Below are 52,274 nucleotides of genomic sequence, written 5' to 3' on the forward strand. Positions count from 1 at the left end.
ACGACAAGCTAAAAAGCCTGATGAGTTGGAAGTTTCAATCCTTCAAAAAAGTCCAGCTCTTAGCCGATTAGAGTATAAAAGAAGCGAAATTTTACAAGAACTAGAGCCTCGCAGACCTCAAAGTTATCGTGTTTTAGCGGGAATACAGGATTCTGTTCGCGATTTTTTGGCTAGTCAAGCTGAGAAGGACTACGAACAGCTTGAGAAAATTGTGACTAATCTAGTTCTCTTTGCGAGTAGCAGACAACCCTCGCAAGCTATTCTTTCAGAGGTAATTAGCAAATTAGCTGCCGAGATAGCACAAAGCTCCAATCAAATCAGTCCTTACCGTCTTCGTCTTGCTTACAAAATTGATGAGTTAATGAAGGTCATATCAGCACGACTAATCTTCTCTGCTGATTCTGAAATTAATAGCGACTATCAATCACTCGTCAATGAGCTACAGTCTCGAATCAAGCTTTTATCTGAGCAGTTCAATCGTCTACTTAGAGCCAGACAAGAGGGTGCAACCGAGATAAACAGGCGTGTACAGGAGATCTCTAGCCTTACCCGTGATATCTCTGATCTGCATCGAGCTATATCTAATCGTGATGCTGATATAGCTACCTTACGGAAGGATGCTCAAGAGTTAATAGAACTAGCTCAAGGAAAACAGAGTCAGATAGAAATATTACAAAATTCTATATCTGATCTGCAAGCAGATATTCAGAGTTCAAAAGAGATTGATCAAAGAAAAGAATCTAGAATTACAGATCTACTGAATGAGAAATCTCAATTAAACTTTCAAAAAGAAGATCTGCAACGACAGTACCAAAAACTGGAGCAGCAGTATCAACAGAAGCAAATTGAGATAGATAACTTAAAAAAACAACTAGAAGATTTATCCGAGGTTGATAGGGTCAAGTCCCAAAATTCTACCCGTACGACACCACACCCGCCTGTTAAACCAGTTGCGACTAAAGAGAATATTTCAGTAGAAGAATATCAAGGAATCTCCAACCAAGGTGAGTATGAATACGTCAGTGGTTATCCCAATGGTAGGAGCGGGAAATGGGTGAATGCATACTACAGAAGACCAAAACGAAAAAGGATAAGGCGAAAAAATCGGTGACATTTCAGCAACTCAACCAGTTGGGGCAGACTGGCCTACTTAGTCGATGCTATAGCAAAGTTTATAGCATCGCTCAACTGGAACGTTCTGAGGCACTTGCCGATACAATTGCAACCTCCTAATCATTAAATTGCTCTGCGGAGCGAATATTTGTATTGCCCATGAATAGTTATCGACATCGTTAGTCAAAATATGAATCAGACAATCCCGAAACACTCCACCTCGTAAAACCGAAAGAGCTAATTGTCCACGTAAAAGGTGTTAGAGAACACAAGTATCATTTCACCTGAACGGAAAACGAATATTTGTATCCCTTGTAGTTGGAATCGAGTTCTAGCGTGTAGTCACCTGTCATCGCGAGTTCTCCTGTCCAGGATTTTTGGCGATCGTCCAACCCTCTCAATTCTTTGCCATTAGGAGCCAAAATCATCGGCAGTGGGCCGCGATCGCTTCTCACACTCAACGTCTGACCTTTGCCCAAGTTAAAGCGATATCGGTGTGAGCCAGTGCCCACAAATCGCTCTGCGATCGTCACCGAATCGCCTCCCGCCCCAAAACTCACGCGCTCGGTTTTCTCGTTACAATCACTTTCGGTCTGATTTTGAGCAATCCATCCTTTAACTGGAGTTGCGATCGCAAACCAGCCATCTAACTCATTAGTAACCGTGACAAACGTGCCATTTTTGAGTTTTCCAACCACGTTGTCAGGGGCGATCGTAGGGTTCGATCGCACATTCAAAGGTGGATTAGCATCCGCCACTTTTGCCATCGTGATTTTACAGGTTTCTACCTTTCTAGAAGCCGCTTCTGGCGCTTGAGGCTTTGAAGGCAGCGGCTCAGTTGGCTCGATCGGAGCGGTAACAGGAGCTTGAGGTGCGGCTCCCTCCGCAGACTGCTTTGCCGCCGGAACCGCACCGGGTTTATCAGTCGGTTTGAGGGTCGGAGAAACGATCGTAGTTGGTGCCACTGTCGGAAGCGGTTGGGGATTTTGAGATTGCATCACGGCAGATGTCACGCCTGCCACAGCCGCAACACCCGTCAAACCTGCCGCGATCAAAATAGCTTTAGTGTCCATGAATTGAGAATATTAGCGATCGTAGTTAACTTCATCGAGAACTCAGTAAAAATCGGAATTCTAAACGACTATTTGGGGTGACTTTGAGGCGCAGCATTACCATAATGCTGATAATAAATCGCTTGCTTCACCAGTGGGGTAAATTTCTCTCTCCAATATCGGATATCTGGAATTTCCTCCACAAGCTTCAGCACATCTGCCGCTCTGTTTTCCTTTAAAGCAGTTTGAGCGGTGCCATACAAACTCTTAGCTCGTCTCCATTGATTGGGCATTGTTTTGAGAGAAACTTGAGCTTGAGCATAAACAGAACTGTCTTCTGGAATCGTTTTAATCAGCTTAATTGCCGAATTCAAATCGCCTGACTGATACTCTTCGATCGCTTCCGCTAACACCCGATTTCCCACATCTGTCTTCATGGCAGAAGATTTTGCAAGTTCGGCTTGCTCGGCTTGATCACAAATTGTTTTGGTTAACGCTTTATCTACCCAACCCGGCACAGGCGCACTAATTTGCAGCCATCCTCGCTGTTTGCCAATCACCGTTATTGAGTCTCCATCTTGAATACCACCCACAATGTTGTTAAAGCGATCGGTCGGAGCCGCCCGAACATTTAAGGGAGGCTGTGGATCGCTGACGATCGTCAAACATCCCTTAAACGCCTCCAGCGAATCGGAAGATAATTGCACCGTTTCAGACAGAGGTTGAGAAGCCATTGACGAGTTCGGCTGAGGCTTCAAAGAAACATACCCAGTTCCCACCACGATCATTATTGCCGTAACAAATGCCCCCAACCCTAGCGGAGACTTCAAAATCTGATTCACCCTGAAAGCCATTTCAATGCCTCAAGCTTTATGACTAAACAACTGCGCTCCCAGGTTTCCTAGATGCTGACCAGGGTAACTCTGGAACATTCTGCCTGTAGGTTGCCCAAAGCCGTTGATAAAAGCTCTCATGCCATCTGATAAACGCATCGAGTTTTTCATACTGATTTGATCTAAGCGACAGATCCGCAGTAGGGGTATGCCATGCCCTCTCGCGATCGTTCGATCAATCGCAATTGTTTTTGAAATGGGTATTACAAGCCAAATTCGTAAATGCAGCTTCTATGTCTTCTATAGTGAGGAGAGGCGATTAACAGGAGATTATATGTTTAATCTGGGCTGGCCAGAGGTGGTCATTGTTTGCGTCGTTGCAATTCTGATTTTTGGGCCTAAAAAGATCCCTGAACTCGGCAGCACTTTTGGTAAGACGTTGCGAAGCTTTAAAGAAGGCATCAGCAAAGAAGAAGAAACAGACAAGCCAGATCACGACTACGACGGCTAACTGATCAGCAATTAATACACCAAAGCAGGGGCATAGTCATGCCCCTGCTTCACAAATCAACCATCTGTTACAAGATTGACGACAGATTAGCCGCTCAACCCGCTAGAGACGATCGCTTTTTCTTCTGTTAATGACACATACCCGTTTGAATCAGGGGTTGGCTGGGCTGCTGTAGGCGTGACCACCTGCACGGGATTCCGCGCCTCAATTAGCTGAATTGCTCGGTTAACACTCTCAGGCAAAATCACCACCAGACTGCCGGGAGTTGCCGAATCGAGCGCTGCTTGAATTGCGGTTGTCTCGTCAAAAATCATCTCACAGTGAACGTCAGGTCGGGTTTGCTCAATGCTCTGATGAATCCACTTTGCCACCTCGCCGCGATCGCGCCCTCGCGTGTCATCGTCTTCTTTGACAATGATGCGATCGAAGATCTGAGCTGACAGGGTGCCGAGAGAAACAAAGTCTTCATCGCGACGATCGCCCGGCCCGCCAATTACGCCAATCCGCTCTCCGGTTGTCCAATTTTTCACAAAGCCGCCTAGTGCTTCGTAGCTGTGGGGGTTGTGAGCATAATCAATCAGAGCGTGGAACGTGCCCAAATTAAACAGGTTCATTCGTCCGGGAGTCTGCTCGGTTGATGCCTGAAAAGTCACCAATGCGGCACGAATATCTTCAATCCGAACGCCTTGAGCAAAGGCCGCCAAACTCGCCGCTAACGCATTGGCAATCATAAAGGGTGCCCGTCCGCCCAAGGTCAATGGCACGTTGACCGCTTGCTCAATTCTCAGCGTCCAGTCGCCTTTGAGAATCGACAGATAGCCATTCTCATAAACAGCAGCGAGTCCGCCGCGCTGAGTGTGCGATCGAATCAAGGGGTTATCGGGATTCATGGAAAAATAGGCAATTTGTGCCGATGCCCGATTTGCCATCGCCGAAACCAGAGAATCATCGGCATTAAGCACAGCATAGCCGTTGGGCATCGCTGCCTCTGCCACCACGCTTTTGACCCGCGCCATGTCATCGATCGTGTTAATGTCTCCTAGCCCTAAGTGATCGGCGGCGACGTTTAGCACTACGCCCACATCACAGGCACTAAAGGCTAACCCCGATCGCAAAATTCCACCGCGCGCACTCTCTAAAATCGCGACCTCCACGGTCGGATCTTGCAAAATCAGTTGGGCACTCTGCGGCCCTGTGTTGTCACCTGGCTCGACCAGATAATCACCAATATAGGTGCCGTCGGTGGTCGTGTAGCCAACGACTTGCTGAGTTTGTCTGAAGATGTGAGCAATCAGACGGGTCGTCGTGGTTTTGCCGTTAGTGCCAGTGACTGCCACGATCGGCACTCGACTAGGCGACCCTGGCGGAAACAGCATATTGACCACAGGCTCCGCGACGTTGCGAGGAATGCCCTCACTAGGGCAAATGTGCATCCTAAACCCAGGAGCAGCATTTACTTCAACGATCACTCCATCCATCTCTCGTAAAGTCTTTGAGATATCAGAGGTGACAATATCAATTCCGGCAATGTCTAGACCGATGATTTTGACGACTCGTTGCGCGAGCCAAACAGTTTCAGGGTGAATATCATCGGTGCGATCGACCGCGATTCCCCCGGTACTCAAATTTGCAGTGGCTCGCAGATAGCAAACTTCATGTTCAGCCAGAACGGTGTCGAGGTTATAGCCTTTTTGATCTAAGAGTTGCCAAGTCGTGCGATCGACCTCAATTTTGGTCAGAACGTTGTCGTGTCCGTCACCTCGCCGCGAGTCGCGATTGGTTTCTTCGATCAGGTCACTAATCGTCGATTTGCCATCCCCAATCACATGGGCCGGAATTCGCTCCGCGACCGCAACGACTTTGCCATTGATCACGAGAACGCGGTGATCGCTGCCCTCATAAAACCGCTCGACGATGACTGCTTTAGACACTTCCTTTGCCACGTCGTAAGCAGCTTCTGCCTGTTCCCATTCAGTGATGTTGATCGTGATCCCGCGTCCGTGATTGCCGTTCAAAGGTTTGATCACGATCGGGTAGCCGCCCAAATCGTCGATCGCGTCCTGCAACTCATTCAAATAGTTGATTACCGTCCCACGAGGCACCGGAATGCCTGCCGATCGCAGAATTTGCTTCGTGCCTTCTTTATCGCTAGCCAGTTCCACACCGAGAACGCTGGTACGATCGCTCAACGTTGCCTGAAGTTTCTTTTGATGCACCCCATACCCAAGCTGAATCATGGCACGAACACCCAACTCCATCCAAGGAATTCCACGAGCTTCAGCTTCTTTCACCAAAGTCTCAGTACTTGGGCCTAGAGCTGCATCTGCTGCAAATTCGCGCAAATCTTTCAAGTCTTGCTGCAACTCATCTGCCGGATACGTTCCGGTTGCGATTACACTCTCGCAGAGTCGAACGGCCGCACGAGCCGCATAGCGCCCTGCTTGCTCATTTTCATATTCAATCACGACTTGATAGGTGCCAGGGGTTGCGGTCTCGCGGGTGCGTCCAAACCCTACGGGCATCCCTGCCAATTCTTGAAGTTCCAGCGCTACGTGCTCAATGATGTGCCCCATCATGGTGCCTTCTAAAACTCGGCTCAGAAAGCCACCTCGGCAGCCAGGAGAGCAAAAATGCTCAACTAAGCTCGGAAGCGTCGAAATCAAACCCTCATAAAAGCCAGGAATTTCACTGGAGGGCGATTCTGCTAAGTCTTCCAAATCAAGGCGCATGATCACGAGTTTGTGTCGTCGAATGCTCCAATAATTAGGGCCGCGTAACGTCTGGATCTTGAGTATTTTCATAAGGCTAGGTTAAGAGATGAAAGGCTAACTGCGATCGTGCAGACAATGACAAAGCAGCTATCTAAACTGAACCGGGTGGAGAGTCGCCTCAGAGAAGCCACAACTCAGTTTCAAACGCCTGAAACGCCCGAACTGTTCACCGCAAACAGTTGACATTAAGAAGCATCTCTGAGTAGGTTAACTGGTAAGAGATGGTGCAAACACTTATTCAAATATTAGGGAAGGAAAAGCGAATAAGCTGTGATGAAACTTAATTAAAAATTGTAAATCTACTCTACAGGAAACTTACCACAACAGGTGCATGAATCTATAAGGTTAACTCGCAAATCTACCAGAATGTGCGTGAAACGCTAGGAATAAAAAACGAATAAATTGCACTACCTACAGTTCTTGGTCTTTAACCTCACAATCTCGTGGTTGTTATTGCGGACAACTTGCAGATAGCCTCTTATTTAAATCGTAACGGCATCCTTGACTCAAGATATGAACTCTTAAGTTGCAGATACACAACGGGTCAGCTAATCCTACTTCGGCGCGGTTGGTGTAGGTCATCTCACCGGGATCAATGATCGTGACCGTGCCTTTGCCTAAAACTTGTAGAGTGCCGTCTCCCTCAAATAGGGCGCAGGTGTCTTCGTCAATGCCAATTCCTAACAGATCGGGGTGGGCAGAGACAGCGCTCATCAGACGAGCCATCCGATTTCGATTGTGAAAGTGTTGGTCTACAATCACCTCTGGAATAATGCCCAGCCCTAACGTCATGTCTACCAGAGAAGAATTTGGAGATTCACCGCTGCCGCCTCCTGCGATCATATGATGACCCATGACAGCAGCCCCAGCACTGGTTCCAGCTAGAGTAACTGAGCCAGACTGAGCGCGGGTACGCACAATCTCCATAATGGGCGTGTCTGACAGCATCGCGCAGAGCCGTAGCTGGTCGCCGCCCGTCATAAAGATCCCCGTGCAATTGCGGACATATTCCTGCAAAATTGGATCATTGCACTGAGCGCGATCGCAGATATTGAGAACCTCGATCGCCTTCGCGCCCATCTCAGTAAAAATCGTGTGATAGCGCTCTCCGATCACCACTGGCTCACGAGACGCACAAGGAAAAATGGCGATGCGAGCATCTTCGCCGCCAGCCCTTACAAAAAAGCTTCGGAGGATGTCGCGTCCGTGTACTTTGTCTTCCGCTCCCCCAATGACCATAATGGCGGTATTTGTGGGCTGAGGCATCTTCAACATCAGGGATTGCAACGCTAACTCTATCATGGGTGTCTCTGCGACGTGAAACACATCAATGGAGGACAATTGAAAGGCTGGTTTTTAGAGGATCTTATAGACTAAATGAAGCGATCGCTGAAGACGAAATATTAAATTTTCCTTAATCCAGATCATGCCAGATTATTAACCATAAGTTAAGTAATTGAAAGATTTTTTTGTGTAAATTCCCTGTGACAGGTTGACCTGGCAATTTCCCTTATCCTATTGCCTTTATTTATGCGCTTTGACATCGTAACCTTATTCCCTGACTTCTTCGCCTCCCCACTCAGTTCTGGATTGCTCGGAAAAGCCCTCGCTAAAGAAATCGCGATCGTCAATCTGATCAATCCGCGTGAGTTTGCCCTTGACAAGCACCGTCGCGTCGATGATGAGCCATATGGCGGCGGGGTTGGGATGTTGATTAAGCCAGAACCCGTTTTTGCTGCCATAGAATCATTGCCGATGTTGCCCCGGCGACAGGTGATTTTTATGACTCCTCAAGGCAAACCCATGAATCAATCGCTACTCAAAGAACTAGCAGTCAATTACGATCAGATTGTCATCCTTTGCGGACATTACGAGGGCGTTGATGAGCGGGTGCTTAATCTCGTCGATCGGGAAGTGTCTCTCGGCGATTTTGTGCTCACCTGTGGAGAAATTCCAGCGTTAGCATTGTTAAATGGGACGATTCGGCTGCTTCCGGGCACAATTGGCAAAGAAGAGTCTCTCAAAGCAGAAAGCTTCGAGGCAGGATTGCTCGATTACCCTCAATACACCCGTCCTTTTGTGTTTAGGGAATGGGAGGTGCCGAAGGTGTTGCGATCAGGGAACCATGCAGAAATCGATCGCTGGCGCAAAGAGCAGCAGATCGAAAGAACCCGAATTCGTCGCCCCGATCTCTATCAGCGTTGGCTGGAAGAAGAAAACCAGGGAGCAGATGCAAGTTAACTTAATAAATGGACATTATGCCAACCAGAACCTTTAAGCTTTTTTGTGCCACCGTAATGAGTTGTGGTCTCCTCAGTTCAGTCAGCTTGCCGATCGCCACTCTTCAAGGCAAAAAATTGGATTTAGGTAACGCTGCTTACGCTAAAAGCAGTGGCGGACGCAGCAGTGGCGGATCATTTCGGAGTTCGCCCTCTCGATCGAGCGGGTCGAGTCGCAACAACTCCTCTGGAGGCTATAACAGTGGGGGCGGTGCCGTGTTTATCCCTTATGGGGGTTCCTCCTACGGCTATGGCTCTAGTGCGATCGGCGGGTTTGGGCTGCTTTTGGTGATGTTGCTGGTTCTAGGCGGGGGTGGGCTGGTGGTTTGGCTGCTGCTCTCAGCGAGAAAAGGAATCGGCTCCACTTCAGAACTCGATAACGATAAGGTAACGGTTACTAAGCTACAGGTAGCACTTTTGGCAGAAGGTCGCGCCATTCAATCGCAGCTATCCGAAATTGTCCAGAATGCCGACACTGAAACTTCTCAAGGACTTCAGCAAGAATTACAGGAAGTCGTTCTAGCGCTGCTGAGAATGCCAGAAAACTGGAGTCACGTGTTAGCCAGTTCTCAAACGGTGAAAACTCGCGAAGAGGCAGAGACTTTGTTTAGTCAGAACTCGATCGCCGAGCGCAGCAATTTTAGCGTCGAAACCCTAACCAATGTCGGCGGCAGGGTCAACACCAAGACGTTTACGCCTGATCCTGAAGAAGACCCCGCTTCTTATATTGTGGTGACACTGATTGTCGGGACGGCTGACGACAAGCCTCTATTGAGTGAAGTGCGGACGACGGAGGCACTCAAAGCGGCGCTAGAGAAACTTGCCTCAATCAACCCAGACTACCTCATGGTTTTTGAACTGCTCTGGAGTCCGCAAGACAAGGGCGACAGTCTCACCTACGACGAGTTGCTGACTGAATATTCGGGAATGATGCAGATTTAAATTTATTTTGCGGGGGCAGAGTCTTCAGGCTTTACTTGAGGCAAGCCAAGACTGTAATTTAGGACACGGCTGTTGAGATTATAGGAAATCTCGCCTTTGTTGAGGAGCGATCGTACCAAGTGTTCTAGATCTGACCCGATGCGACGCAAGTTATAGTCAGTCAAGTCAGCCCCACTGTAAGCCTCGACCAGATCGTCAAATTTGCGGTAGATCTTCTGCAACGCATCGTCATTCCAGTTGAGTTCATTATCGGGGTCAACATCCAGCGTCAAAACGTTGTCACTGGGAACCAACTCGTTATGTTCAACTTCAGCAGTAAAAATACGAATATGGCGGGTGGTGGATTTCACTAAGGTCATAAAATTATTCTGCTGAACTGGGTGTACAAAGCCTGCTATTGCAATTGTAATCGGACTTTAGCACCAAACACGATCGACCATTGGCAACCGCTCTATAGAAAGTTCTCAATGCTATAAATTGAACGGTGTCAATGTCTGACGACTCATTCACTCTTCTAACACCATGTCCAAAGTTCTCAAACTCTTGTTCATCCGTCACGCTCAATCGACTGGCAACCAGCAAAAACGGATGCAAGGACACGGAGACTTTGAACTTTCTAGCACGGGCAGAATGCAGGCAGAAAAACTAGCGCAATATCTTTTGGCAGAATCCTGGCATCCGTCCCACGTTTACAGCAGTCCGCTGAAACGAGCCGCTCAAACGACCGAGATCTTATTATCCTCCTTTCAATTAGCCCCGCTTCCGGCAACGGTGAGCGATTTGATCGATCCGTCGGCTGAGTCTTCGTCAGCAGAAATCGAGGAGAAACGCCCCGCGATCGCTATCCGATACGCCAACGAACTCAAAGAATTTCAGAACGGAATTCTCAAAGGGCTAACCTGGTCTGAAGCTCGAACTCGCTACCCAGAACTTTGCCGCCGCCTAGAAGCCTCACCCGACTGGATTCAAATTCCAGAAGCCGAGTCGCTGCACGATGCCCGCACTCGCGCTCGTCAATTTATCACGCACCTCATTGAACGTCACACTGACGGCGATCGGTTATGGGTCGTCAGCCATAGTTGGATCTTGCAGCACTTGATCGCTGAATTGTTGGGCAGCGATCGCTCGTGGCGAGTCAGAGCGGGCAACACCGCATTATTTGAATTTTGGATTGACCGATCGCGCTGGCACCAAACCAGTCAAAATCGTTTTAACACGGATCTTTGGCAAATACGCCGCTTCAACGATTCTCGTCACCTAAGCTAAGTAAATGCTCGGTAAGGAATTCATCTTTCATCTACCCATCTACAGATCTCCTGTTATCATGATTTCTTAATAAAGTCGATCAGGGTTCATTCCGCACCAAACTGATGAGCATGACAGCAGATTCGGTTAACGATATCTTTCGACAGGCCCACCAGGGAAGCGTCGCAGCCATTATTCAAGTGCTGAACGACAAACTCGCTGACTCTGGGGTCAGAACGCGCGCCATCTTTGCCAACGGCATTTTGCAACTGCTCTGCGAAGCTTCAACCAAGGAGCAACTAGAGCAAACGATGCTCATCGATCGCGTGCAAAAAATTTTAGAAGCGATCGAGCCTCGCAGCGTTCGTCGCGTCAATATCAACAGCCGCATCGTTCGTGAACAACAGTTGCTGTGGCTCGAAGAAATTAATCGTGACCCCGATGGGCAAGTGCTCTGGTCAAAAGAAATTGTCCTGAAGCGCAAAAATCCTCTCAAGCGACTTCTAACCGATTGGCGAGACGATCGCATTGAGAGCTTCGATCGCCCTCAAACGAGATCGCCTCACCTGATTCGTGAACAAAACCAATTTAAAAAAGGCATCGTTGGCGGGTTAGCGGTGAGCGCAGGTTTGCTATTAGCAGGTTGGGGAGTTTACATGTGGCAAGAGGGGCGATCGTCCACTGCTCCTCCAAAAAATTCAACTTCCATTCAATCGGCAAGTGGAATCAATCTCGATCAAGACAATTTTGCGACGGCGGTTCGTTTAGCAGAAAGAGCCTCTGAAATTGGCAAAACAGCGCAAACTCCTGAACAGTGGCAAAACTTAGCCGATACGTGGGGCAAAGCCTCCAAGCTGATGGGGTCAGTGCCTGCCAGTGACAAACGGTATGCGATCGCGCTCGATCGCACAGCCCTCTACCGCAGATATCAAGAATCAGCTTTGCAAAAAATCAAGTAACGGCTGCAACCCTCTAATCGATGCTTCTGCCTCGCACCGTTTGCGCTCTTTTGGGAATTGCAAGGGGGGCTTGCTCGATCGTTCGCTCTTGCACTCGATGCGTCTGAAAGTGCTTTAACCACTCTTCGGGAGCATTCAGCGTTTCTCCACCATGTTTAGTGAGGCGTTGACGCACTTTGCACAGCACTGGAGTATTCACACACGCCCCAGATATAATCACTTGTCCTTTAGTCAGCGCAGGTAACTCTTTGAGAAGATCTCGACCTGCCGCTTCGACTCCGTGCTTAAGGCTTTCCTGATCGACCGGATTAACAATTCGCATGATGAATTGACTCATACATTGAGACAGCACATCTGAGTCAATCTTGCCCGGACGCTGGGTAATCAACCCGATGCCGACCCCAAACTTTCGTCCTTCACTCAGGATCGTTCTCAGCACTGCTTTGCAGCGAGATGGCTCATGGGCAGGGGCAAAACGATGCGCCTCCTCGATCAGAATAAACACAGGGTAAGGCAGATAATTTTCGTCGCTGCTTTCGGTGATTCCTCGATGAGTATTCATCCGCGCCTGGTTTGATTGCCGCAGCACCGCCGCGCAGATCACCTGCTGCTCGTCTTGACTAATTTCATTCATTTGCAGCACCGTAACTTGCCCCGGCTCAAATAAGTCTTTAGGGCTGACCGTGTGTTCAAAGGTGTGAAAGTAGTCCGATCGCTCCAGTCGCTCTAATTTCCACTCTAGCGCTGGAGCGGACGATCCCTGTTTGAGATTGCCTTCGTCGTCTTCTTGAACATCGGCTTCTCGCACTGCCGCAATCAAATCTTGAATGCCCCACCGATATTCGCCTTTTTTGTGCTTTTGCAGCAATCGATAGGCTTTGTTGAGAATAGACTGTTGACGATCGCTCATCTCTGGCAGCAGCGTCAAAATGTCAGAATAATCCAGCGAAGACACCCGAATCCGAATATCTTCCGGCTTTAAAACCTTCACTTTGGGCGAATAGCCATCGGGATCTTGAAAGTCTGGATGACCCCGCATTTCTGTGAGCGTCCCATATTCCCCGTGCGGGTCGAGAATCAGCACTGCTGCCCGATTGTAGGGTAGTAGCAACTCTTCGACCAAAACGCCTGCTGTATAGGATTTTCCCGATCCCGTGCCTGCCAAAATTGCCATGTGGGTGCTGACCAGTTCTTTGACATCTAGCGCGATCGGCACAGCGCCCGGTTCTCTTAGCAGCAGTGAGCCAATGTGCGCCGATCCCATTTCTTGCGGCTGTTTGCGATTGAGAATCTGTCGCAACATCTGATCATCAGCCAGACAGACTTTTGCACCTGGATTGGGACTTTTACGGGGATTCATGAATCCTAAAGAGGGATCAAAATAACCAATCACATCGACGCTGACTTCGTAAATTTCAGGATTGGCGTAAGTGAAACCTACGAGAGCCGCGATCGCTTCGGGACTGATTTCCGTATCGGCAAAAATGCGATCGGGCAAATGATCAATCAGCCGCCGCGCCGAAATCTTTCCTAAAATCTTGAACGCATCATCATTCTCTCGAACTTCATAGTAGACATACTCTCCAATTTTGACCGAGCGATTATCAGAGGTAATGAATACATATTGATTGCCATTTTCGCCCGGCCCTTTGACCGTGCCAATCACTTTGAGAGAAAGAGGAGATGCTTGATTTAGGGTCATGCTTACGAGTCAACCGCTTTAGATAAGAGTGTGCGATCGTCTAACTGTCCGTTCAAGTGTACTATGTCAACCCTAAAAAGAGAGAACAGTTTCAGTCTTAAGGTTAGACGAGTCTCTCGCTGTGTCTGCTTCACATCCTCAGTGCAACTCTGGAGATTTTGAGAATAGTACAGAGAGATCGTGAGGGAATTACGGATACTGGATGATTTTCAGCACGTTAACCTGATAGCTGACGATGATTGTCGAGCCAATAGCTAGCAAGAACAAACCCCGCCTAAGTTAAGCAATTATGGGCACGATCGCAGGATGCAAGCAAGAGTTTCGCGGGTTCACACAAAGCCGCAAGAATTAGCTGGGCGAGCCATCAACTCTGCCGATCCTAGAGAAGAGTGCCTTCCCGTCACATCCAAGTGCAAATTTTCACTCTCTAACCGTTCAGGTGAAAGTGCTTTCGTGGATCAAAGTCCTACCCAACCCACTCAGCAGATCTCAGAAGCGCTCCTGTGGCACAAGATGACTCAGGTAGTGGTTGCAAATGCTCAACCAGAGGTTATTTTGTCTAAGCTTGCTGCAATTTTAGGAGAAGAATTTAGAGCAGACGGCTGTGTGATTTCGATCTGCACCCGGCACTCGACTCAACACCACGTCGCTAGTTGGTTTGGCGACGATTTGACTGCCAATCAGCAAGCTGGAATTTTGGCAACTTATTCAACCCTTGAAGCGGCAACGTTAGACGCAGGCAGCCTAATTATTTCAGAATTACAGACCCGTGATCTGATTCCTGAGTGGCGATCGTGTTCGATCGGATCTGTTTTGTCGAATGTCACTCGATTTCAAGGTCAAGTCAACGGAGCGATTAGTCTCATGCGATCCCATTCCCATTCTTGGACGAAGTTAGAAGCGACAACTCTAGCCACGATTTCTGATCAAGTCGCTGTTACCGTTTCTCAAATTCTGCTCCAGCAACAAGTTCTCAAGCAGGCTCAATATCAATCATTGATTCAAGAGTTGACGATGGCTATCCAAAACTCAGTGGATTTGCCTCAAATTCTCAAGCTGGCAATTGATGGTACGGCTCAAGCCCTTCAAATTGCTCAGGGATCGGTGCTGCGCTTGAGATATTGGGATCCTCGACACAATTCGCGCTCTTTAGATGGCATTCCCAAAGCCAGAGTGACTGTGGAATGCCAGTGGCAACCAGAGATCGCGCAACCTCAAAGCTCTAGTCTAACCAGCGAGACTCTTTTAAGTCAGTCTTTCTGGGTGTCAGAGTGTGTCGTGTGCCAATCTGCTGTCAGTTATGCCGAGCCGACTGCGCTAAGCGATCGAGACGATTTTCCAGCCACGACAGAAGCCGCTGGAATCGCACCTTTATTTGCACCTGAACGGATGCCGTCGCTTTTGATGGTGCCTCTAGAGAGCAAAAATAAACTTTTAGGATTCATCACTCTTCAGCACGATCAACCTCGCGTCTGGCAACCTAACGAGATTGAGTTTGCAGAATTGGTAGGCGCTCAAATCAGTTCTGCCATCATTCAAACTGAGACGCTGCGCCAAGTCGAATCGCTGGTCGAAGAGCGCACGGCTCAACTGCAACAAAGCTTAGAACTTCAGGCAAAGCTGTATGAGATCACCCGCAGACAGATTGAAAAACTGCGGGAAATGAATCAGCGCATGGATGAGTTTCTCAGCACCCTAAGCCACGAACTGCGAACACCGCTGACTAGCATGATGCTGGCGATTCGGATGTTGCGCGAGGCAGATTTGCCGCCCGATCGTCGCGAGCAATATCTCAATATCTTGGAGCAGCAGTGCGCTCAAGAAACCAGCCTGATCAACGATTTGCTGGCGCTGCAAGAGCTAGAGAGCAAGCAAGTCGCGATTCAGCTTCAGAAAGTTGATCTGAAACAAGTGATCACAGACCTAAGTCAATCTTTTGATCAGCGTTGGGCACTAAAAGGGCTAACTTTAGAAATTGAACTACCGCCGCGATCGCCCGCGCTCAATACTGATCTGGCAAGTCTAAACCGCATTCTGTTAGAGCTGTTGACCAACGCCGGAAAATATTCAGATCCCAACAGCACTGTTTCAGTTAAGGTCTCGCAGCAAAGCGGGCAGCAAATTGCGATCGCGATCTGCAACGGTGGGGATGGCATCTCAGAAGAAGAACTGCCCTACATTTTTGAGAAGTTTCGCCGATGCCAGGGCGTAACCCAAAATGCGGTGCCCGGAACCGGATTAGGACTCGCGCTCGTGAAGAATTTAGTGCAGCACTTGAATGGCACGATCGCAGCATCTAGTTTGCCTACCGATGCCACTCAGTCTCTCGAAACTCGCTTTACGGTGACGCTGCCGCAGAATCTTGAAATTGCTTAATAAAGATTGTGAATTGAATCATGTCGGTTACTTGCAAAGACACTGGGCACGGCAGTGCCATGCCCGTACGCAACTTCTGAAATTCATAATTCTAATCAGAATTTCTGTTCGGATTCAATCATTTGGAATTTGTAGTCAGCGAGGATATTGAAGCTTTCTAGATTCAGGCGGGAAGACTGAGTATAATAACTTGAAGCTATGTTACAAACCATCTCACCCAAACCTCTGCGCTGGCAACAGCAAACCGATTCTCCACTAGCGCGTCAAGTGGATGTTTCGCTGTCGGCGGCTAAGTTTGGCTTTTATCTGTGGTGGGACAGTCGCATTGCAGAGCGTTCTTCAGCCCGTCGCGATCGCCGCGCTCAGTGGCTCGTGGGCACATTGCTCAATTTGGGCCCGACTTTTATTAAGATTGGGCAGGCGCTCTCGACTCGCGCAGATTTGCTGCCGATCGAATATGTCAAAGCACTCTCACAGCTTCAAGATCGCGTCCCAGAATTTAGCGCTGACCAGGCGATCGCCATCATTGAATCTGAACTAAATTGCCCCCTTCACACGCTTTATCGGGAGTTCGATCGCGTGCCTCTAGCCGCAGCAAGTTTAGGGCAAGTTCATCGCGCCAAGCTACACACAGGCGAAGAAGTCGTCGTTAAAGTGCAGCGTCCTGGACTCGACCAGTTGTTTGACTTGGATCTGAAGGTTCTTGATCGCGTTGTTCGGCTGAGTACTCGCTATTCTGCGATCGCGAGACAATACGATCTGGAGGCGATTTATCAAGAGTTTGCTGAAATTCTCTATAAAGAAGTTGACTACGTTCAAGAAGCGATGAATGCCGATCGCTTCCGTCATAACTTTGCCGATCATCCGCGAATTGTGGTGCCCAAGATTTATCCGCGCTACACCACAAAACGCGTGCTGACAATGGAATATGTGCCCGGAATCAAAGTTAACGATCGTGAGAGTTTAGAAGCGATCGGCATCGATCCAAAAGACATCAACCATCTAGGAATTTGCGCTTATCTTAAGCAGTTGCTGCAAGATGGCTTCTTTCAGGCAGATCCCCATCCTGGCAATATGGCAGTCACGATTGATGGACGACTGATCTTCTACGACTTCGGCATGATGGCAGAAGTCATGCCAATCAACCGCGATCAGATGGTAAAAACCTTCTTCGCAGTCCTCAAAAAAGATACCGACGAAGTGATCCACACCCTGATCGATATGGGTTTGATTGAGCCGATGTCAGATATGACTCCGGTGCGGCGAGTGCTGGGGTTTTTAATCGATCGCTTCACTGACAAACCCGTCGAAGTCGAAGCGTTCAACAGCTTACGCAATGAGTTGTATACGCTGTTTGAGAAGCAGCCTTTCCGACTTCCTGCCAAGATGACGTTTATCATCAAGGCGTTGACTACCCTGGATGGAGTAGCGCGTGATTTAGATCCGCAATATAACTTGCTGATTGCCGCAAAACCGTTTGTGAAGAGTCTGGTGATCACAGCACCTAAAAATCACGGCAGTGGCTTGGGTGAGTTGGCACGGCAAGCACAAAGTTTTCTGACCTATCAGATTCGCAAACCCAACTCAGCAGCCCTGGCGATTCAGCGACTCGAAGCGCGACTTGAACAGGGAGAATTGCAGATTCGAGTCCAGTCAGAGAGCGATCGCCACCTCAAAACCCTACACTTAGCGGTGAAGTCTTTAATTTACGCCTGTTTGACAGGATTTTCTGTTCTGTCAGGGGTTGTGCTGCTAGTGGGCGCTTATCAGGGGGGCGCGGTCGTCAGCTTTATTGTCGCTGGCGTTTGCGGAACTTTTTTGGTCAAATCGCTGATTCGACTCGCCTTGAGAGAACGGCTCAATTCGCTTCGCAATGCGCCATAAGCTTGACACGTCAAATTAATTTGTCCTCCATAAAATCTGTCTAGGGTGTAGAAAGGATTAAGGATGCAGTTTTCCTCCGGTATAGTAGGGCTGCTGCGACTTCTGAACTTTCTGCACACTGCCCTATGGTTTCTACGGTTTTCTCAAAAGATTTTCGGCGTTATTGGCTGTTGGGTCTGCTGGCAGTTGGGGTAGCGATCGTCCTCAGTTCTTGTAACCCTAGACTCTATCGAACCTCGGCAGCCCAAGTGCCTCAACTGGTTGATTTTACTCTCAGCGACCCGAAAAGCTTTAACTATGCGCTGATCAATGAAGACCCTAGCGTCGCCACCTTGATGTATGAGGGGCTGATCACTGAAAATGGGTTAACTGGAGCAGTCGAGCCAGCCCTAGCAGAATCGTGGAAGATCGCAGAAGACAAAAAACGCATCGAGTTCACGCTGCGTCCGGGGCTGAAATGGTCAGATGGTGAGCCGTTGACGGTGGAGGATGTACTCTTCACCTTTCAAGATATTTTCCTCAATCCTGCCATTCCGACCGATATTCAAGATGTGTTGCGGATTGGCAAAAATCGCGTCTTTCCCAGTGTGCGGAAGGTGGACGATCGTCGCATCGAATTCACCACTCCAGAGCCGTTTGCCCCGTTTTTAAGGGTATTGGGACTGGCAATTTTGCCTAAACACATTTTGCAAGAGGCGGTCAAAACCAAAGGCAGCGACGGCAATCCAGTTTTTCTCTCGACCTGGGGCACTGGAACTGACCCTAAAAAGATTATTTGCAATGGACCCTATGTGCTTGATGGCTACGCGACGAGTCAGCGAGTCATCTTTCGACGCAATCCTCACTATTGGCGCAAAGACGCTCAAGGCAATGCTCAACCTTACATTGAGCGCATTGTTTGGAGCGTGGTAGAAAATCAAAACACCGCATTGCTGCAATTTCGATCGGGCGGACAGGATATCTCAGAGCCGATTCGACCTGAAGATTTCACGCTGCTTAAGCAAGAAGAAAAGCGCGGCAAGTTTACGCTGCACATGGGAGGGCCGCGACCGATCACCACGTTTATGGCGTTTAACCTCAACCAGGGTCGGCGCAAAGGAAAACCACTCGTTGACCCGATCAAGTCTAAATGGTTTAACAACGTCAAATTTAGACAGGCAGTGGCTTATGCCATCGATCGCGACAAAATGAACAACAACATCTATCGCGGTTTGGGTGCATTAGTCGAATCGATCATTATGGAGCAAAGCCCCTATTATCAGCCGCCTCAACCAGAGAAAGCTTATGGGTTTGATCCTAAAAAATCTAAGCAACTGCTGACCGAAGCGGGCTTTAAATATGACGCAAACGGTCAGTTGTCAGATGCAGAGGGGCATCGAGTCCGCTTTAACTTAATCACCAATGCGGGAAACACGGTGCGAGAAGCCTCGATCGCGCAGATCAAACAAGACTTAGGCGCAATTGGAATGCAGGTTGACTTGACCCCGATCAACTTCAACACGATGATCGACAAGCTCGATAACACGATCGATTGGGATGCTTATTTAATGGCAATGGGTAACTCAAGAGAGCCAAATTCGGGGTCTAATATTTGGTCGCCCGAAGGGTCATCCCACAACTTTAATCAGCCGTCACTGCCTGGAAAACCGATCGAAAATCGAGTCGTCGCCGATTGGGAAGCAGAAATCGGTCGTTTGTATATTGAAGGCGCACAAGAGCTTGACGAAACCAAACGCAAAGTGATCTATGGCAAAATTCAGCAAATTGCTCATGAAAATTTGCCCTGGATTACGTTGATGAATGCGCGAGTCATGGCGGCAGTGCGCGATCGCGTCGAGGGCGTAAATTATCCTGAGTTAGGCCGTGCCTTGTGGAATATTCAAGACTTGCGAGTCGTAGATTAGGCATTACCCAGAGCTTTTCTCTGAAGGTTGAGAAAATCTTAACAAAACCTTGATTGCTCGTTAATAACGGATTGGTAGGGTTCTCTTAACTACTGAGATAACCCTATACAGTTATGAACTGGTACACTTCCTCGCGTCTATTATCGGCGGATTTGAAGCGACGTGACCTGCTTCGGGGCGCTGGTGTTCTGACAGGCATTGCGATCGCGAGTCAACTTCCGCAGCAAGTCATTGCTCAACCTCGATTTTCAGGGTATCCCTTTACGCTGGGAGTTGCCTCCGGTGATCCACTCGCTGATGGCATCGTCTTGTGGACGCGGCTTGCTCCCGATCCTCTCAAAGGAGGTGGGATGCCAAATCATAGTGTGCCCGTACGATGGCAAATTGCTACGGACGAAGGCATGAAGCGAGTCGTAAAATCTGGAACCGAACTCGCGATCGCAGAGTTTGCCCATTCCGTTCATGTAGATGTGCGCGGTCTGCAACCGGGTCGTCATTATTGGTATCGATTTAAAGCAGGCAATGAAATGAGTCCGATCGGTCGAACTCGCACAGCACCCGCCAGGAATCAGCGTCTAAATCGCTTGCGCTTTGCGTTGGTCAACTGTCAAGACTGGCAAAACGGTTACTACACCGCTTATAAGCACGTTGCAGAGGAAGATCTCGACCTAGTGGTGCATGTGGGTGACTATATTTATGAATATGGGCCCGAACCCGGAGGCCCACGTCAGCACAACAGTCCTGAAATTGTCAGCCTTGCAGATTATCGTAACCGTTACGCACTCTACAAAGGAGATCCCAACCTTCAGGCGGCTCATGCTGCATTTCCTTGGGCGGTCACTTGGGATGATCACGAAGTCGAAAACAACTACGCGGGCAATATCTCTGAAAACAACGACGCGATCGACCAATTTCTGACCCGACGAGCTGCCGCTTATCAAGCTTATTATGAACACATGCCTCTGCGTCGCTTATCGCTCCCTAACGGTTCTGATTTGCGCCTATATCGCCGATTGCAGTTTGGTGATCTGGCTCAGTTTAATATTTTAGACACTCGTCAATATCGCACGAATCAGCCCTGCGACGATGGACTCAAACCGCTTTGTGAAGCGGCACTTGATCCCAACGCGACGATGACTGGGCAGACCCAAGAGCGCTGGTTGTTTGAGGGATTGCAGCGATCGCCTGCCCGTTGGAACATCATCGCGCAACAAGTCATGTTTTCGCAGTTTGACTTTGATCCGCGCCCAGAGATGCAAGTGTTTAACACCGATCAATGGGATGGCTATGTGGCAGCCCGTGAGCGTGTGTTAGCGTTTCTTGATCGGCAACAACCCTCTAATCCGATCGTGCTGGCGGGTGACATTCACTCTAGTTGGGTTCACGATATCAAACGTGACTTTAATCGACCAGAGTCGCGGACGATCGGGACAGAGTTTGTGTCAACCTCAATTTCTTCAGGCTTTCCGACTCAGTTTATTCAGCCCGTCACGCTGGCGCTCTCTAACAACCCTCACACCAAGTTTTTTAACGGTGCTTTGCGAGGATATGTCCGGTGTGACCTAAATCGCAAGCATTGGCAAAGTGATTATCGGGTCGTTTCCACCATTCGCAAACCCGAAGCCACGATCAGCACGGTGGCATCTTTTGTTGTCGAGGATGGTAAACCGGGCGCTCAACGGGCTTAATGAAACGTGAGTTCGACGAGTTTTTTCGCTTCGTTCTCAGCGGCTTCTGCCCCCTAAATCCCCCAACTTGAGGGACTTCAAGCCAAAATTTCTGGTTCAAAGTCCCCCAAAATTGGGGGATTTAGGGGGCTTCCCGAATTCATTATCGGAGTGAACCACTTCTATCGAACTCACGTTAATGAAGTGGGGGCGGCTAGATAGCAGATGGACGAGTAGTCTGTCAAAATTGATCTCAGACTATCATCCGTGATATCTGAGATCAACATCTAGTTGCGCCCTTAATTCCTTCGTTGCCCATGATCTTCAACTTTACGTCGCAAGTCCGCTGCGAGTTTGTCAGATTTGTCAGCTTGGGAATGGCGATCGTTCTGTCGCTTGGGCTGTCAGGCTGCAATCCTCATCTGTTTAGAACTCAAGCGGCTCAGGTGCCTCAATTGGTTCTCAGCACGCTGACTGATCCCAAGACGTTTAACCCGGCGCTGATTCAAGAGTTTCCCAATATTTCGCTGTTTTGCTTTGAGGGGCTGACAAAATCAGACGGGCTGACGGGTAAGATTCAGCCAGCGTTGGCGGAGTCGTGGCAGATTTCGGAAGATCGCAAGCGCATCGTGTTCAAGCTGCGCGAAGGGTTGAAGTGGTCAGACGGACAGCCGTTGACCGCAGATGATGTGGTGTTTACGTTTGAAACGATTTTTAACCCTAAGATTCCGACCGATTGGAAGGACAGCCTGAAAGTTGGGTTGCAAGGCGCGTTTCCTACGGTGAAAAAGCTGGATGACTTGCGCGTTGAGTTCACGCTACCGGAGCCATTTGCGCCTTTGTTGAATGCCCTTTCTGGCGCACCCGATAATATTGTTATTTTGCCGAAGCACGTTCTCGGCGAGTCGGTGCGAACGATCGCAAGTGATGGCAATCCGCAGTTTCTCTCGACTTGGGGAACCAACACCGATCCTAAAACGCTGGTCGTGAATGGGGCGTATCAGATTGAGAGCTTTCTCGGTGGGCAGCGATTGGTTTATCGTCGCAATCCTTATTATTGGCGCAAAGACGCTCAGGGAAATCGGTTGCCTTATGTCGATCGGATCATTTGGCAATTTATCGAGAATGTCGATACGCAATTGCTGCGATTTCGTTCGGGCGATCTCGATGTTATGGGAGACGCGCGCCCGCTGCGTCCAGAATATTTTTCGCTGCTGAAGCGGGAAGAGCAGCGAGGAAATTTTAAGCTGAAAAATGGGGGCGCGTGGTCAGGAACGCTCTACATGGCGTTCAATCTCAATAAAGCAACTGCTAAAAATGGGAAGCCGATCGTAGACCCGATTAAGTCTCGCTGGTTCAACACTTTAGCGTTTCGTCAAGCTGTGGCGTATGCCATCGATCGCGACAAAATGAACAACAATATCTTTCGCGGATTGGGCACGATTCAAAACTCACCGATTACGGTACAAAGTCCGTTTTTTCTGTCGCCTAAAGATGGTTTAAAGACTTATGACTATAATCTGGCACGATCGCGCGAGTTACTAAAAAGTGCCGGATTTAAACCCAACACTCAAGGACAGTTGTTGGATTCGGAAGGCAATCGAGTTCGGTTTACGTTGATTACGAATGCAGGCAATAAAGTTAGAGAAGCGATCGGGGCTCAAATTAAACAAGACTTGAGCAAAATCGGCATTCAGTTAGACTTTAACCCAATCAATTTCAACACGCTGATTGACAAGACTTCGACTTCGCGAGATTGGGATGCCCACATGATCGGGTTTACCGGAGGCGTAGAACCTCACGGCGCGGCCAACCTTTGGATGAGTGGTGGCGGTTCTCACTCGTTTAATCTCAAACAGCAGGCGGGACAGCAACCGATCCAAGGATGGGAGGCAAACGACTGGGAAAAAGACATCGATCGTTTGTTCATTGAAGGCGCAAGAGAACTCGATCAGGCAAAACGCCAGAAGATTTATGCCCAGTTTCAGAAAATTGTGCAAGAACAATTGCCTGTGATCCATTTAGTTAATGACTCAGCATTGATGGTGGCCCGCGATCGCGTCCAAGGTCTAAAATATTCTGGTTTGCCCAGTTGGGGGCTTTGGAACATCGACGAACTTAGAATTAAAGAAGACTGATCGGGTTAACTGACAAAAGGGATTGTAAATTCAGTCGTGCTTGTTGACTTAAAAGCCCACCCGGAAATTAATTTCCGGGCTAACAGCAGAAGTCCCTTTCAATGGACTGAAATCCTGATTCAGTGTTCTTCAGAACACTTTCGCTATGAGCCAGGAAATTAATTTCCTGGCGGACTCGATCGCAGCGAGTCGCTACAGCTACACAGGATTCTGAATATACTCTTCAAACAAACCGAACGTAAACTTATGGCACAACAGCAGATTCTCAAGTGGTTTCAACAACGTCCCTGGTTATTGTTGCCCCTCCTGGGACTGATTCCACTTGCAGGACTGGCGTTAAATCAGCACCCAGAACAACCTGCACCTCAGGCGAGTCAAACGACTACTGCACCCTCACCGACGGCATCGGTTCCACTGCCCTCTGCTGCTAAATCTCCAAAACCAAAGGCTTCGACCTCACCTAAACCAATTGCTGTGAGTCCAATTCCTGTGAACCCGGCAACGTTTACTAAAGAGCAAGCGGCCATTAATCAACGAGCCAAGGCAGCGTTTGCGGCATCTGCGGCGACAGTAGATTCATTTATTGAGATGCAGATAGGGATTGCGATCGGGGTCAGCAGTGCAACGATCGGCTCTTCGGCAGGTGCCGATTTAATCGATGAGAAGGGGCGTTCTCTACACCAGCTATCAGCCGGAAAAGCCTATACAGCGCAAGCGGGAGGCAGCGGACTTGATTTAGGTTCGTGGCAACTTCCAGCCTTGGTTTGGGTGGAACCTGCGGAGGGAGGAGTGCTGTATTTAGGCGACAAGCCTTATCGCGGTAAGTTTTTGCTGGCTGCTCAAAAGGGACGAGTCTGGGTGGTGAACTATGTCAACTTGCGGCACTATCTGTCTAGTGTAGTGGCGAGTGAGGTGTCTCCAAGTTGGCACATGAATGCGCTTAAAGCTCAATCGGTGGCGGCTCGATCGTATGCCTTGACCTATTATTTCAAACCTGCAAACTCGCTCTATCAAATGGGTGCCGATGAATATTACCAAGTCTATAGCGGACTTGCCAAGGAAGCCGATCGCACTCAGCAAGCAGTAGATGCGACAGCAGGAGAGTTTGTGAGCTATCGCGGCGGCATTGTCGAGTCGCTCTATGCAGCGTCTGATGACATTGTGGCAGAAGCGTTTCAAGGTAAGGGAATGAGCCAGTTAGGGGCACTAAATTTAGCAGAGCATGGCTATTCTCATCATCAGATTTTGGCGAACTACTACCCTAAAACGGGCGTTGCGCGAATTGAGCAAGACCATGAGTAGTGCCGAAATTAAAACCCGTCTTACTGGGGTGAGGGTCTTAACTTTTTTGCTGCATAAGCTGCTCGGCTTGAGACCTATCAACCTGCTCGGCAAACGTTTTGAACTCAACAGCATCATGACTACAAAAGAGGCGAACATCGCGGTGATCGATCGAGAGCGCATAGAGCCGATCTTGGTTGTGGAGTCGGGCCTTACGATCCACCTCCATCATCCACTGATAGGCACGCAGTCCCGGTGTGCAGTGACGATTTGAAGCATCCATCTCGTGTCGGTAGAAATAAGCATCGCCTGCATGAAGCAGCCAACCCTCTGGTGTTTGAATGGCAACGCCTGCATGACCGTGCGTGTGTCCCGTTAGTGGAATCAGCAGAATCTCTGGCGGCAATCCATCCAGGTCGCGGACTGCTTCAAAACCAAACCAGGGTTCGCCTCCTGCCGCATAGTATTTCCAGCTTTTGACTTCATCCCACTGCTTTGGGCGATAACGCCGACTCGCGACGAAGCCCTGACGATCGCGGGCTGTCTCAACTTCAGTTTGCATCACATGCACGGTTGCTTCCGGGAAATCTTCTAGACCGCCTGCATGGTCGAAATCGAGGTGGGTTAGCACAATGTGTTGCACGTCGCTGGGGGAAAATCCAAGCTGTTTAATCTGTTCGATCGCCGTATATTTGCGATCGAACTGGATGTTATTAAACTTCACAAAAAACGGACTGAGCCGTGAATAAGGCGACTGGACATCACACAATCCGAAACCAGTATCAACTAGAACAAGCCCTTGGCTCGTCTCGATCAGCAGGCAGTGGCAGACGAGGTGAGAAAATAAGCTACGGCTGAAGCCGTCGAAAAGTGACCCACCGATCGGACACATGCAGCCACAGTTGAGATGATGAATGTGCATAAGTGATTTTCAAGAAACGATGTCTTGTTCTAGTCCGTTACTTGTTGGCTGAACCTGGCTGATTCAGCTTGCGGCTCATCTCAGACGTAACCGTATCGGGCAAGACGCTACCGATCGCGCCCTGAACTTTTGTCATCAGCGATTCTGCTAGAACACTATTCACGATCGTTGACTCCCTTGTTTGTATTTTTACTTCAAATCGCTGATTAAATTACGACTTGCCAGAAGGGTCAGCCGCATGAACCAGCTCAGGCTGCTCTTGAACAGGAGGACGCTCGATCGTCTGGTCGGCAGTGGGGCGTTGCTGACGATCGGGAGTATCAAGTTTCACAAAACTACCTGTCTCGATCGAACGGTAAAGCGCCCGAATAATTTGAACATCAATCAGCCCTTCCTGACCTGACGGCTCTGGCTCTTTGTTCTGCAAAATGCAGTCGGAGAAATAGACAAATTCAGCAGCAATCTGATCATGCGGTGCAAACGATCGCTCCTGCTTCTCACCGTCGATCGTCAGAGTATGCTTGATTTCGCCTTGAGTGCCATAAGCCGAATCAACCCGCAAATCACCCTTTGTGCCAACAACTTGATAGGTAGCAACCCTTCCACCTCCAAAGCTAACGGTAAACGCTGCCAGTCGATCGTCTGGAAAGCGCAGAATCGCACTCGTCATCTCATCAACTTCGCTGAAGCGTTCCTCACCATTGTTGGCGCTGGTTGCAAACACCTCGATCGGCTCATCCTGGAACAAATAGCGAACGGCATTAATGCAGTAAACGCCAACATCATCCAGAGTGCCGCCACCCTTATCTTTCTCAAGGCGAATGTTGCCTGCTACCGTTTGTTGAGTAAACACCGAGTTGAAGATGCGCGGTTCGCCTATTTTGCCCGATCGCACCGTTTCTACTGCCTGCAAGTTGGCTTCTTCTAAATGCAGGCGGTAAGCAATCATCAGCTTCACGTGATTGTCCTTAGCAGCCTGAATCATCGCTTCACACTCATCTACGGTGACTGCCATCGGCTTTTCGCACAAGATATGAACCCCTGCGTTAGCAGCCCGCACGGTATACTCACGATGCAGATGATTTGGCAAGGCAATATAAACGGCATCTACTTCACCACTGTTGAGACAGTCTTCATATTGCTCGTAGGAGTAAGTTCGTTGAATGTTGTATTGCTTACCCAGCTCGTCTCGTTTTGTGGGGTCGTCTGAGACGATCGCGACCAGTTCAGAATTCTCGGCATGGTCAAATGAGGGCAACGCGGCGGCTTGAGCAAACCAACCTAACCCAACAACGGCGTAACGAATTTTGCGGCTAGCAGAAGCGTTCTGATTGGCTGCCATACTGAATGTGCTCACAGTTTACGTGTTTATCCTAAGCAGCCAAAGATATCTTCTCATCTCACTTTTGAAGGATACTGGTTGATGAGTTAAAGCGAGAAAAGCTGTGCTTAGGAATACATAAGATGAATGAGTGGTTGAATGGTCTACTTGACTATTGGATGAATCAGCGCTATCTCTAACGATCGATAGAGTTGCATTTGGAGAAATACAAACAGTATGAAAGAGTCCTAGATTCTGATGAAAGGTGTTGAAAGGACGGGCAACTGCCTATTCTCACTACGGGCAACATTCAGAACAAGCTTGGAAATAGTATGAAAGCCGCCGTTATCTATAGCTATGGTGCACCTGATGTGTTGCAGGTTGCAGACGTAGAGCAACCCCAGATTAAGCCCGACCAACTGCTGGTTAAAGTATATGCCAGCAGTATCAATCCAGTTGAATGGAAAATGCGAAAGGGAATACTCAAAATTCTCACGGGCAGCAAGTTTCCAATGATCTTGGGGTTTGACGTATCCGGTGAGGTGATTGAAACGGGTAGTCAGGTGACTCAATTCAAGCCCGGAGATTTGATTTATGCTCGACTAGATCAACTAACCGGAGGAGCCTACGCTGAGTATGCAGCAGTTTCTGAAAAAGTAGCGGCTCTGAAACCGTCTAATGCGACTCACGAGCAGGCGGCAGCGGTTCCTCTGGCGGCAATGACGGCTTTACAAGCGCTACGGGATCAAGGGCAGCTTGAAGTCGGGCAGAAGGTATTGATCAATGGGGCATCGGGTGGTGTTGGCACATTTGCTGTTCAGATTGCCAAGGTGTTAGGAGCCGGGGAGGTTACAGGCGTTTGTGGCAACAAAAATATAGATCTCGTCCAGAGTTTGGGCGCAGACCGCGTGATTGACTACACTCAGCAAGATTTCACTCAGGACTCAGCGAAGTACGACATTGTATTTGATGTGATTGGCAACCGTTCTTTGTCCGACTGCAAATCGGTCTTGCGATCGCAGGGTGTATACATCACAACACAGCCGTATCCTGGCAATTTTCTCCAGAGTTTTTTTACGTCTCTGTTGCCAGGTCAGAAATACAAAGTGATTTTGCTCAAATCCAACAGTGCAGATTTGTCCTATTTAAAAGAGCAAATTGAAGCAGGCAAAGTTCGATCGGTGATCGATCGCACTTATCCCCTATCCGAGATCGCGGCTGCTCACGCTTACAGTGAAAGCGAACGGACTGTTGGCAAAGTTGTGATTACGATCGCACAGCCAATCTAACCCTCTGTAATAAGGGAGATTGAACAAGGTTTGCTTGAATATAATCAACATCAAGTTCACCTTGATTTTAGGTTGCAACACGAGCGAAATATAAACCCAGTCTTATGAAAGATAGCTCAACTATACCCGTTGGTCTCTTGGGAGAGAGTCTAACTCAATGGCTCAAAGTAGACTACTCGTAGCTTGTTTGTCGGACAGGAACGTTCCATCGTCTCGGTGTCTACCAATTTATAACAACAAATGCTCACCCGACTTCTGATTGCACGATCGCAACTCCCAAAGAGGAAGTGGTGTAATTAAGAGAACATCTCTAGAATTAGTCCAACGTCGAAAAATCTCTCGATAGTTAGAGTTAAAGTCTTACATCAGGAGGAGGTTGAATCTGAGCGATCGCGGAAAAATGATGAGGAACTACAGATGCGAAGGAGAGAAATTCCTGTGATCAGTTCTCTATTTTTTGTTGCTCAATTTGCGATTCCTGGCACCGAGCTTTGGCACTGGGAAGGAACTCCGGTCATAATCGGAGCTTGTCTGCTTGTTTTATTAATTGCTAGCCGCACCATTAAATATCCCCATACGGGAGCTAAAATGCCTCTGCCTTTCTCAAAATCGCTGTTTAACGACATTAGCGTTGCAGGATTTTTAGCTTCGATGAGTTTTGGGCATATTTTAGGTTTCTTAGCAACGTTAGCGCTAGCAAACACAGTAGCGCGATAGAAATCATCGGTTAGTGATTAGCAGTATTTGTTTTGAAGATGCTTTGTCTAATCGCTAACCGTGATCTGAAGAGTTTGTAGATTAGAGCGGACGGTAAACGCGGTAGTTGATGTCGGGAAAGATGTTATCGATCGCTTCGACTTTCTCAATCCAACCCGAATCGATTTTGCCCTGATTGATGTCTTCATAGAGTTTGTTGAAGCGCATCAGGTGCGATCGAGTTCGTCTAATCGCATAAGGAACCATTGTTCCCGTTCGCATAATAAACGCCCAGTCAGACGATTGTGCTAACAGCAGTTCTCGCGCCGCTTGATTGAGCGCCCGCCAGCTTAACGCGTCTTCAGGCTCTTTTTTAGAGAGTTCGATCATCCGTTCTGCGGCTTTGTGCAAGTGTGGATAGATCCAGGCATTGGTTTCGTTGAGCCAATACTCATGAAAGCCTTTGTAGCCCCAACTCGACTGAGACGGACGGCAAACTTGTTGAGTGGGTTCTGCTTTTAGATAGTCGGCTAAGTGCGTCATATCATAAGTGCCTTGGTCAAACCACGACTTGCGGAACAAATGGTCAATAAACCACGGGCCTTCATACCACCAATGCCCAAATAGCTCGGCATCATAGGGCGACACAATGATCGGCCGACGCTGCATCATGTTGTGGAGATGCTCGACTTGCCGCTCTCTATTGTAGGCAAAGTTTGCGGCGTGTTCGGCCGTCTTTTCTTTTGCCCAGTAGGGATCGTAGAGTTGTTTGTCAGACAGCCCTAACCCTTTACCCGTGATCTTGTGATATTTGATGCCCACATTCTTACGCTGACCGTTAGGCATGACATAAGGCTTGATATAGTCATATTCAGCATCCCAGCCTAAATCGCGGTAAAACTCTCGATATTCGGCGGCACCGGGGTAGCCAACTTCAGATGACCAGACTTGCTGCGAGGACTCCTGATCGCGACCAAAGGCGGCGACTCCTGCTTCGGTAAAGATCGGGGCGTAGGTGCCAAACCGAGGGCGCGGACGGGCGTAGAGAATGCCGTGCCCGTCGGTGAGGAAGTAGCGCAACCCGGCATCTGCTAATAAGCGATCGACTCCTTCGTAATAGGCGCATTCTGGCAACCAAATGCCGTTAGCAGGACGATCGAAGGTCTGCTCATAATGTTCACAGGCAACTTGAATCTGTGCCCACACCGCTTGGGGATACATCTTCATTAAGGGCAGATAACCGTGAGTCGCGCCACAGGTCATGATCTCCAAGTTGCCACTATCGAGGTATTGCTTAAAGGCTTTAACGAGGTTGCGATCGTATTTCTCCCAAAAGACACGCGCCGCGTTAAATTCTCTCGCATTGTGTTCTGCCAGATATTTCATGTGCCCATTTTGGGCGTGGCGAGCGATTTCCATCTCGGCGAGTTCTTCAAGCTGCGCGAGGTGTGCATCATAGCGGTCTTGCAAAAGCGGATCGAGCAACATTGACACTAGTGGCGGAGTCATGCTCATGGTGAGTTTGAAATCTACACCATCGCGAATTAAACCCTCAAAGACTTGCAGCAGAGGAATGTATGTTTCAGTAATAGCTTCATAAAGCCATTCTTCCTCTAGCACATAATCACTTTCGGGGTGACGAACGAAGGGCAAGTGGGCGTGCAAGACGAGGGCAACATATCCAATGCTCATAAGACTTTCGGGTGTAGAGGTTGAAAAACTGGGAAGAGTTGCCAAAATTGTAAAGCAAAATTGAGGACGAAAATTATTCTGTGGGGATCAGGTTCGGCAAATATTCCCGTTTGTTTCAGCTTCTCTTGCTCTAAGTCATATTGACTATGACTTAATATTATTCGTTCACGATCGCTGCATATCGTCGGCGCGTCACGATCGCAAACACTAATACGATCGAGGTGAGAACCCCCGCCAAATACAAAGGATAACGATAAGTAGTCGGATCGGCTTGATTGACCATCAGTCCAGCGATTACCGGCCCGATCGCATTTGAGATACTTAAATAAGATGAATTAATTCCCATCACCGTACCTTGATCTTGAGAATTTGAATTTAGAGAGATCAATGTATTGATCATTGGCTGAACTAAAGAGTTAAACAGAGAAAAGAGAATGCTAACGATCACAAAATAAGTAATGTTTGCCCAAATCGACATTAAGACAAACGATAAGCTGCGAATGAACAAGGCAAACAACAAGATGTTCACTAGGTTGAATTTGCGATTAAGCACTGATACTCCCCAAGTTTGCATGATCACTCCCAACACGCCAAACATAAAAAACATCATCGTGAGAGCACGATTGTCTTGATTGAGTACATGCAAAAAATAAGGCTGAAAGGCATAAGTAAAGATCGTGAAGGTTGTGCCAATAAAAAAGTTAATGATCAGCAGAATGCTCACTCTAGGAATAGTCAATCCTTTGATTAGATTTTCTAAACCGAGATCAAAGATATTGTGCGATCGCTCGGCTTTGTGTTGCAGCGTTTCGGGCAAAAAGAAGAGTGTGATCAATAGCGCGATGAACGCGATCGCGCCTGATACCAAAAAAGCTGCTCCGAGTGAAATCTGTTGAGCAAACAAACTGATCGCGGGGCCTAACACAAACCCTAAACCAAAGGCTGCCCCAAAGATTCCGAAGCCTTTAGCGCGGTCAGCAGGCGTTGTCACATCCGAGATGATGGCTTGAGCAACCGATGCGTTTCCTCCCGTAATGCCGTCTAGAAATCGGGCAATAAACAAAATGCTTGCTGTAGTCGCAGTGCCTGCGATCAGATTAGCGATTACCGTTCCTGCCAGACTGATGATTAAAAGTGGCTTGCGCCCGAAGCGATCGGAGAGTTTGCCAATAATCGGTGTTGCAAAAAATTGGGCGATCGCATAAATCGAAAACAACAAACTCGTTTGAAAATCATTTAAACCAAATTGTCTGCCATATAAATAAAGAACGGGAATCAGAATCGTCAAGCTAAGCGCATTAATAAACGCAACGAGAGCCGTAATCCAAAAAGTTCGATTCATTTCAACCATCGTCAGGGCGGTCTAATTAATCTCGACTAAAGCAATCCATGTGTGCCAGACAACACGGAGAAACAAATCACCAGTGATACGTTAACTAAAGACCTATGAAAACCTAAACAAGTCTTCAGTAATGCGTATCAAGCTGCTATTGATGGGAATGCTTTTGTCGAGTTTTGTCGCCCCAGCTTACGCTGAGACAAAGCAGCTAGACTATACTCTCACGTCTGCTGCCAACCAATCTTTTAGCGGGCTAATTGAGCAAGCAGAATTGCTGGCAGAACGGCTAGCCAAACAAGGCTTTGCCAACCCTTCAACAACAGTCGTTGAAATGAGAATCTTAGCAGAGCGCGAAGGACTCACTGCCCCGATTCTCTATGTACGAGTGACGCGTGCTGAGTGGCAAAAACAGCCCAAGCTCCGTGCCATCACTTATTTGCGAGGGGTCGATCGCTTACTGGGTTTCAGTCCTCAAAACTCTCAGCCGCCAGTCTTTCCATCGGCAACCGTCAGTTTTGCTTCATCCCAAAGTGAGCCAAACTACTATGATAATCCTTGAATCATACCCATTTGATTTGTGGACGTGACAGAGCAACGGAGAGCACGGCAATGCCCTGCCCCTCTTGATTAATTAAGAATGGCTAGGACAATTCTCTTATAGATTTTTTGACCTTTTTCGTTTAGGTGAACTCCGTCGAAGGTCAGGTCTTGTCTGAGGCTACGATCGTCAAACAATGGATCAATTTCATCAGTGACAAGCCCAACATTCTCAACGTCGGCAACTTCTCGAATTAAGGCGTTGATTTCTTCGACTCGCTCAACGGTGCCTGCAACATTAGGGTTACGGCTGGCTTCAACCGTCGAATAAAAAGCAGGAACGACCGTAATTTGGCTGGCTCCCATCGATCGCGTCAGCAAAATAATGCGTTCGAGATTGCTGACAAATTCGTCATTGCGAATCGAATACCAGGCATCGTTTGTGCCGATCGCGATCATCACATTTTGGCACTGCACATTTGCGGCTTTAAGAGTTTTTAGCTGTTCTAGCAGCGACACGGTGCTTAAGCCGCCCATCGCAAAATTAGCGGTCTCTTTGCCCAATGGGTTGCCTAACCCCGACGAAATCGAATCTCCAAACAGACAGCCGTGAAATCGCCGCCTCTGACTAGATTGCGCTTGGGCTTTTACCTTCGATCGCCACCAGTCTAACTCGCCGAGTTTGTCTGGCTTCATCTGGGCGATCGAGACTTGATTTAGCAGACCAAACAGCCCAATCAGCGGCAGCATTGTCAGCAAACTAGTCTTGAAATTCTTAATCATAGCGAGTCGATAGAGAAGAGTCAGAAAGCTTGCGTCATAATACCTGAACGAGTAGGACTTTAGAAAGTTCCGATCGGATAAATTTAGCAGCTTCAAACGTCAAACTTTTCTAAACGATCAGCTTTTCAACGAGACTCCGCACGAGGCGATTTAACCGCTCAGAATAGCTTTTCATCACTTCTAGCGCAAAGAACGGGGTTTCTTGAACCACAAAAAGAAATCGTTTTTCATCCAAGAACGCGAGTTTGCAGTCGGTTTGCGCGATCGCTGTATAGGTTCTGACACTCGAACTCACAAGAGCGCCGATGCCAAACACGCCACCAGGAACGATCGTTTCTACAATCTTGCCATTCACCGATAGCGCAATCTCCCCTTCGAGAACGCCGTACATCAAATCTCCAGGCTCTCCTTCTTTAAAAACAGCCTGCCCTGCTGAAAAGGATTGAGGGTCAGGCTGTCTCTGAAAAATGATCAGGGTTCTAACGGGGTCTAGCATAGGTGCGTCCAAACGGTGCAAAAGCCATTGGGTAGTATACGTTAATCTTTCTGCACTTCCACGTTAGCTACATCACATTGCACCGCGATCGACATCGCTACCTGAGTCAAAATCGTCATCGGTCGCTGATTTTTGAGCAGTTGCAGTTGAGCCTGATCGCGCACAAACAAGCTGCCTGCGAACCCTAAAGAATTGACGGATATTGACTCAAAACTTTCTCGCGATCGTGGCACCATCAACAGCCATTCTCGCGTCGCTAATAAGTTGTAGGCGGAACCTGCCTTTAAATTTAGCTGGTTAAGCAGCGTGTGATAACAAGCGATCGTCTCTTCAGCCGCCGGGTTAGGTTGCGCCCAATTCGATAATCGCATTAGGCCATGAGCAAATGGCAATTGTGGAATCGTTGCGATCGGGCCGTCAAACTCGGCTGAGGCTAACCAAGTGTCGATCGCGATCGCAGTTCCTGATAAAAGAGGCAATGGAATCAGTTGCAAATGTTTATGGCGTTGACTTGCGCCTGCATTCCTTCCAGCATTATAAAAAGCTAATCCGTCATATTCTGCTAGGCATATCCACAGCGCTAAAAAATCTTGCAGCGTCAACAAACTTTCTTGCTCTTCAAAAGCACGCGTAATAATCAACAAGTGATAATCTACGACATTAAATTTATTTAGCAAACACAAGTGGGTTTCTGATAAATCGGCAACAAACAAGTCTTCTTCATAGGGTAAAAAAGGATTAATCACCTCGCCAGAGATGATGGCTTTTTGCGCTTGCTGTTGGGCTGCTTTCTCCTTGCGCGTCAGATTTGCTAAGATTCGCACCAGAAAATGTACCCCGTCTTGCTCGACGATCTCATAGTTAGTCGGAATTGAGCGCAGCGCTCCGCAGTCTAAAGCGTGCTGCGTCTGTTCGATCACCCGTGCCCAAAGCGTTCCAGGTAGCATCAATCTGAGCAATAATGGCAGCTAAAACAACGTCAGTCCGACGAGTTTTTTCGCTTCGTTTTTCAGGGCTTCAGCCCCCTAAATCCCCCAATTCTAGGGGACTTCAAGCCCAGAATTTAGATTCAAAGTCCCCCAATTTTGGGGATTTAGGGGGCAGCCCGGATTTGCAACCGCAGCGAAAAGCTTCATCGAATTCACGTTAAAACAAAGCAGAAACACCAGCGCGGCGCTTCTGCGATCGAGCAAAACTCAGCGTCAATAGCGGCTTCTCAGGCATCTGAGTTGAATCACTTAAAAAATTGCCCCAAGACAAAGAGCGTGTGAGAAGCGGCAAAGCTCTCTATCTTGGGAGAAAGGACTTTTTAGTACAACTCCTCTTCTTGGTGCGTCATAATCGTGCAGTCAGAAGTGGGGTAAGCGACACAGGTCAGCACATAGCCCGCTTCGATTTGGTCGTCATCCAAGAAAGACTGATCAGATTGATCAACGGTACCCGCCGTGATTTTGCCAGCACAAGTAGAGCAAGCACCCGCCCGGCAAGAGTAAGGCAGATCCAAGCCCTGCTCTTCGGCAGCATCAAGAATGTACTCGTCTTCAGGAACGTCGATCGTGGTGTTTAGCCCTTCGGCTTCGTTAATCAGCGTGACTTTAAAAGTTGCCATTCGGTAGTCCTCTCTATAGTAGAAACGGCATTGAAGCCATTTGAAAGCGTAACTTTAGGCGTTGCCTGCAAAAGGCTTGCTTACTGAGTCAGTTCCAATTCTGATACTACGGGAAAACTTATGACTTAAAACCTACAATCCACCTCTGGGGTGAACGGGATTCGTAATAAATCTGGCCCATTTAATCTACTTATACTTATGGGACGGGAAAAAAAGGCTCAGAATGGGGGCTTCAAGGCTCAAAATCAAGCGCGAAACGATCGCTTGCCTCAATTAATGCGCTGCGAATCCCAGGTTCCATCATCGAGTGTCCAGCATTGGGAATAACGATCAACTCTGCATCCGGTAAAGCTTTGTGCAGATCCCAAGCAGAAGTCATGGGGCAGACGACATCATAGCGCCCCTGCACGATCGTGGTGGGCAAGTGTCGAATGCGATCGCAATTCTGCAAAAGTTGGTCGTCTGGCTCAAGAAAGCCTCGATTGATAAAGTAATGGCATTCAATGCGCGCAAAAGCATCGGCAAACTCGGCATCTGCAAATCGACCTTGCAATTCGGGGTCAGGAATCAGCTTGCTGGTAGTGCCTTCCCAAACTGACCAGGCACGAGCCGCTTCTTGACGAGTTTGAGCATTTTCGCTCGTTAGACGACGATAAAACGCCGCCAGCAAATCGGTGCGTTCCTCAACGGGAATTGGCTTGAGATAGTCTTCCCAGGCATCTGGAAATAAATAACTCGCGCCGTCTTGATAGAACCAGAGAATCTCCTTTCGCCGCAGCAAGAAAATGCCCCGCAAAATTAAGCCAAGACAGCGATCGGGGTGAGTTTGACTATAAGCCAGCGATAATGTGCTGCCCCAACTGCCCCCAGACACGACCCATTGAGGGATTTGGAGGTGCGATCGCAGAGCTTCAATATCTCTGACGAGATCCCAGGTGGTGTTCTCTCGAAGTTCGGCATTGGGAGTGCTGCGACCACAGCCCCGCTGGTCAAAAATCACAATGCGCCACTTTGTTGGGTCAAAATATTGTCGAAACACAGGCAGACTTCCGCCTCCGGGCCCACCGTGCAAAAACACAACTGGCTTGCCTTCTGGGTTTCCTGACTGCTCGAAATAGAGGGTGTGTAGATCAGATACTTGCAGTGTGCCTGACTGGTAGGGTTCTAGAGGAGGATAAAGCTCACGCATAAAACAGTTCAGTTATAAATCCAAAATTATTAAACATTGTTGAATAGCAGGATGATTTGGTATGGACAATCCCCCGCGGTTGCCCTCCGTCGGGGGTAGGCACGGGGGCGCTACCCCTACAGCCATTTCATTTCCTCATTCTGCAACGTCGATCGTCGCTTTGATCAGCGGTGCAAACTACGCGGATCGAGGGCATCCCGCAGCCCATCTCCCAACAGGTTAAACGCCAGAACCGTCAAAATAATCAGCAGTGCAGGGGGCCAAATCAGCCAGGGTTGCAGCACCAAAACCGAGGCATTGGTTGCCAGCGTCAACATATTTCCCCAAGATGGATCAGGCTGTTGAATTCCCAAGCCGATTAGACTCAACACCGACTCCGCCACAATAAAACTTGGGATCGCAAGCGTCGCCGAAATAATGATGTAAGTCGCTGTCTGAGGCAAAACGTGCCTAATGATGATGTAAAGAGGTCTGCCGCCCATCGCTCTTGCTGCCTGGACAAATTCTTGCTCTTTAATCGAGAGCACCTGTCCCCGAATCACCCGCGCCAACCCTGCCCAGCGAATAAATGACGTGATCAAAATAATCAGCAAAAACCGTTCAGCACTGGTCAAGCCAGGAGGCAACACCGCCGCCAACGCCACCAGCAGATAGATTTCGGGAATCGTCATCAACACTTCGACAAATCGCATCAGCACACTATCGAGCCAACCGCCCGCATAGCCAGAAATGCCACCGACCAACATGCCTAGCGGAAACGCGATCGCGATCCCCACCAGCCCAATACTCAAGCTCACCCGCCCGCCATAAACCAAGCGACTAAACTGATCTCGCGCCTGTTCATCCGTTCCCAATAGGTTAAATTTGCCCTCCCCATTCGTGCCAAACAGGTGCAGATTGCCAGAAATTCCGGGAAACAATTCGATCTCTTCAAACTTAGGATCGGTGAGTGAAAACTGAGTCGGCAACGGCAACCGAATCTGCAAAAAGCGATAGTCATCACCCTGCACAAGAAACCGAATCGGAGACGGCTTTGAACGATCGACCTTCAACTCACGCTCGCCCGTCTGCACATCGACCGCGCCTTGAGTCGTCGGATACACATGAGGGCCGATCAAGTTCCCGCCCTGATCACGCCAATAAACCTGGGTTGGTGGCAAGAGTGCCCCATCTGGTTGAGAGACATAAGGATCGTAGGGGGCAACAAACTCAGCCGCGATCGCTGACAGATAAAATACCAGCAGCAGCAGCGCGCCAAACTTTGCAAGCGGGTTTTTTCGGAGTCTTTTCCACCAGTCCATAAGAGAAGGGTTAGGGGTGAAGGGGTGCTTTAATGCTCTTTGCTCGTGACAATCAGCCGATCGTCTTCGGCATCGACTGAGAGCATGGGTTCTAGGATACTATTCTCCATCGCCTCCGAGAAGATAGAACCCGTTTGGGGCGGCAGTGTGGGATCGAGAATAATCTCGACGATCGTCCGAGTCACGCTGGTTAGCGGAATCGCTAAAATCACGCCTAATAGTCCTGCAACTCTAGCACCGATTAGCAGCGAGGTCAGAATAATCACCGGGCTAAACCCAGTTAGATTGCCCATGATCCGAGGAGCAATGAAATTATCTTTAACTTGCTGAAGGGCGATCGCGGCTCCTAAAGTTTGCAGCGCTAACCACCAGTCGATAAATGCCACGACAACGCAAACGGCGGCGATTCCCAGGGTTGCGCCGATAAACGGAATCACCTCCACCACACCGATAAAAACAGCAAACACTAAAAAGAACGGCACGTTGAGCCACCAAAATGCTATCGATAGCACGATTGCCATAAACAGCCCTAGCAGCAACTGCCCCGATGCAAATCGCTGTAAACTATCGCGGAGAGAATTAGTCAAGCGCTCTCTAATTTGGGGAGAAAAGATGCTCGTCAAGCCCGTCCAGATTTTTCCCCCATCTAGCAGCAAATAGAACGAGATCACCAGAATCAAAGTGAGGTCTAACACCCAGTTAAACGTGCCCAAGACCAACCCGATTCCCGTCGAGGCGATCGTTCTGGCCTGTCCTTGCACCTGGACAGAAAGCTGTTGTTCTAAGAAGGAGAGATCGAACCCAAAGTGACGAGCTGCGCTCCAGGCTTCTAGGTCATTTAACTGCTGCTGCCCCGACTCAATCAGCCCAGGGAGATTGGCAGTCAACTGCTGTGCCTGAGAGAGGATTGGGGGCGCGATCGTCACTGCCGCAAACCCTAACACCAGTCCGGCGAGCAAATAAACGACAGCAGCAGCGATCGGTCGAGGCAAAATGGGGTGCAATCGATCAACGGCATAGTTAAGCAAAAAGGCAATCAACCCAGCGGTCACCAAAACGCTAAGGAGTTCACCAAAGTAAGTGAGCGCGTTTAGGCTCAGCCAGCCTGTCACTAAGATCAGCAGCCAGGTGATTAAAAATTGCTGAATTGGAGAGAAAAAACGATCCATTGGCAGAGGCTTGGGTAGAAAGAATTGAGCGGCGAACGATCGCGCGGTTTGTGCTTCTATCCTATACTCTCTGCTGGTTTACTTAAGCTTAGTGGATTTCAGTCAGGCTCATGCTCGACTACAAAGACGTTGGAATATAGATTTGCAATAATCTGTTTGCCCTGCTGAGTTAGCGAAAGGTAATACAACGCATCTTTAATATAAGGATGAACGCCATGCCAGTAGAACTTGGGATAGTTTTTGCGAAGATCTCCGGGATGTTGGTAGCCTAAAGCTTTATTAACGCCCGTCTCCTCAAATTCGTAGTAGAGGGCACTAATTTTCTTTAAATAGCGGGGATCACTGAGTTGACCAATCAGATCCGAGGCGCGAATCAAACCTGGATAGTCGATCGTGTCCTGATGATCTTCTGCCGTCGGAATCGGGAAGCGCGTCAACTCAATGTTGCGTTTGACTAGCTCGGCATCAATTAATTTGTGCCCTCCAAAGCGTTCATCGATAAATAATTTGGCACGATCGACGTGATAGGGAGTCAGCGCCGCATCTGACGCACCCGCAGGAAGCCCCACTTTTGCGCCGTCTTTGCCAGTCGCATACAGTCCGTCGCTGTCTTGACGACACACGCCTTTGACATAGCCAATGTCGTGACAGACCAGCGAGATCACAAAATGCAGCCAATCTTCACACGAGACACCCCCTTGACGAATGTGGCGACCCCGCAGAATCTCTTGACCGACCAGCGTCACCAAAATCGAATGCTCAACGTTGTGATAGAGCGCGTCACTATTGGCAATATTTTCCATTGCCATCGACCCAACCCAGCCGATGATGTCTTCATAGTCAGACTTCCAGCCGCCGTAGGTGCGTCGGTAGCCATCTTTGAGCTTGGCAACAAAGTCATCAATTAAAAGTTCGGTGGCATTAAACATGAGGGGCACTCACCGCTGAACGACTGAAATCTATCTATTCTTCTCTTAATTGGAGCAATTTCCGTGAAATTTAGATTAACTTCCGGCGATCGGATGAATAAGCACTCTCACCCCAAACCCATCTCCCGCACGAGAGGGACTTCCAAACAATCTCTAGTTCCCTTTCCTGCGGGAGAGGGCTGCTTTTAGGCGATTTTAAGAAAGTCGTACATCGCATTTGACTCCCGGCGATCGAGTGACTCATCTGGAGGATGACAAGGCGATCGTGACTATCTTATCGTGGCTATTTTGCTATGGGTGATTTGAATGACTATTTAGCGTAAGAACATTTCGCGTACGTCATAATTAAGAAAGATATTTTAGATTTAGAGTTCTTTCACGTTAGATCGCCTAAAAAGGTTTGTAGAGGAAGCATCGTGCCATTAAATACCCTGACAGAATCTGATCCCCCTGAACCGCAGCAACCCCGCAATGCTCAATTTGATGATTCAGGGACGGGCGCTCCTGCTGCTCGTGGGCGTTTGGCAGGAACACGAGGCATCTTAGTCGGGGTGGGAATTGGCATGGCGATCGCTGCGGGTGGCATGACGCTGCTCTCGCAATCTAACAAGCCTGCGGCGGCTCCGGTGGCAGAGACGCAAAGTACTCCAGTCGCGGGTCAGAGCGTGGGTGTAGAGACGGCAAAGTTGGCATTTGTGCCGAAAACCTTTAGCGCTACTGGCAGCGTCGATGCTCAAAATTGGGTGCAGGTTACGCCCCAGGCAACGGGTGTGCAGATTCAACAAATTTTGGTGAATGAGGGAGACACGGTTCAGACGGGGCAGGCGATCGCCGTTCTAGACAGTTCTGTCTTGCAAGATCAATTAAATGAAGCGAAAGCGCAGTTGAGTTCGGCTCAGGCGCAATTCAGTTCGGCTCAGGCACAGTTAAATTCGGCTCAGGCGCAAGTGGCATCCAATCGCTCGATCGTGCAGCAAAAAGAGGCAGTGCTTAAACAGCAGAGGGCAGTATTGGCAGAAGCTGAGAGCAATCTGAGACGCTATCAAGGTCTGCGAAACGATGGCGTAATCAGCAGTCAAGATTTAGAGTCGCGCACCACGTCAGCGACCACTGCACGAGAAGCGATCAGCGTCGCACAATCCAATATCAGCAGCGCTCAAGCGGATGTGGCAAAGGCTCAAGCAGGGGTAAACCAGGCTCAAGCGGGGGTGACACAAGCTCAAGCCGGAATTGATACGAATCGGACGCGCATTCAACAGCTTGAGACTAAGATTGCTCAAACCACAGTGCGATCGCCTGCAAGTGGCATTTTGTCCAAGCGCAACCCCAACGATCAGAAAACAGCCGTTGCTAGAGTGGGCGAACTGACGGGATCGAATCCCCTATTTTATATTGTCCGAAATAGTTCGCTACAGCTTCAAGTGAACATACCTGAAAATCTGCTTTCGCAAGTGAGAGTGGGCGAACCTGCCAAGATCACGTCTGATGCCGATAAGCGGATTAATGTTCAGGGTCGGGTGCGAGAGGTGGAGCCTGTGATCAATCAGCAGACTCGTCAAGCCACCGTCAAGATTGACCTACCCGAAAGTGGGCTGTTGAAACCTGGTATGTTTTTACGATCGAACATCGTGACTCAAAAAGTTCAGGCGGTGGTCGTTAGCGAGAGAGCGGTGGTGTCAGAGGCAGATGGTCGCAAAATTGTCTATGTCTTAGACGGTGAAGATATCGCCCGCGCTAAACCCGTCGAAACTGGCGATCGTAATAATGGACAAATTGTGATCACAAATGGCATTAACCCTGACGATCGCGTAGTGGTCGCAGGTGCAGGATTTGTCAAAGATGGCGATCGCGTGACCGTTGCTAAATAATCTGATCTCTGAAACCTGAAATTTGTCTTTCGCTATGTCTTTTAATATTTCTGCCTGGTCAATTCGCAATCCAGTTCCTACGATCGTTCTGTTTGTCATTTTGACGTTAGCAGGACTGATCGCTTTCCCATTCTTAGGGATTAACGATAATCCCAACGTAGACGTTCCAACTGTGACGGTTACGGTTACTCAACCAGGGGCAGATCCTTCAGAGTTAGAATCGCAAATCACGAGGAAAGTTGAGGATGCAGTTGCGAGTTTAGGCAACATTGATGACATTACTTCAACCGTTAACGATGGCGTTTCTAATACTGTCATCAACTTTGTGTTGGGGACGAATACCGATCGCGCCACCAACGATGTTAGAAATGCAGTCTCTCAGATTCGGCAAAACTTACCGCAAGACATTAACGAGCCTGTAGTCAAACGAGTTGAATTTGCGAGTGGTGGGCCGATCACTACCTATGCTGTTTCATCTGATCAACGATCGGTAGCAGAACTGAGCAATCTGGTCGATCAAACGATTAGCCGAGCCGTGTTAGCGGTGCCCGGAGTCGCGCAAATTCAGCGAGTCGGCGGAGTTGATCGCGAAATTCGGGTTAATTTGAACCCCGATCGTCTACAAGCTCTGGGCATCACCGCCACGCAAGTAAACGACCAAGTACGCACCTTTAACACCAACCTTTCGGGCGGGCGGGGCAACGTCGGCGGCAGCGAACAAAGCATTCGCACGTTAGGCAGTAGCGACAGTGTGCAGACGCTCCAAGACCTGCAAATTACTCTACCGCAAGGCAGCTTTGCCCCGCTCTCTAGTTTAGGAACAGTCACAGATGGGACGGCAGACCCGCGCAAAATTGCTCGACTAAACAATCAGCCTGCGGTTGTCTTTTCGGTCTTGCGGAGTTCGGGCACCACGCTAGTTTCAGTCGAAGAAGCGGTGCGGGCTGCTCTGGATAAATTGCAAACTACGCTGCCTCAAGACATCAAATTGAGGCTGATTAATAATGTGCAGGCAGACTATATTCGGGAGTCGTTTACGGCCTCGGTTGATGCCGTTCTCTTTGGTGCAGGCTTGGCGATCGTGACAATTTGGCTATTCTTGCGAGATTGGCGGGCGACGTTAATCACGGCGGTGGCGCTGCCTTTGTCACTGATTCCCACGTTTATCGTCATGAAAGTGATGGACTACACGCTGAACGATCTGACGCTATTGGGGTTAGCCCTCGTCGTCGGAATTTTGGTCGATGACGCGATCGTAGAAATTGAAAATATCGAACGTCACATGCAGATGGGCAAATCAGCCTATCGAGCCGCGATCGATGCCTCTGATGAGATTGGGTTAGCGGTGGTTGCCACCACGTTTACGATCGTCGCCGTGTTTGGCCCCGTTGCCTTTATGACGGGCATCACCGGACAGTTTTTCCGTCCATTTGGCATCACTGTGGCGGCATCAGTTCTGTTCTCACTGCTGGTTGCGCGGATGGTCACGCCTTTAATGGCAGCTTATCTGATGAAAGACCACGCCAAAGCCCCTAAAGAAGATCGCCTTTCTGCTCAATATCGGCGTTTGCTCACCTGGTCGATTAAACATCGGTTAGTAACTTTAGCCGTTGCGATCGCGTTTCTGGTATTCAGCTTGAGTTTGGTTCCCAGAATCCCGGTTGGGCTGTTCTCAAATGCCGATGTGAGTTTGTCAACCATCTCACTGCAATTGCCACCCGGCTCGACCATTGAAGACACCGATCGAGCCACTCAACAGTTGACCACTTTGCTGCTACAACATCCCGCTGTTGAGGGAGTGCAAACGAGCGAAGCCGTCGCCAAATCAACTCTCTACGCTAAACTCAAGCCCAAATCAGAGCGGAAGATGACTCGCAAAGAGTTTGAAGATCAGATTCGTCCTGTATTTGCTCAAGTTGCGGGGGCGCGAATTAGCTTTGTCAAAGGAGGTCCGGGTGGTGGCTCGAAAGAAGTGTCGATCGTGCTGAAGAGTGAAAATCCGGCAGCGTTGACTCAAGCGGCAAACGAGCTAGAAAAGCAGATGCGCCAAGTCACAGGATTGGTTGAAGTTACGTCGGGTGCCAGTTTGGTAAAGCCAGAAATTTTGATTACGCCTGACCCCGCACGAGCCGCCGACCAAGGCATCACCGTTCAGCAAATTGCCCGAACTGCAAACCTGGCAACGCTAGGAGACTTTGATGCCAACTTAGCAAAGTTTGACTTGCCCGATCGTCAAATTCCGATCCGGGTGCAGCTCGACCCGAAATCGCGCAACAACATTGAGACGATTAAAAGTCTGCAAATTCAAAATAAAAGTGGAACGTTAGTGCCATTACAAACCGTTGCGGATATTAGCTTTGGCAGTGGCCCTTCTCAAATCGATCGCTACAACCGATCGCGCAATATCTCAGTCGAAGCCAACCTAAAAGGTTTAGCACTCGGCGACGCACTCGCCAAAATCAATCAGCTACCGATCTTAAAATCGCTCCCGGCGGGTGTGACGCGAGAAAACTTCGGGAATGCTAAGATTCTCGCCCAAGTGTTTGGCAACTTTGGCGGCGCGCTGCTGGCGGCAGTTGTGTTTATCTACGCAGTGTTGGTGTTGCTGTTTAACGATTTTCTGCATCCCATCACAATTATGGTGGCGTTGCCATTCTCGATCGGGGGTGCCATGCTCGGCTTACTCCTCACTCATAAAGAACTTGGACTGATTGCCATCATTGGCGTAGTTTTGCTGCTGGGTCTGGTGACAAAAAACTCGATTTTGCTAGTAGATTACGCTTTGATTAACCAGAGAGAAGGGAAGTCTACGTATCACGCTGTCATTGATTCTGGAGTCGCGAGATTGCGTCCGATTTTGATGACCACGATCGCGATGATTGCAGGCATGATTCCGATCGCGTTGGGCATTGGGGCAGGTTCTGAGTCGAGAAGTCCGATGGCGATCGCCGTGATTGGCGGTCTACTGACTTCAACTCTGCTGACACTGGTGGTGGTTCCGGTGATCTTTACTTACATCGATCGTTTGCAAGTCGCCATTTTTGGAAAGTTACTCAAAGGCCCGATGAAACGGCGGTCAGAAGATGCGATCGGGGCAGATGGTCGATCGGGCGGTCTTTCTGCTCACAAGTAGAGGTATAATGGCTAGATAACTAGTCGCGGGTATAGTTTAGTGGCAAAATGAATGCTTCCCAAGCATTAGTTGCGAGTTCGATTCTCGCTACCCGCTTAATCAAAGTTTATAGTTTTTTGAGATCTGTTCGTCTGGCTCACTTATCTCATGCTGATTCCAAACGCAGAATGTGATGTTGGAGATGATTAACATGACTACTAAGACTATCAGTTTGTTAGAGGTAGTAGCCCTAACAGCCGATCTTCCTGAGTATAGTTTGCGGCGTGGACAAGTCGGCACAGTAGTTGAAACGTTGGCAAATGGTACAGCATTTGAGGTTGAATTTAGCGATCGCAACGGACGAACTTATGAGTCTGTAGGATTACACCCAGAACAGATCATGGTGCTGCATTTTGAACCAGCTTCACCAGATATTGAACCAGAAATTGTCAAGGCGTAAGCAGCACAACAACGCCGTGTAGCCGATCGCTTGAATCCCTTCATTGTCAAGCGATCGCCCCTATCTAGGCTACGAGTCTGGCAATAGTCCACAATTTCATTCAAGTCATGGCTAGCTTCTACGGAGATGAGGAATCTGGGCATTCCTTCGCCTCGCGTGCTTGGTTCAGTTTTGCTTGCAGTTGGGCGATTACGATTTCCCCATCCAAGACTTCACCAAGAAAATTTGCCTGCTTGAACCTGTGCCTGGATAAATTGCTCGTGTTCGGGCTTGAGTATAATACTCATGGCTTAAAGAATCGGGTTAGAACCATCATGAACAATCGTCAACTATTCTTGAGTGACATCAAACCTTCCTATCTCCGCAGCCAGATGCGTCTTAGCAGAGAAATCTACGACAATTGGCGCAACTAAGCTTAATAAATATGGAGGTTCCTATGCGAATCGCTCAGATTGCTCCCTTGTGGGAGAGCGTACCTCCCCCTGCTTACGGGGGGGCTGAGTTGGTCGTTAGCCTGTTGACCGATGAGTTGGTGCAGCGCGGACACGATGTAACGTTATTTGCGTCAGGTGACTCTGTGAGCCTTGCTCAGTTAGAGGCAATTCATCCTCGTGCATTGCGGCTTGACCCTAATGTTAAAGAGCATCCGATCTATGAGATGCTACAACTCGGTCATGTCTATCAGAGGGCGCAAGAGTTTGATATTATTCATTCTCACATTGGTTGTGCCGCTCTGCCCTGTTCGCCTTTGGTCAAAACTCCAACGCTACACACCCTGCACGGCTCGTTTTCGATCGACAACGAAAAGCTGTTTACTCATTTTCGCGATCAGCCCTACGTCAGTATTTCAAACACTCAGCGCGAACCGAGGCTGGGGCTGAATTATATCGCAACCGTTTATAACGGAATTAACCCGGCAGCACACAAATTTTATCCTGAGCCAGATGGGTCACCTTATCTGGCTTTTTTAGGGCGAATTTCTCCTGAAAAAGGCCCGCACCTAGCGATCGAGATTGCCAAACGATCAGGCTGGCACCTCAAAATGGCGGGCAAAATCGATCGGGTCGATGTCGATTATTTTGAGCAAGAAATTAAGCCCCACATTGACGGCAAGCAAATCGAATATTTAGGCGAAGCCAATCACGTTCAAAAAAACATCTTGATGGGCAATGCAGTGGCAACCCTATTTCCGATCACTTGGCAAGAACCCTTCGGACTTGTGATGATCGAGTCGATGGTCGCCGGAACGCCCGTGATTGCCCTAGAGCTTGGTTCAACGTCTGAAATTATTGTTGACGGCAAGACCGGGTTTCTCTGTCAAAACGTGGATGAATGTATTCATGCAGTTAAGAAAGTGCATGATCTCGATCGCAATGCCTGCCGTGATCATGTCGTTAATTACTTTGGTGTAAAACAAATGACCGATGGTTATGAGGCAGTCTATCAACAACTTTTAGCAGAACGCTTTTCTAAGAACGGACGCGCTCACCAATATGTAGGCATCAGGTAACTCACTCAACAACACGAATTTAGAAAAAGTAGCAACGGATGAACAGTTAGCAAGGTCATGGCAGTGCTGTGCCCCCACAAGAATCTGTCGCACTTATTGATTAAATAGGTGAAGCTCAATTCTATGAATTAAGAGCAGACACTTAGTAAATGCTTTAGAGATAGCTACTCTGAAGGCCACTAACTTGCTGCTCTTAATCCAGACTATATGCTAAAGATAACGATCGTGAAAAGAATCTAGAATCGCTAGAATCTATGTGAGAGAACTGCCCGCTTGGGAGAGAAGTTGCCCCAACTGTTGCAGTTTAGACATTGCATCACCACTTGCGGTTCCGCCAGCAGCAGCGGTTTGAGCGCCCAGATCAGAAAGAAGTTCACCGATCGCGGCACCACTCATGCCTTTGCCCTCAAGCGCCATTTTTAATTCACCCAGCGTTTCTGCGATTTCGGTGCCTTGCAACTGAGACTGCCAGCTTTCGATCGTGCTGATCACCGCTTCAGGAGGCAAGGATGTAATTCCACTTTGTAGGGCAGCGATCGTGGAATCTAAATCAACGGTTTGAGTCATATCAGCCATATCAGCCTTCCTTTTTTATCGTGAACGTTTGACAAGTTGCTTAGGAATTTGCAACTCAGAATCACCCTTACACCTAGCTTGATTCTTCTTTACACAACTCTTCAATTCGTCAGCCGAAGGAGAGATATCCGCTCATCGGCAACTGTGTTCAATGAGGCTGGTTAGCGGCTCGATCGATCGCTACAATAGGGGCACAAAACTTCTGATTGATTAGCTGTCTGATCAGCTTCAGAAATGGGATGACCACAGTCGCGCCGTAGCTCAAACGATCCATCAGTCACCCCTTGAATAACGGCGACTCGCTGATCAAACACAAAGCATTCTCCTTGCCATAAACTTTGATCGTCGGGCACTTTTTCGAGATAGTTGAGAATGCCGCCTTGCAGGTGATAGACCTCTTCAAACCCTTCGGAGAGCATAAAAGCCGACGCTTTCTCACAGCGAATTCCACCTGTGCAAAACATGGCGATTTTTTTGTGCTGGCTGGGGTCAAGCTGCGATCGCACATAGTCAGGAAACTGACGAAAGGATTGTGTTTGCGGATCAAGGGCCCGATCGAAGGTGCCAATTCCGACTTCAAACCGATTGCGGACATCGATGACGGTCACGTCTGGATCAGAAATCAGCGCATTCCACTCAGACGGGCTAACGTAAGTTCCGACTTGCTGACTGGGGTCGATTTCTGGCATCCCCAACGTCACAATTTCTTTTTTTAGCTTTACCTTGATGCGATCGAAGGGCTGCGACTCGGTATCAGACTCTTTAATCTCTAAGTCTGCTAACTGAGGATCGGCTTTGAGAAATGCCAAGACAGTATCAACTGCATGACGGCTTCCGGCGATCGTGCCATTAATGCCTTCTTCTGCCAGCAAAATGGTTCCTTTTACCCCGTGGGTTAAGCAACACGACAGCAAAGGATTTCTGATCTCGACCCAGTTATAAAGCCGCACAAACTTATAAAAGGCTGCTACGACTTGGGGCATACTCTATCCACTCCTAAAGGCGTATTTCATCATACGACAGTCGATCGCGAGAGGGTACGGCAGTGCCAGGCCCCTACTGTGCCCTCTCGCACTGTCGCGTAAATCAGATTGATATTAACTGATGACAGCGTACTCTTAACTCATGATAAACAACAACAAATTATGCAATATTCTTGTTTAGCAATAAAAAACCGACAGTTTTCATAAGAAATCCGTCGGTCAGTCGTGTGTTCCCTGTTGATGACTCGGCTAAAGTTGAGTCCTGTACAGTATGTCTGTCAGATGACTCACCTTTAGCGATCTCGATCACATAATAAAATGATCACAATCACAAGGCGAGTTTAAAAGTTACCAAACCCTTACAGAAGAAAGGTCGTGCCACTACCTGGATCGATTGCACAAATCAAATTGGTATAACTTCCCGCGCTATTGGCAGAATTTTTCGACGCAGCGCACAAAGAGTTCGACACCCGTGCTGAGAGCAGTTTCGTCAAAATCAAAGCGAGGATGATGATGGGGATAGTCTAATCCTTTCTCAGCGTTAGCAGACCCTAAAAAGAAATAACAGCCCGGAACCGCTTGTAGGAAAAATGACATGTCTTCACCGCCCATTGTTTGACAGTTAGGAACGATTCCTAAAGGGGACTCGATGACAGTTTCAGCCACCGATCGCACCAAGTCAGCGATCGCGCAATCGTTAATCACAGGCGGATAGAGTTTCTCATAATTCAATTCATAGTGTGCCCCATGACTGTGACAGATTCCGGCGATCACTTGCTCAAGGCGTGGGGCAAAATAATCGCCATATTTGGGGTTGAAATAACGAACAGTGCCTTTGAGTCGAGCCGTATCAGCAATGACGTTGCAAGCAGTTCCGGCGTGAAATTCGCCGATCGTCACGACCGCAGATTCGATCGGGTCAATATTTCGCGCCACGATTGTTTGCAGGGCATTCACCACTTGCGAGGCAACCACGATCGAGTCAATGGTTTGTTGCGGGATTGCGCCGTGTCCCCCTTTGCCAAAAATAGTGCAGCTAAACGTCTCGACGGCTGCCATCAACGCCCCCGATCGAATGCCTGCCATTCCTAACGGCAATTGGTTCCACAGATGCAGCCCAATGATCGCATCGACATCAGGATTTTTGAGCACCCCAGCCTTTACCATTGGCAGCGCGCCCCCTGGGCCTTCCTCGGCAGGTTGAAAAATAAGTTTGACGGTGCCAGCAAAGTCACGATTTTGTGACAAATAACGAGCGGTGCCGAGCGCGATCGTCGTGTGTCCATCGTGACCGCAGGCGTGCATAACTCCATCGTGCTGCGATTTGTAGGGCACCTCATTTTCTTCTTGAATCGGCAGCGCATCCATATCTGCCCGAATCGCCAAAACCTTACCCGGACGGTTGCCATGAATCGTCGCGACCACTCCAGTCTCGGCAATTTGGGTTTGATGATCAACGCCCCATTCTTGAAGTTTTTGGGCGACAAATTGTGAGGTCAGTCGCTCACGAAAGCCTAGTTCGGGGCGTTGATGCAGAGTTCTGCGCCACTCGACCAACTGAGGATGCAATGCCTGGATGTCTGGACGAATCCGAGATGAGTCGATCGCAGACGGATTCGCAAAAGTGGAAACCATAGATCAATACAATTTTTGAGTGAACGATCAGCGTTGCTTAGTCAACTCGTAACTCGCCTATTTTTTAATTCTAAAGCTTATTTTGGCTTCAATCTTTAACGCCCAAACTCCCTAAAAATCTTATTGACTAAAACGAAGTATCGAAAAATTTAGCGGTTTGTTTGTTTGCCCGTATCACCGCTAATTCTCTATCAACGCAATAAGAATGTTGGTAACTACAACCATTTACTTTGCTATGAGCCTCTGACACGATCGAGATTATGGGAAAAGCAGGAAAGGCGCTTAGGCAAGTGCTGGCTACCTACAACATTAACCAGAATCGATTGGCGGTGACGATGGGAATCAACCGTTCAACCGTTCACCAATGGGTAAATGAAATCAGTGACCCGCTCGCAGAAGCCGTGACTGAGATGATCAAAGCCTTGGGCAAAATTGATGAAGCTGCCGCCAAAGATTTTATTGATCTCTATTTAGAACGCAACTTACAGCAAAACGACAGCGCCCACTGAACGGTAGAGTGTGAAGGGTAGAATTGTTGATTCTGTCTTTTTCAATCTATGAGAAACCCTCCTCAACCGTTGCCCGAAAATCTTTGGGGTGAACGCTGGCGATTTGCTTCTTTGTCTGCGATCGAGCTTTCTGAAGCCTTTACAGGACGGTTAATTCCAGTGATCGAGATGCCCGATGATCTCGCACCGATCAAGTTAGGAATCGCCTCAGACGTGGCAGTGCCAGGCGTGGTGATTGATGGCGGACGGCGATCGCTGCAACTCGCTCGATGGCTGCAAGCGGCGCGTCCGATCTCGTTGATGGCGATCGCGGGGGCACCCGATGGGTTGATCTTGGAAGCTGGGGAAGCCGATCGCTGGATTGTTGCCACTTTCGACGATCCTGAAGTCAGATCTGCCGCCCAACTCTATGAACAGCGCAAACAAGCGAGCAAAGGTCTGCATTTTCTGCTGGTGCAACCCGACGACTCAGGAATGACTTACACCGGGGTTTGGTTGTTGAAACATCAAGACTCTAACATTCTGTCAAAGCTGGATTAATGGTCTAGGAAATTTGCAACTTTGGGGCGATCGCATCTAAAACTTATTGGCGATCGGATCTGACGAGCTAACGGCTAAAGTGAGCGGCGGTAAGAGAACTAGAACGAAGCGCGAAGTCTCTGTACCGTCTGCTCCACTGTTTTGTTATGCCGCTTCTTCACGATCAACTTCCCGGACATGAACAACTCTAGCTTTGCACGGAGTCGTTGAGTTGCTGTTGAAGTTGCTGGACTGCTTCGATCGATAATCCAGTGCCACGAGCAACGGTTTCAACAGATACGCCTTCTCGCAGAAGATTGAGTGCGATTGCTCGATCCCTTTCTTGCTGAATCGAACGGTAAATGACAGATTCTTGCATAATGTCCCTTTGTACCAAACGATAAATTACATCTTGCTCTAATCTTAACCCAGCCAAAATCGCTGACGCTGCCATCAAATTTGCTTGTGTTGTTGGATCTTCAATCTGATCCACAATTTGCGTGACTTGCCGCAAAATGCCTTCTGGACTCTCACTCTGTCCCAACGTTGCAAACGGCAATAATCCAGGATATTGCAGGAAAAGTGAGACAGGCTGCTCCCAGAGCCGAATCACATCAAACTCATGACGGGTGCGCTCCAGTTCGTAGCTCGTTTGATAAGCCAGTTCAGAGGTGGTGGGCTTGAGATAAATGACCACTTGTCGCATCGGTTTCCCTTTGTAGCGCCGCTGTCCTCGAACGCGATAATCCAGCATCCGAAATGGAATTTCCTGCTTCGGTAACGTTTGGAATTTGATGTGCAGGATAGACTCTTCCGACTGAAGCAGAATCATGGCATCGGCTCAAATCGGATCGAGGGAGAGTTCGGAGGGTTGAATCTCTGTCAGGGTGACAGGTGTTCCGAGCAGCCAACTGGCGAAGTCGGCTGAGAAGTGTTCGGCAAGGAATCGGCAGGTGTCATCGTACATAGAAATAGTAAGATTGTACGCCCTATGATGCCGATTTAATTTTCAGAAAACCCAAAGTTTGATGAATGATGATTACGAGTGATCGCCTTTACCGGCTTGTACAGAATTGCCGTCTCTTAAGTACAGTACTCCGGGTGCGATTCGTTGAGTGACGAAATACGGTAACCAGTCCGTCCATAATCACTCCAGCCAAGACTCCTAAGTCT

General features: G+C 48.7%; 45 protein-coding genes and 1 tRNA gene. 22 read left to right on the forward strand and 24 right to left on the reverse strand.

Translation table 11 applies throughout. The features are described from left to right. The coding region (locus C7B65_RS27980) for a coiled-coil domain-containing protein (protein ID WP_181314445.1) at positions 1-1,111 on the forward strand (1,111 nt) is incomplete at its 5' end. A gap of 277 nt (positions 1,112-1,388) precedes the next feature. Here the strand turns inward: C7B65_RS27980 and C7B65_RS19340 are convergent. Beyond that, positions 1,389-2,186, reverse strand: coding sequence for an SH3 domain-containing protein (locus tag C7B65_RS19340; protein WP_073074113.1), 798 nt, complete (start codon positions 2,184-2,186; stop codon positions 1,389-1,391). Between the two features lie 68 nt (positions 2,187-2,254). Beyond that, the gene (locus tag C7B65_RS19345; RefSeq protein WP_073074112.1) at positions 2,255-3,019 is read right to left on the reverse strand and encodes an SH3 domain-containing protein; all 765 of its coding nucleotides are present in this window, start codon (positions 3,017-3,019) and stop codon (positions 2,255-2,257) included. A 235-nt stretch (positions 3,020-3,254) separates the two neighbouring features. Between C7B65_RS19345 and tatA the strand changes: the two genes are divergently transcribed. Beyond that, positions 3,255-3,509: a twin-arginine translocase TatA/TatE family subunit gene (tatA, locus tag C7B65_RS19350; protein ID WP_317615832.1), complete on the forward strand. Its 255-nt coding sequence runs from the start codon at positions 3,255-3,257 to the stop codon at positions 3,507-3,509. Between the two features lie 86 nt (positions 3,510-3,595). Here the strand turns inward: tatA and cphA are convergent, their stop codons facing one another. Next, positions 3,596-6,310, reverse strand: coding sequence for a cyanophycin synthetase (gene cphA, locus C7B65_RS19355; protein WP_073074110.1), 2,715 nt, complete (start codon positions 6,308-6,310; stop codon positions 3,596-3,598). Between the two features lie 420 nt (positions 6,311-6,730). Then, positions 6,731-7,582, reverse strand: coding sequence for a cyanophycinase (locus C7B65_RS19360; protein ID WP_073074109.1), 852 nt, complete (start codon positions 7,580-7,582; stop codon positions 6,731-6,733). Positions 7,583-7,810: 228 nt separating this feature from the next. Here C7B65_RS19360 and trmD point away from each other — a divergent pair, with 228 nt between their 5' ends. Then, entirely contained in the window at positions 7,811-8,521 is a 711-nt protein-coding gene (gene trmD, locus C7B65_RS19365) for a tRNA (guanosine(37)-N1)-methyltransferase TrmD (protein WP_073074108.1), read from the forward strand. Positions 8,522-8,538: 17 nt separating this feature from the next. Beyond that, positions 8,539-9,501: a DUF1517 domain-containing protein gene (locus tag C7B65_RS19370; RefSeq protein ID WP_219898657.1), complete on the forward strand. Its 963-nt coding sequence runs from the start codon at positions 8,539-8,541 to the stop codon at positions 9,499-9,501. 2 nt (positions 9,502-9,503) lie between these two features. Here C7B65_RS19370 and ndhM read toward each other — a convergent pair whose 3' ends face one another. Next, the gene (ndhM, locus tag C7B65_RS19375; RefSeq protein WP_073074106.1) at positions 9,504-9,860 is read right to left on the reverse strand and encodes an NAD(P)H-quinone oxidoreductase subunit M; all 357 of its coding nucleotides are present in this window, start codon (positions 9,858-9,860) and stop codon (positions 9,504-9,506) included. A 163-nt stretch (positions 9,861-10,023) separates the two neighbouring features. Between ndhM and C7B65_RS19380 the strand changes: the two genes are divergently transcribed. Then, positions 10,024-10,767 (forward strand): histidine phosphatase family protein, encoded by a 744-nt coding sequence (locus C7B65_RS19380; protein WP_073074105.1) that lies wholly within the window; start codon positions 10,024-10,026, stop codon positions 10,765-10,767. 104 nt (positions 10,768-10,871) lie between these two features. Further along, the gene (locus C7B65_RS19385) at positions 10,872-11,705 is read left to right on the forward strand and encodes a hypothetical protein (protein WP_073074104.1); all 834 of its coding nucleotides are present in this window, start codon (positions 10,872-10,874) and stop codon (positions 11,703-11,705) included. 13 nt (positions 11,706-11,718) lie between these two features. Here the strand turns inward: C7B65_RS19385 and C7B65_RS19390 are convergent, their stop codons facing one another. Beyond that, complete coding sequence (locus C7B65_RS19390; protein ID WP_073074103.1) at positions 11,719-13,407, reverse strand: ATP-binding protein; 1,689 nt, start codon at positions 13,405-13,407, stop codon at positions 11,719-11,721. A 453-nt stretch (positions 13,408-13,860) separates the two neighbouring features. On the opposite strand from C7B65_RS19390, the gene C7B65_RS19395 reads away from it, so the two are divergent. The 6 genes from C7B65_RS19395 (at position 13,861) to C7B65_RS19420 (ending at position 24,678) form a co-directional block, all read left to right on the forward strand. Then, positions 13,861-15,783, forward strand: coding sequence for a GAF domain-containing sensor histidine kinase (locus C7B65_RS19395; RefSeq protein ID WP_181314446.1), 1,923 nt, complete (start codon positions 13,861-13,863; stop codon positions 15,781-15,783). Positions 15,784-15,981: 198 nt separating this feature from the next. Next, positions 15,982-17,667 (forward strand): ABC1 kinase family protein, encoded by a 1,686-nt coding sequence (locus tag C7B65_RS19400; protein WP_073074101.1) that lies wholly within the window; start codon positions 15,982-15,984, stop codon positions 17,665-17,667. Between the two features lie 125 nt (positions 17,668-17,792). Then, positions 17,793-19,571, forward strand: coding sequence for an ABC transporter substrate-binding protein (locus C7B65_RS19405; RefSeq protein WP_073074100.1), 1,779 nt, complete (start codon positions 17,793-17,795; stop codon positions 19,569-19,571). A 113-nt stretch (positions 19,572-19,684) separates the two neighbouring features. After that, positions 19,685-21,259, forward strand: a complete 1,575-nt coding sequence (locus C7B65_RS19410) for an alkaline phosphatase D family protein (RefSeq protein WP_073074099.1) — start codon at positions 19,685-19,687, stop codon at positions 21,257-21,259. Positions 21,260-21,555: 296 nt separating this feature from the next. After that, on the forward strand, positions 21,556-23,376 hold the full coding sequence (locus C7B65_RS19415) for an ABC transporter substrate-binding protein (RefSeq protein WP_073074098.1): 1,821 nt from the start codon (positions 21,556-21,558) through the stop codon (positions 23,374-23,376). Positions 23,377-23,622: 246 nt separating this feature from the next. Then, positions 23,623-24,678 carry a SpoIID/LytB domain-containing protein gene (locus C7B65_RS19420; protein ID WP_073074097.1) on the forward strand — a complete coding sequence of 352 codons (1,056 nt, stop codon included), beginning with the start codon at positions 23,623-23,625 and terminating at the stop codon, positions 24,676-24,678. 37 nt (positions 24,679-24,715) lie between these two features. On the opposite strand, the gene C7B65_RS19425 is transcribed toward C7B65_RS19420, so the two are convergent. The 3 genes from C7B65_RS19425 to C7B65_RS19430 are packed head-to-tail and all read right to left on the reverse strand — an operon-like array spanning position 24,716 to position 26,921. Then, positions 24,716-25,579 (reverse strand): MBL fold metallo-hydrolase, encoded by an 864-nt coding sequence (locus C7B65_RS19425; RefSeq protein ID WP_073074096.1) that lies wholly within the window; start codon positions 25,577-25,579, stop codon positions 24,716-24,718. Between the two features lie 37 nt (positions 25,580-25,616). Further along, a complete protein-coding gene (locus tag C7B65_RS29340; protein ID WP_262983558.1) occupies positions 25,617-25,742 on the reverse strand; it encodes a hypothetical protein in 126 nt (41 codons plus the stop codon). 48 nt (positions 25,743-25,790) lie between these two features. Further along, positions 25,791-26,921, reverse strand: coding sequence for a Gfo/Idh/MocA family protein (locus tag C7B65_RS19430; protein WP_073074095.1), 1,131 nt, complete (start codon positions 26,919-26,921; stop codon positions 25,791-25,793). A 311-nt stretch (positions 26,922-27,232) separates the two neighbouring features. Between C7B65_RS19430 and C7B65_RS19435 the strand changes: the two genes are divergently transcribed. Together C7B65_RS19435 and C7B65_RS19440 are read left to right on the forward strand one after the other, a co-directional pair. Beyond that, entirely contained in the window at positions 27,233-28,189 is a 957-nt protein-coding gene (locus C7B65_RS19435) for an NAD(P)-dependent alcohol dehydrogenase (RefSeq protein WP_073074094.1), read from the forward strand. 438 nt (positions 28,190-28,627) lie between these two features. Continuing rightward, positions 28,628-28,906 (forward strand): photosystem I reaction center subunit X, encoded by a 279-nt coding sequence (locus C7B65_RS19440; protein WP_244913245.1) that lies wholly within the window; start codon positions 28,628-28,630, stop codon positions 28,904-28,906. Positions 28,907-28,987: 81 nt separating this feature from the next. Here C7B65_RS19440 and C7B65_RS19445 read toward each other — a convergent pair whose 3' ends face one another. Both C7B65_RS19445 and C7B65_RS19450 read right to left on the reverse strand, forming a co-directional pair. After that, positions 28,988-30,577 (reverse strand): glycoside hydrolase family 57 protein, encoded by a 1,590-nt coding sequence (locus tag C7B65_RS19445; protein ID WP_073074092.1) that lies wholly within the window; start codon positions 30,575-30,577, stop codon positions 28,988-28,990. A 157-nt stretch (positions 30,578-30,734) separates the two neighbouring features. Beyond that, positions 30,735-31,919, reverse strand: a complete 1,185-nt coding sequence (locus C7B65_RS19450) for an MFS transporter (RefSeq protein WP_073074117.1) — start codon at positions 31,917-31,919, stop codon at positions 30,735-30,737. A gap of 130 nt (positions 31,920-32,049) precedes the next feature. On the opposite strand from C7B65_RS19450, the gene C7B65_RS19455 reads away from it, so the two are divergent. Then, complete coding sequence (locus C7B65_RS19455) at positions 32,050-32,475, forward strand: hypothetical protein (protein WP_073074091.1); 426 nt, start codon at positions 32,050-32,052, stop codon at positions 32,473-32,475. Between the two features lie 68 nt (positions 32,476-32,543). Here C7B65_RS19455 and C7B65_RS19460 read toward each other — a convergent pair whose 3' ends face one another. The 8 genes from C7B65_RS19460 to C7B65_RS19495 form a co-directional block, all read right to left on the reverse strand. Further along, positions 32,544-33,236, reverse strand: a complete 693-nt coding sequence (locus C7B65_RS19460; protein ID WP_073074090.1) for an SGNH/GDSL hydrolase family protein — start codon at positions 33,234-33,236, stop codon at positions 32,544-32,546. 109 nt (positions 33,237-33,345) lie between these two features. Further along, positions 33,346-33,732, reverse strand: a complete 387-nt coding sequence (locus tag C7B65_RS19465; protein ID WP_073074089.1) for a cyclic nucleotide-binding domain-containing protein — start codon at positions 33,730-33,732, stop codon at positions 33,346-33,348. 41 nt (positions 33,733-33,773) lie between these two features. Then, positions 33,774-34,679, reverse strand: coding sequence for an ATP adenylyltransferase family protein (locus tag C7B65_RS19470; protein WP_073074088.1), 906 nt, complete (start codon positions 34,677-34,679; stop codon positions 33,774-33,776). A gap of 362 nt (positions 34,680-35,041) precedes the next feature. Beyond that, positions 35,042-35,341, reverse strand: a complete 300-nt coding sequence (locus C7B65_RS19475; protein ID WP_073074087.1) for a ferredoxin — start codon at positions 35,339-35,341, stop codon at positions 35,042-35,044. A gap of 232 nt (positions 35,342-35,573) precedes the next feature. Next, positions 35,574-36,530 carry a prolyl aminopeptidase gene (gene pip / locus C7B65_RS19480; protein ID WP_073074086.1) on the reverse strand — a complete coding sequence of 319 codons (957 nt, stop codon included), beginning with the start codon at positions 36,528-36,530 and terminating at the stop codon, positions 35,574-35,576. Between the two features lie 164 nt (positions 36,531-36,694). After that, positions 36,695-37,831: an ABC transporter permease gene (locus tag C7B65_RS19485; RefSeq protein WP_073074085.1), complete on the reverse strand. Its 1,137-nt coding sequence runs from the start codon at positions 37,829-37,831 to the stop codon at positions 36,695-36,697. 29 nt (positions 37,832-37,860) lie between these two features. Next, positions 37,861-39,000 carry an AI-2E family transporter gene (locus C7B65_RS19490; RefSeq protein WP_073074084.1) on the reverse strand — a complete coding sequence of 380 codons (1,140 nt, stop codon included), beginning with the start codon at positions 38,998-39,000 and terminating at the stop codon, positions 37,861-37,863. Positions 39,001-39,098: 98 nt separating this feature from the next. Next, positions 39,099-39,929 (reverse strand): Npun_R2479 family HD domain-containing metalloprotein, encoded by an 831-nt coding sequence (locus C7B65_RS19495; RefSeq protein ID WP_073074083.1) that lies wholly within the window; start codon positions 39,927-39,929, stop codon positions 39,099-39,101. Positions 39,930-40,345: 416 nt separating this feature from the next. Here C7B65_RS19495 and C7B65_RS19500 point away from each other — a divergent pair, with 416 nt between their 5' ends. From C7B65_RS19500 to C7B65_RS19520, 5 genes are all read left to right on the forward strand, one after another. Further along, the gene (locus C7B65_RS19500; protein ID WP_073074082.1) at positions 40,346-41,797 is read left to right on the forward strand and encodes an efflux RND transporter periplasmic adaptor subunit; all 1,452 of its coding nucleotides are present in this window, start codon (positions 40,346-40,348) and stop codon (positions 41,795-41,797) included. A gap of 34 nt (positions 41,798-41,831) precedes the next feature. Then, positions 41,832-44,930: an efflux RND transporter permease subunit gene (locus tag C7B65_RS19505; protein WP_073074081.1), complete on the forward strand. Its 3,099-nt coding sequence runs from the start codon at positions 41,832-41,834 to the stop codon at positions 44,928-44,930. 25 nt (positions 44,931-44,955) lie between these two features. Then, positions 44,956-45,026: transfer RNA gene (locus tag C7B65_RS19510), tRNA-Gly, on the forward strand. A 94-nt stretch (positions 45,027-45,120) separates the two neighbouring features. Further along, positions 45,121-45,369 (forward strand): DUF4926 domain-containing protein, encoded by a 249-nt coding sequence (locus tag C7B65_RS19515; RefSeq protein ID WP_073074116.1) that lies wholly within the window; start codon positions 45,121-45,123, stop codon positions 45,367-45,369. A 436-nt stretch (positions 45,370-45,805) separates the two neighbouring features. Further along, positions 45,806-46,879: a glycosyltransferase family 4 protein gene (locus tag C7B65_RS19520; RefSeq protein ID WP_073074115.1), complete on the forward strand. Its 1,074-nt coding sequence runs from the start codon at positions 45,806-45,808 to the stop codon at positions 46,877-46,879. Positions 46,880-47,131: 252 nt separating this feature from the next. Here the strand turns inward: C7B65_RS19520 and C7B65_RS19525 are convergent, their stop codons facing one another. The 3 genes from C7B65_RS19525 to C7B65_RS19535 all read right to left on the reverse strand — a co-directional run bounded on the left by C7B65_RS19525 (position 47,132) and on the right by C7B65_RS19535 (position 50,073). Continuing rightward, entirely contained in the window at positions 47,132-47,455 is a 324-nt protein-coding gene (locus C7B65_RS19525; RefSeq protein ID WP_073074080.1) for a hypothetical protein, read from the reverse strand. 161 nt (positions 47,456-47,616) lie between these two features. Next, positions 47,617-48,438, reverse strand: coding sequence for an oxygen-dependent tRNA uridine(34) hydroxylase TrhO (gene trhO, locus C7B65_RS19530; protein ID WP_073074079.1), 822 nt, complete (start codon positions 48,436-48,438; stop codon positions 47,617-47,619). Between the two features lie 426 nt (positions 48,439-48,864). Continuing rightward, complete coding sequence (locus C7B65_RS19535) at positions 48,865-50,073, reverse strand: M20 metallopeptidase family protein (protein ID WP_073074078.1); 1,209 nt, start codon at positions 50,071-50,073, stop codon at positions 48,865-48,867. A gap of 260 nt (positions 50,074-50,333) precedes the next feature. On the opposite strand from C7B65_RS19535, the gene C7B65_RS19540 reads away from it, so the two are divergent. Together C7B65_RS19540 and C7B65_RS19545 are read left to right on the forward strand one after the other, a co-directional pair. Beyond that, positions 50,334-50,582 carry a helix-turn-helix domain-containing protein gene (locus C7B65_RS19540; RefSeq protein ID WP_073074077.1) on the forward strand — a complete coding sequence of 83 codons (249 nt, stop codon included), beginning with the start codon at positions 50,334-50,336 and terminating at the stop codon, positions 50,580-50,582. Between the two features lie 48 nt (positions 50,583-50,630). Next, positions 50,631-51,122, forward strand: a complete 492-nt coding sequence (locus C7B65_RS19545) for a Tab2 family RNA-binding protein (protein ID WP_073074076.1) — start codon at positions 50,631-50,633, stop codon at positions 51,120-51,122. A gap of 187 nt (positions 51,123-51,309) precedes the next feature. Here the strand turns inward: C7B65_RS19545 and C7B65_RS19550 are convergent, their stop codons facing one another. Further along, complete coding sequence (locus C7B65_RS19550; protein ID WP_219898658.1) at positions 51,310-51,933, reverse strand: RpnC/YadD family protein; 624 nt, start codon at positions 51,931-51,933, stop codon at positions 51,310-51,312. 9 nt (positions 51,934-51,942) lie between these two features. Then, positions 51,943-52,068 carry a hypothetical protein gene (locus C7B65_RS29345; protein WP_262983556.1) on the reverse strand — a complete coding sequence of 42 codons (126 nt, stop codon included), beginning with the start codon at positions 52,066-52,068 and terminating at the stop codon, positions 51,943-51,945. Positions 52,069-52,274: the final 206 nt, after the last annotated feature.

This window comes from Phormidesmis priestleyi ULC007, assembly GCF_003003695.1.
Classification (GTDB): domain Bacteria; phylum Cyanobacteriota; class Cyanobacteriia; order Leptolyngbyales; family Leptolyngbyaceae; genus Phormidesmis_A; species Phormidesmis_A priestleyi_A.

Coding starts and splice junctions, on each gene's coding strand:
- C7B65_RS19340 (WP_073074113.1), bottom strand. CDS start 2,186: ATGGACACTAAAGCTATTTTGATCGCGGCAGGTTTGACGGGTGTTGCG.
- C7B65_RS19345 (WP_073074112.1), bottom strand. CDS start 3,019: ATGGCTTTCAGGGTGAATCAGATTTTGAAGTCTCCGCTAGGGTTGGGG.
- tatA (WP_317615832.1), top strand. CDS start 3,255: ATGGGTATTACAAGCCAAATTCGTAAATGCAGCTTCTATGTCTTCTAT.
- cphA (WP_073074110.1), bottom strand. CDS start 6,310: ATGAAAATACTCAAGATCCAGACGTTACGCGGCCCTAATTATTGGAGC.
- C7B65_RS19360 (WP_073074109.1), bottom strand. CDS start 7,582: ATGATAGAGTTAGCGTTGCAATCCCTGATGTTGAAGATGCCTCAGCCC.
- trmD (WP_073074108.1), top strand. CDS start 7,811: ATGCGCTTTGACATCGTAACCTTATTCCCTGACTTCTTCGCCTCCCCA.
- C7B65_RS19370 (WP_219898657.1), top strand. CDS start 8,539: ATGCCAACCAGAACCTTTAAGCTTTTTTGTGCCACCGTAATGAGTTGT.
- ndhM (WP_073074106.1), bottom strand. CDS start 9,860: ATGACCTTAGTGAAATCCACCACCCGCCATATTCGTATTTTTACTGCT.
- C7B65_RS19380 (WP_073074105.1), top strand. CDS start 10,024: ATGTCCAAAGTTCTCAAACTCTTGTTCATCCGTCACGCTCAATCGACT.
- C7B65_RS19385 (WP_073074104.1), top strand. CDS start 10,872: ATGAGCATGACAGCAGATTCGGTTAACGATATCTTTCGACAGGCCCAC.
- C7B65_RS19390 (WP_073074103.1), bottom strand. CDS start 13,407: ATGACCCTAAATCAAGCATCTCCTCTTTCTCTCAAAGTGATTGGCACG.
- C7B65_RS19400 (WP_073074101.1), top strand. CDS start 15,982: ATGTTACAAACCATCTCACCCAAACCTCTGCGCTGGCAACAGCAAACC.
- C7B65_RS19405 (WP_073074100.1), top strand. CDS start 17,793: ATGGTTTCTACGGTTTTCTCAAAAGATTTTCGGCGTTATTGGCTGTTG.
- C7B65_RS19410 (WP_073074099.1), top strand. CDS start 19,685: ATGAACTGGTACACTTCCTCGCGTCTATTATCGGCGGATTTGAAGCGA.
- C7B65_RS19415 (WP_073074098.1), top strand. CDS start 21,556: ATGATCTTCAACTTTACGTCGCAAGTCCGCTGCGAGTTTGTCAGATTT.
- C7B65_RS19420 (WP_073074097.1), top strand. CDS start 23,623: ATGGCACAACAGCAGATTCTCAAGTGGTTTCAACAACGTCCCTGGTTA.
- C7B65_RS19425 (WP_073074096.1), bottom strand. CDS start 25,579: ATGCACATTCATCATCTCAACTGTGGCTGCATGTGTCCGATCGGTGGG.
- C7B65_RS19430 (WP_073074095.1), bottom strand. CDS start 26,921: ATGGCAGCCAATCAGAACGCTTCTGCTAGCCGCAAAATTCGTTACGCC.
- C7B65_RS19435 (WP_073074094.1), top strand. CDS start 27,233: ATGAAAGCCGCCGTTATCTATAGCTATGGTGCACCTGATGTGTTGCAG.
- C7B65_RS19445 (WP_073074092.1), bottom strand. CDS start 30,577: ATGAGCATTGGATATGTTGCCCTCGTCTTGCACGCCCACTTGCCCTTC.
- C7B65_RS19450 (WP_073074117.1), bottom strand. CDS start 31,919: ATGAATCGAACTTTTTGGATTACGGCTCTCGTTGCGTTTATTAATGCG.
- C7B65_RS19455 (WP_073074091.1), top strand. CDS start 32,050: ATGCGTATCAAGCTGCTATTGATGGGAATGCTTTTGTCGAGTTTTGTC.
- C7B65_RS19460 (WP_073074090.1), bottom strand. CDS start 33,236: ATGATTAAGAATTTCAAGACTAGTTTGCTGACAATGCTGCCGCTGATT.
- C7B65_RS19465 (WP_073074089.1), bottom strand. CDS start 33,732: ATGCTAGACCCCGTTAGAACCCTGATCATTTTTCAGAGACAGCCTGAC.
- C7B65_RS19470 (WP_073074088.1), bottom strand. CDS start 34,679: ATGCTACCTGGAACGCTTTGGGCACGGGTGATCGAACAGACGCAGCAC.
- C7B65_RS19475 (WP_073074087.1), bottom strand. CDS start 35,341: ATGGCAACTTTTAAAGTCACGCTGATTAACGAAGCCGAAGGGCTAAAC.
- pip (WP_073074086.1), bottom strand. CDS start 36,530: ATGCGTGAGCTTTATCCTCCTCTAGAACCCTACCAGTCAGGCACACTG.
- C7B65_RS19485 (WP_073074085.1), bottom strand. CDS start 37,831: ATGGACTGGTGGAAAAGACTCCGAAAAAACCCGCTTGCAAAGTTTGGC.
- C7B65_RS19490 (WP_073074084.1), bottom strand. CDS start 39,000: ATGGATCGTTTTTTCTCTCCAATTCAGCAATTTTTAATCACCTGGCTG.
- C7B65_RS19495 (WP_073074083.1), bottom strand. CDS start 39,929: ATGTTTAATGCCACCGAACTTTTAATTGATGACTTTGTTGCCAAGCTC.
- C7B65_RS19505 (WP_073074081.1), top strand. CDS start 41,832: ATGTCTTTTAATATTTCTGCCTGGTCAATTCGCAATCCAGTTCCTACG.
- C7B65_RS19515 (WP_073074116.1), top strand. CDS start 45,121: ATGACTACTAAGACTATCAGTTTGTTAGAGGTAGTAGCCCTAACAGCC.
- C7B65_RS19520 (WP_073074115.1), top strand. CDS start 45,806: ATGCGAATCGCTCAGATTGCTCCCTTGTGGGAGAGCGTACCTCCCCCT.
- C7B65_RS19525 (WP_073074080.1), bottom strand. CDS start 47,455: ATGGCTGATATGACTCAAACCGTTGATTTAGATTCCACGATCGCTGCC.
- trhO (WP_073074079.1), bottom strand. CDS start 48,438: ATGCCCCAAGTCGTAGCAGCCTTTTATAAGTTTGTGCGGCTTTATAAC.
- C7B65_RS19535 (WP_073074078.1), bottom strand. CDS start 50,073: ATGGTTTCCACTTTTGCGAATCCGTCTGCGATCGACTCATCTCGGATT.
- C7B65_RS19540 (WP_073074077.1), top strand. CDS start 50,334: ATGGGAAAAGCAGGAAAGGCGCTTAGGCAAGTGCTGGCTACCTACAAC.
- C7B65_RS19545 (WP_073074076.1), top strand. CDS start 50,631: ATGAGAAACCCTCCTCAACCGTTGCCCGAAAATCTTTGGGGTGAACGC.
- C7B65_RS19550 (WP_219898658.1), bottom strand. CDS start 51,933: ATGATTCTGCTTCAGTCGGAAGAGTCTATCCTGCACATCAAATTCCAA.
- C7B65_RS29345 (WP_262983556.1), bottom strand. CDS start 52,068: ATGTACGATGACACCTGCCGATTCCTTGCCGAACACTTCTCAGCCGAC.